At 67.0% G+C, this 57,671-nt stretch carries 52 protein-coding genes, 1 other RNA gene and 2 pseudogenes (2 of these 55 running past the window's edge); 32 read left to right on the top strand and 23 right to left on the bottom strand.

The window, feature by feature from the left end; translation table 11 throughout:
* On the top strand, positions 1-154 hold the 3' portion of the coding sequence (locus tag IPM43_03070) for a DUF542 domain-containing protein (GenBank protein QQS25376.1). The gene continues 809 nt to the left of window position 1, outside the view; only the last 154 of its 963 coding nucleotides appear in the window; the start codon falls outside the window, past its left edge; it ends in the stop codon at positions 152-154.
* Positions 155-249: 95 nt separating this feature from the next.
* On the opposite strand, the gene IPM43_03065 is transcribed toward IPM43_03070, so the two are convergent.
* Positions 250-1,692, bottom strand: a complete 1,443-nt coding sequence (locus tag IPM43_03065; GenBank protein QQS25375.1) for a sulfatase — start codon at positions 1,690-1,692, stop codon at positions 250-252.
* Positions 1,693-1,805: 113 nt separating this feature from the next.
* On the opposite strand from IPM43_03065, the gene IPM43_03060 reads away from it, so the two are divergent.
* The 4 genes from IPM43_03060 to IPM43_03045 all read left to right on the top strand — a co-directional run bounded on the left by IPM43_03060 (position 1,806) and on the right by IPM43_03045 (position 3,898).
* Positions 1,806-2,225 carry a hypothetical protein gene (locus tag IPM43_03060; GenBank protein ID QQS25374.1) on the top strand — a complete coding sequence of 140 codons (420 nt, stop codon included), beginning with the start codon at positions 1,806-1,808 and terminating at the stop codon, positions 2,223-2,225.
* Positions 2,226-2,281: 56 nt separating this feature from the next.
* Positions 2,282-2,680, top strand: a complete 399-nt coding sequence (locus IPM43_03055; GenBank protein ID QQS25373.1) for an SHOCT domain-containing protein — start codon at positions 2,282-2,284, stop codon at positions 2,678-2,680.
* Positions 2,681-2,788: 108 nt separating this feature from the next.
* The gene (locus tag IPM43_03050) at positions 2,789-3,442 is read left to right on the top strand and encodes a GAP family protein (GenBank protein QQS25372.1); all 654 of its coding nucleotides are present in this window, start codon (positions 2,789-2,791) and stop codon (positions 3,440-3,442) included.
* A 30-nt stretch (positions 3,443-3,472) separates the two neighbouring features.
* Complete coding sequence (locus IPM43_03045; GenBank protein ID QQS25371.1) at positions 3,473-3,898, top strand: arsenate reductase ArsC; 426 nt, start codon at positions 3,473-3,475, stop codon at positions 3,896-3,898.
* Here IPM43_03045 and IPM43_03040 read toward each other — a convergent pair.
* Positions 3,895-4,542, bottom strand: coding sequence for a response regulator transcription factor (locus IPM43_03040; protein ID QQS25370.1), 648 nt, complete (start codon positions 4,540-4,542; stop codon positions 3,895-3,897). The genes IPM43_03045 and IPM43_03040 overlap by 4 nt on opposite strands.
* Positions 4,539-5,915, bottom strand: coding sequence for a hypothetical protein (locus IPM43_03035; protein QQS25369.1), 1,377 nt, complete (start codon positions 5,913-5,915; stop codon positions 4,539-4,541). The genes IPM43_03040 and IPM43_03035 overlap by 4 nt, the downstream gene beginning before the upstream one ends.
* Before the next feature lie 116 nt (positions 5,916-6,031).
* Between IPM43_03035 and IPM43_03030 the strand changes: the two genes are divergently transcribed.
* Entirely contained in the window at positions 6,032-6,616 is a 585-nt protein-coding gene (locus IPM43_03030) for a hypothetical protein (protein ID QQS25368.1), read from the top strand.
* An 18-nt stretch (positions 6,617-6,634) separates the two neighbouring features.
* Here IPM43_03030 and IPM43_03025 read toward each other — a convergent pair whose 3' ends face one another.
* Positions 6,635-7,096 (bottom strand): GyrI-like domain-containing protein, encoded by a 462-nt coding sequence (locus IPM43_03025; protein ID QQS25367.1) that lies wholly within the window; start codon positions 7,094-7,096, stop codon positions 6,635-6,637.
* 136 nt (positions 7,097-7,232) lie between these two features.
* Between IPM43_03025 and IPM43_03020 the strand changes: the two genes are divergently transcribed.
* The 4 genes from IPM43_03020 (at position 7,233) to IPM43_03005 (ending at position 11,801) form a co-directional block, all read left to right on the top strand.
* Positions 7,233-7,712: a sigma-70 family RNA polymerase sigma factor gene (locus tag IPM43_03020; GenBank protein QQS25366.1), complete on the top strand. Its 480-nt coding sequence runs from the start codon at positions 7,233-7,235 to the stop codon at positions 7,710-7,712.
* On the top strand, positions 7,702-9,837 hold the full coding sequence (locus tag IPM43_03015; protein ID QQS25365.1) for a hypothetical protein: 2,136 nt from the start codon (positions 7,702-7,704) through the stop codon (positions 9,835-9,837). The genes IPM43_03020 and IPM43_03015 overlap by 11 nt, the downstream gene beginning before the upstream one ends.
* Positions 9,838-9,989: 152 nt before the next feature.
* Positions 9,990-10,952 carry a hypothetical protein gene (locus IPM43_03010; GenBank protein QQS25364.1) on the top strand — a complete coding sequence of 321 codons (963 nt, stop codon included), beginning with the start codon at positions 9,990-9,992 and terminating at the stop codon, positions 10,950-10,952.
* Positions 10,953-11,075: 123 nt separating this feature from the next.
* Positions 11,076-11,801 (top strand): hypothetical protein, encoded by a 726-nt coding sequence (locus IPM43_03005; protein ID QQS25363.1) that lies wholly within the window; start codon positions 11,076-11,078, stop codon positions 11,799-11,801.
* A gap of 22 nt (positions 11,802-11,823) precedes the next feature.
* On the opposite strand, the gene IPM43_03000 is transcribed toward IPM43_03005, so the two are convergent.
* On the bottom strand, positions 11,824-13,995 hold the full coding sequence (locus IPM43_03000) for a nicotinamide-nucleotide amidohydrolase family protein (GenBank protein ID QQS25362.1): 2,172 nt from the start codon (positions 13,993-13,995) through the stop codon (positions 11,824-11,826).
* 664 nt (positions 13,996-14,659) lie between these two features.
* On the opposite strand from IPM43_03000, the gene IPM43_02995 reads away from it, so the two are divergent.
* The 4 genes from IPM43_02995 (at position 14,660) to IPM43_02980 (ending at position 21,758) form a co-directional block, all read left to right on the top strand.
* Complete coding sequence (locus IPM43_02995; protein QQS25361.1) at positions 14,660-16,546, top strand: hypothetical protein; 1,887 nt, start codon at positions 14,660-14,662, stop codon at positions 16,544-16,546.
* Positions 16,547-16,922: 376 nt separating this feature from the next.
* Entirely contained in the window at positions 16,923-17,624 is a 702-nt protein-coding gene (locus IPM43_02990; GenBank protein ID QQS25360.1) for an N-6 DNA methylase, read from the top strand.
* Positions 17,621-19,210, top strand: a complete 1,590-nt coding sequence (locus tag IPM43_02985) for an Eco57I restriction-modification methylase domain-containing protein (GenBank protein ID QQS25359.1) — start codon at positions 17,621-17,623, stop codon at positions 19,208-19,210. Before IPM43_02990 ends, IPM43_02985 begins: the two co-directional genes overlap by 4 nt.
* A complete protein-coding gene (locus IPM43_02980; GenBank protein QQS25358.1) occupies positions 19,194-21,758 on the top strand; it encodes a restriction endonuclease in 2,565 nt (854 codons plus the stop codon). Before IPM43_02985 ends, IPM43_02980 begins: the two co-directional genes overlap by 17 nt.
* A gap of 112 nt (positions 21,759-21,870) precedes the next feature.
* Here IPM43_02980 and IPM43_02975 read toward each other — a convergent pair whose 3' ends face one another.
* The 6 genes from IPM43_02975 to IPM43_02950 all read right to left on the bottom strand — a co-directional run bounded on the left by IPM43_02975 (position 21,871) and on the right by IPM43_02950 (position 28,365).
* Positions 21,871-23,358 carry a trypsin-like peptidase domain-containing protein gene (locus IPM43_02975; protein QQS25357.1) on the bottom strand — a complete coding sequence of 496 codons (1,488 nt, stop codon included), beginning with the start codon at positions 23,356-23,358 and terminating at the stop codon, positions 21,871-21,873.
* 82 nt (positions 23,359-23,440) lie between these two features.
* Positions 23,441-24,148 (bottom strand): VIT1/CCC1 transporter family protein, encoded by a 708-nt coding sequence (locus IPM43_02970; protein ID QQS25356.1) that lies wholly within the window; start codon positions 24,146-24,148, stop codon positions 23,441-23,443.
* A gap of 42 nt (positions 24,149-24,190) precedes the next feature.
* Positions 24,191-25,273 (bottom strand): glutaminase A, encoded by a 1,083-nt coding sequence (glsA, locus tag IPM43_02965; protein ID QQS25355.1) that lies wholly within the window; start codon positions 25,271-25,273, stop codon positions 24,191-24,193.
* Positions 25,274-25,468: 195 nt separating this feature from the next.
* On the bottom strand, positions 25,469-26,092 hold the full coding sequence (locus tag IPM43_02960) for a hypothetical protein (protein ID QQS25354.1): 624 nt from the start codon (positions 26,090-26,092) through the stop codon (positions 25,469-25,471).
* Between the two features lie 16 nt (positions 26,093-26,108).
* Entirely contained in the window at positions 26,109-27,341 is a 1,233-nt protein-coding gene (locus IPM43_02955) for an FAD-binding oxidoreductase (GenBank protein ID QQS25353.1), read from the bottom strand.
* 169 nt (positions 27,342-27,510) lie between these two features.
* Complete coding sequence (locus IPM43_02950) at positions 27,511-28,365, bottom strand: alpha/beta hydrolase (GenBank protein QQS25352.1); 855 nt, start codon at positions 28,363-28,365, stop codon at positions 27,511-27,513.
* A 581-nt stretch (positions 28,366-28,946) separates the two neighbouring features.
* Between IPM43_02950 and IPM43_02945 the strand changes: the two genes are divergently transcribed.
* Complete coding sequence (locus tag IPM43_02945) at positions 28,947-29,558, top strand: hypothetical protein (protein ID QQS25351.1); 612 nt, start codon at positions 28,947-28,949, stop codon at positions 29,556-29,558.
* A gap of 49 nt (positions 29,559-29,607) precedes the next feature.
* Here the strand turns inward: IPM43_02945 and IPM43_02940 are convergent, their stop codons facing one another.
* Positions 29,608-29,895 carry a hypothetical protein gene (locus IPM43_02940; protein QQS25350.1) on the bottom strand — a complete coding sequence of 96 codons (288 nt, stop codon included), beginning with the start codon at positions 29,893-29,895 and terminating at the stop codon, positions 29,608-29,610.
* Positions 29,896-30,184: 289 nt separating this feature from the next.
* Here IPM43_02940 and IPM43_02935 point away from each other — a divergent pair, with 289 nt between their 5' ends.
* Together IPM43_02935 and IPM43_02930 are read left to right on the top strand one after the other, a co-directional pair.
* Entirely contained in the window at positions 30,185-30,463 is a 279-nt protein-coding gene (locus tag IPM43_02935) for a type II toxin-antitoxin system prevent-host-death family antitoxin (GenBank protein QQS25349.1), read from the top strand.
* Positions 30,464-30,465: 2 nt separating this feature from the next.
* Positions 30,466-30,903 carry a type II toxin-antitoxin system VapC family toxin gene (locus tag IPM43_02930; GenBank protein QQS25348.1) on the top strand — a complete coding sequence of 146 codons (438 nt, stop codon included), beginning with the start codon at positions 30,466-30,468 and terminating at the stop codon, positions 30,901-30,903.
* A 55-nt stretch (positions 30,904-30,958) separates the two neighbouring features.
* Here the strand turns inward: IPM43_02930 and IPM43_02925 are convergent, their stop codons facing one another.
* The gene (locus tag IPM43_02925; GenBank protein QQS26311.1) at positions 30,959-32,284 is read right to left on the bottom strand and encodes a DUF1254 domain-containing protein; all 1,326 of its coding nucleotides are present in this window, start codon (positions 32,282-32,284) and stop codon (positions 30,959-30,961) included.
* A gap of 409 nt (positions 32,285-32,693) precedes the next feature.
* The gene (locus IPM43_02920) at positions 32,694-33,296 is read right to left on the bottom strand and encodes a uracil-DNA glycosylase (protein QQS25347.1); all 603 of its coding nucleotides are present in this window, start codon (positions 33,294-33,296) and stop codon (positions 32,694-32,696) included.
* Positions 33,297-33,483: 187 nt separating this feature from the next.
* Between IPM43_02920 and IPM43_02915 the strand changes: the two are divergent.
* From IPM43_02915 to IPM43_02905, 3 genes and pseudogenes are all read left to right on the top strand, one after another.
* Positions 33,484-33,972 (top strand): annotated as a pseudogene (locus tag IPM43_02915) (site-specific integrase).
* A 58-nt stretch (positions 33,973-34,030) separates the two neighbouring features.
* Positions 34,031-34,204: a ferredoxin gene (locus IPM43_02910; GenBank protein ID QQS25346.1), complete on the top strand. Its 174-nt coding sequence runs from the start codon at positions 34,031-34,033 to the stop codon at positions 34,202-34,204.
* Between the two features lie 290 nt (positions 34,205-34,494).
* Positions 34,495-36,267, top strand: coding sequence for a serine hydrolase (locus tag IPM43_02905; protein ID QQS25345.1), 1,773 nt, complete (start codon positions 34,495-34,497; stop codon positions 36,265-36,267).
* A gap of 389 nt (positions 36,268-36,656) precedes the next feature.
* On the opposite strand, the gene IPM43_02900 is transcribed toward IPM43_02905, so the two are convergent.
* The 3 genes from IPM43_02900 to IPM43_02890 form a co-directional block, all read right to left on the bottom strand.
* Complete coding sequence (locus IPM43_02900) at positions 36,657-36,956, bottom strand: hypothetical protein (protein ID QQS25344.1); 300 nt, start codon at positions 36,954-36,956, stop codon at positions 36,657-36,659.
* A 265-nt stretch (positions 36,957-37,221) separates the two neighbouring features.
* The gene (locus IPM43_02895) at positions 37,222-37,572 is read right to left on the bottom strand and encodes a nuclear transport factor 2 family protein (GenBank protein ID QQS25343.1); all 351 of its coding nucleotides are present in this window, start codon (positions 37,570-37,572) and stop codon (positions 37,222-37,224) included.
* A 556-nt stretch (positions 37,573-38,128) separates the two neighbouring features.
* Positions 38,129-38,449 (bottom strand): helix-turn-helix transcriptional regulator, encoded by a 321-nt coding sequence (locus IPM43_02890; GenBank protein ID QQS25342.1) that lies wholly within the window; start codon positions 38,447-38,449, stop codon positions 38,129-38,131.
* A gap of 206 nt (positions 38,450-38,655) precedes the next feature.
* Between IPM43_02890 and IPM43_02885 the strand changes: the two are divergent.
* Positions 38,656-39,812, top strand: a pseudogene (locus IPM43_02885) (IS3 family transposase).
* A 285-nt stretch (positions 39,813-40,097) separates the two neighbouring features.
* Here IPM43_02885 and IPM43_02880 read toward each other — a convergent pair.
* On the bottom strand, positions 40,098-42,224 hold the full coding sequence (locus IPM43_02880) for an alpha/beta fold hydrolase (protein ID QQS25341.1): 2,127 nt from the start codon (positions 42,222-42,224) through the stop codon (positions 40,098-40,100).
* A gap of 194 nt (positions 42,225-42,418) precedes the next feature.
* Positions 42,419-42,700, bottom strand: a complete 282-nt coding sequence (locus IPM43_02875; protein QQS25340.1) for a hypothetical protein — start codon at positions 42,698-42,700, stop codon at positions 42,419-42,421.
* A gap of 64 nt (positions 42,701-42,764) precedes the next feature.
* On the opposite strand from IPM43_02875, the gene IPM43_02870 reads away from it, so the two are divergent.
* A complete protein-coding gene (locus tag IPM43_02870; protein ID QQS25339.1) occupies positions 42,765-44,921 on the top strand; it encodes a winged helix-turn-helix domain-containing protein in 2,157 nt (718 codons plus the stop codon).
* On the top strand, positions 44,851-45,834 hold the full coding sequence (locus IPM43_02865; GenBank protein QQS25338.1) for a tetratricopeptide repeat protein: 984 nt from the start codon (positions 44,851-44,853) through the stop codon (positions 45,832-45,834). The genes IPM43_02870 and IPM43_02865 overlap by 71 nt, the downstream gene beginning before the upstream one ends.
* A gap of 320 nt (positions 45,835-46,154) precedes the next feature.
* Here IPM43_02865 and ssrA read toward each other — a convergent pair.
* Positions 46,155-46,544: a transfer-messenger RNA gene (ssrA, locus tag IPM43_02860) on the bottom strand.
* A 54-nt stretch (positions 46,545-46,598) separates the two neighbouring features.
* Between ssrA and IPM43_02855 the strand changes: the two genes are divergently transcribed.
* Entirely contained in the window at positions 46,599-47,165 is a 567-nt protein-coding gene (locus IPM43_02855; GenBank protein QQS25337.1) for a TIGR03086 family protein, read from the top strand.
* 40 nt (positions 47,166-47,205) lie between these two features.
* On the opposite strand, the gene IPM43_02850 is transcribed toward IPM43_02855, so the two are convergent.
* On the bottom strand, positions 47,206-47,820 hold the full coding sequence (locus IPM43_02850; GenBank protein QQS25336.1) for a GNAT family N-acetyltransferase: 615 nt from the start codon (positions 47,818-47,820) through the stop codon (positions 47,206-47,208).
* A 75-nt stretch (positions 47,821-47,895) separates the two neighbouring features.
* Between IPM43_02850 and IPM43_02845 the strand changes: the two genes are divergently transcribed.
* Together IPM43_02845 and IPM43_02840 are read left to right on the top strand one after the other, a co-directional pair.
* Positions 47,896-49,989: an EAL domain-containing protein gene (locus IPM43_02845; GenBank protein QQS25335.1), complete on the top strand. Its 2,094-nt coding sequence runs from the start codon at positions 47,896-47,898 to the stop codon at positions 49,987-49,989.
* 105 nt (positions 49,990-50,094) lie between these two features.
* Positions 50,095-51,669: a peptide chain release factor 3 gene (locus tag IPM43_02840; protein QQS25334.1), complete on the top strand. Its 1,575-nt coding sequence runs from the start codon at positions 50,095-50,097 to the stop codon at positions 51,667-51,669.
* Between the two features lie 46 nt (positions 51,670-51,715).
* Here IPM43_02840 and smpB read toward each other — a convergent pair whose 3' ends face one another.
* A complete protein-coding gene (smpB, locus tag IPM43_02835; GenBank protein ID QQS25333.1) occupies positions 51,716-52,195 on the bottom strand; it encodes an SsrA-binding protein SmpB in 480 nt (159 codons plus the stop codon).
* A gap of 56 nt (positions 52,196-52,251) precedes the next feature.
* Here smpB and IPM43_02830 point away from each other — a divergent pair, with 56 nt between their 5' ends.
* On the top strand, positions 52,252-52,674 hold the full coding sequence (locus IPM43_02830; GenBank protein QQS25332.1) for a M67 family metallopeptidase: 423 nt from the start codon (positions 52,252-52,254) through the stop codon (positions 52,672-52,674).
* 114 nt (positions 52,675-52,788) lie between these two features.
* Positions 52,789-53,739, top strand: a complete 951-nt coding sequence (locus IPM43_02825) for a PLP-dependent cysteine synthase family protein (protein QQS25331.1) — start codon at positions 52,789-52,791, stop codon at positions 53,737-53,739.
* Here the strand turns inward: IPM43_02825 and IPM43_02820 are convergent.
* Positions 53,730-54,830, bottom strand: coding sequence for an acyltransferase (locus IPM43_02820; protein QQS26310.1), 1,101 nt, complete (start codon positions 54,828-54,830; stop codon positions 53,730-53,732). The genes IPM43_02825 and IPM43_02820 overlap by 10 nt on opposite strands.
* A gap of 35 nt (positions 54,831-54,865) precedes the next feature.
* Here IPM43_02820 and IPM43_02815 point away from each other — a divergent pair, with 35 nt between their 5' ends.
* The 4 genes in view from IPM43_02815 to rdgB are tightly spaced (at most 40 nt apart) and all read left to right on the top strand, a layout consistent with a single transcriptional unit that may run on beyond the window.
* Entirely contained in the window at positions 54,866-55,600 is a 735-nt protein-coding gene (locus tag IPM43_02815) for a CPBP family intramembrane metalloprotease (protein QQS25330.1), read from the top strand.
* A 17-nt stretch (positions 55,601-55,617) separates the two neighbouring features.
* Complete coding sequence (locus tag IPM43_02810; GenBank protein ID QQS25329.1) at positions 55,618-56,433, top strand: glutamate racemase; 816 nt, start codon at positions 55,618-55,620, stop codon at positions 56,431-56,433.
* 40 nt (positions 56,434-56,473) lie between these two features.
* Positions 56,474-57,223, top strand: coding sequence for a ribonuclease PH (gene rph / locus IPM43_02805; GenBank protein ID QQS25328.1), 750 nt, complete (start codon positions 56,474-56,476; stop codon positions 57,221-57,223).
* Positions 57,220-57,671: the 5' portion of an RdgB/HAM1 family non-canonical purine NTP pyrophosphatase gene (rdgB, locus tag IPM43_02800; GenBank protein ID QQS25327.1), read on the top strand. 154 nt of this gene lie beyond the right edge of the window; the window shows 452 of its 606 coding nt (coding positions 1-452); its start codon is at positions 57,220-57,222; its stop codon lies off the right edge, out of view. The genes rph and rdgB overlap by 4 nt, the downstream gene beginning before the upstream one ends.

Raw genomic sequence — 57,671 nt, 5'->3', positions numbered from 1 at the left:
GCTGCGGGCCGTGACCGGCGGCTATGTCGTCCCGGAGGACGGGTGCGCCACCTATGTCGCCAGCTATCGAGCGCTGGCCGAGCTAGAGGCTGACACGCACCTGCACGTGCACAAGGAGAGCAACGTGCTGATCCCCGCCCTGCGCAGGGGATGAAGGCTGCGGCCAAGCCCTCGCGTTCTCGGTCGGATTTGTGACACATAGCGCGACTGATCCGACCGAGAACGCGAGCGTGAGTACCAAGTAGGGCGTCAGCCCCGGTCGCTCAGGTCGTATTCGGCCATGTAGTACGGGTGGTCTGCATCGAACGTCGTCAGTTGCTGGGGCTCGGCCACGCGCCCGATCGGGCGGACGTCGCTGCCGATGCGTTCGAGCCGTGCGTCGCCGAGCGAGTTGCGCGCCCTCTCCGCCCGCTCCGTGAGGTCACGGACCACGTCGGGCCTGGCATCGGCGACGTCGGTCGTCTCCGCGATGTCGGTGTCGAGGTCGTAGAGCTCGCACATCTCGATCCCGCGCTTCGCGAAGTGCAGCTTCCACCGGCCGACACGGATCGCTTCCAGGTCGTTCATCCAGTAGTAGAGGAACTCGTCGAGCGGTGAGGTCGCCGACTCGTCGACCAGCAGCGAGGTGATGTCGCGACCGTCGATGGTGCGATCGTCGGGCACGCGAGCCCCGCAGCACGCGGCGAGCGTGGGGTACAGATCGAGCGACGACACGACCGTGTCGCTCACCCGGCCTGGGGCGATCCGGCAGGGCCAACGCACGATGGCCGGCACCCGCTGGCCACCTTCCCACGTCTGGCCCTTGTGCCCGCGCAGTGGTTCGTTGCTGCCACCGAGCAGGCTGCCGTCACCGCCCACGGGCGCAGGGTTGTTGCCGAGCGAGCCGTTGTCGCTCGTGAAGATCACGATCGTGTCGTCACCCAGGCCGAGCGCGTCGAGCTCGTGCACCAGCGCCGCCGTCGCCCAATCGATCGCCTCGACCGCGGCGCCGTAGGGGCCGTTTCGTGACGTGTCGGCGAAGCGCGGCTGCACGTAGATCGGGGTGTGCACGTACATGTGGGCGAAGTAGAGGAAGAACGGCTCGTGCCCGCCCGAACGCATGAAACGGACGGCCTCCGTGACGTACCGCTCGGTCAGCGACGCCTGATCCGGCTGCTGTTCGATCACCTCGTCGTCGTTCATCAGCGGGAGCGGGGGCATCTCGGGGAAGAACGACGGTGTATCGACCTGACGCCCCATGTCGTTGCTGTACGGAAGGCCGAAGTAGTGGTCGAAACCGTGGTTCGTCGGCAGGAACTCCGGCTGGTCGCCGCAGTGCCACTTTCCGATCATCTGGGTGCGGTACCCGGCGGCCGAGAGCATCGCCGCGAGGCTGATCTCCGACGGCGGCAGGCCGAGGGCATGACCGGGAAACAGCACCGGGAACCCGTCGAACGACCCGAAACCGATCCGCGGTGGGTAGCAGCCGGTCAGCATCGCGCCACGCGACGGTGAGCACACCGGCGATGCCATGTAGAAGGAGGTGAAGCGTAGTCCTTCCGCGGCCAGCCGATCGATCGCCGGTGTCGCGTTGAGCGTCGAGCCGTAGCAGCCGAGATCGCCGTAGCCGAGGTCGTCGCAGTTGATGAGTACGACGTTCGGTCGCCGCCGCCGCTCAGCGTTCCCGTCGGCTCCGCTCGCGTTCTCGGCCACGCCGCACGGTAACGCGCTCGGGGGTTTCGGCGTTCGACGAGATGTGTGTCGAGAACGCGAGTAGGTTGGTCGCCCGTCGGATGTGCTCCGACGCGTGACACGGAGGATCCGCCATGCCGCTCGGCCCCATCGAAGTCCTGATGATCTCGTTCCCCGGCAACCAGTTCAATGGCCAGATCATCCCGGAGATCACCCGGCTGATCGAACAGAACACGATCAACGTCGTCGACGCGCTGCTGATCTTGAAAGATGCCGACGGCGAGGTCACCTTCCTCGAGTTCGACCAGCTCGATGCCGACGACGACGTCGCGCGGCTCGCCAGTCTGTTCGGCGAGGAGAACGCGTTCATCTCCGACGACGACGTGCGCGAGTTCGCCGCCGGCCTCGAGCCGAACTGCTCGGCTGGGCTCCTCGTGATCGAGCACGCTTGGTCGAAGCCGCTGCGTGACGCGATCGCCGACTCCGGCGGCGAGCTCGCCCTGAGCTTCCGGGTGCCCGGCGCCGTCATCGACGAGATCGTCGCGTCGGCCTGAACCGATCGATCAAACCCGACCAACGACCGAGGAGGACATGACAGATGCGTCGAAGAATGGGACGCCCAGGACTAGTGGGCACGATGGCGCGCACCGCCGTCGTGGTAGGTACGGCCAACGCGGTCACCGCGAAGTCGCAACAGAAGCAAGCTGCAGCGGCGAATGCGCAGCAGTCGCAGGCTGCAGCCCAGCAAGCAGCCTTCCAGGCCCAGGCCGACACCGCCGAGATGCAGGCGCAGATGGCGGCGATGCAGGCGCAGCTGGCAGCCCAGCAGATGCCACCGCCGGCGGCCCCTGCCGCTGCGGCCCCCGCTCCTGCACCGGCGCCGGCGGCTCCAGCAGCTGGCGGGAACGACATGATGGCGCAGCTGCAGCAGCTGGCCGACATGCGCGCCAACGGGCTGCTGTCCGACGACGAGTTCGCCGCGGCGAAAGCGCGGCTGCTGGCCGGCTGAGCTGCGGGCCGCGCGCTCGAACATCGCGGGCCTTATCGTGCGGGAGCGCCGGATGGGCCGGCGTCTCCCGACGGAGGGCTCGTCGTGCTTCTTCAGGCGATCGGTACCGTGTTGCCAGCAGCTCTGGCGATCGCGCTCAGCCCGTTCCCGGTCATCGGCATCGTGCTCGTCCTGGCCGGACCGCACGGTCGTCTCAACGGCCCGCTGTTCACCCTCGGCTGGCTCGTCGGCCTGTCGGTGGTGACCGCCGTCGTCGCGATCGTGTTCGGCGGTGCGGACGATCCCGATAGCACCTCGTCGGCAATCGCCGACTGGGGACGCGTGGTCGCGGGAGCGACGCTTGTCGGCCTGGGGATACGGAAGTGGTGGCATCGACCGCGACCCGGCGATGTCGTGGACGCTCCTACCTGGATGTCGTCACTCGACACGGCGGGGCCCGGCAAGGCATTGGTGCTCGGCGCGTTGCTGGCAGGCGCCAATCCGAAGAACTTCGTGCTCGCCGCCGCCGCCGCGACGTCGGTCGTCGAGACCGGGGTGCACGGCACACAACTCGTCGTGGCTGTCGTCGTGTTCGTGGCGGTCGGCTCGTGCACGGTCGTCGGCGCGGTCGTGGTCCGCTTGCTCGGCGGGCAGCGGGGGGTGTCGTTGCTCGACAGCGTGCGCGGGTTCATGGTGGCGAACAGCACCGTGATCACGGTCTTCGTCCTGTTGATCCTGGGCGCCAAGGTGCTCGGCGACGGTCTCATCGGACTCGGCCGGTAACCTCTGCCCCCGCACCCTCCCGGAGCACCGATGCCTGAGCTCGCCAACCCGCCCGAAGTGCTCTTCGTCTGCGTCCACAACGCTGGACGATCACAGATGGCCGCCGCGCTCCTTCGGCACCATGCCGGTGATCGGATCATCGTCCGCTCCGCTGGCACCGCACCCGCCGACCGCATCAACCCCGCCGTCGTCGAAGCCATGAACGAGATCGGGATCGACCTGCACGCCGATGGGGCGACGCCGAAGAAGCTCACCGACTCTGCCGTCGAGGCCTCCGATGTCGTCATCACCATGGGCTGCGGCGACGAATGCCCGTTCTATCCCGGCAAGCGATACCTCGATTGGAAGCTGGAAGACCCCGCCGGGCAAGGGCTCGACGCCGTCCGCGTCATCCGCGACCAGATCGACGACCTCGTCAGGCAACTCGTCGACGAACTCGCCCCCACCCAGGCTTAGCTGCGCAGGAAGGCGAGGACGGCCAGCACACGCCGGTGCTCGCGTTCGTCCAGCTCGAGGCCGAGCTTCAAGAAGATGCTGCGGACGTGCGCCTCGATCGTCTTGACGCTGAGGTGCAGTGTCTCGGACAGGGCGCTGTTGGAGAGACCCTGGGCCATCAGCGCCAGCACGGAACGCTCGCGCGGTGTGAGTGTGTCGATGGGGTCGTGCTGGCGCTGGCGGGCGACGAGCCGGCGCACGAGTTCAGGGTCGATGATGATGTCGCCGGCGGCCACCCGCTTCACGTCGTTGCGGAACCCGGCCAGGTCGCTCACCCGGTCCTTCAGGAGATACCCGACACCGCGCTCGAAGTCGTTCATCAGGCGCAAGGCATGGTGGGCTTCGACGTACTGGGACAGCAGCAGCAGGCCGACCTCGGGAGCGATCTGTCGGATGAGCGTTGCTGCCTCTAGCCCCTCGGCGGAGAAGTTCGGAGGCATACGTAGGTCGATGACGGCGACGTCGGGTCGGCTCTGCGCGACGAGATCGACCAGCGAGTCGACGTCGCCGGCGAGGCCGACGACTTCGAAGCCGGATTCGCCCAGGATGCGGGCGACACCTTCGCGGAACAGCACCGAGTCGTCGGCGATCGCGACGCGGGTCACGTTGAAGCGCTCGGGATCTGCACGCTGAGGCGAGTGCCCCCGCCGGGCGGGCTGTCGAGGACGAAGCTGCCGCCGAGCGAGGTGACTCGATCGATGAGACCACCGAGGCCGGTGCCGAGCGCGGCGCCGCCGCAACCGTTGTCGCTGACCTCGACGTCGAGTGTGGAGCCGTTGTCGACGACCCGGACCGTGGCCCGTGTCGCACGACTGTGTCGGGCGGAGTTCGTCAATGCCTCGCTGGCGACGAAGTAGGCCGTGGCCTCGGCTTGGGGCGCAGCTCGGCCGGGGAGTTCGACGTCCAGCTCGACGGGGAGTGGCGACCGATCGGCGAGCGAAGCCAACGCGGCGGCCAGGCCGTCGTTGGTGAGCACCGATGGGTGGATCCCGCGGGCGAGCTCGCGTAGTTCGGCCGTCGCCTCCATCAGCTGGTGGCGAGCGGCCTGCGCAGCATCGGAGAGCTCGGGATCGCCGTGTTGCTCGGCGCGTTCGACGACGCGTCCCAGCTCCATGCCGACGACGACGAGGCGGTGCTGGGCTCCGTCGTGCAGATCGCGTTCGATCCGGCGGCGGGCCTCGTCTTCCGCGGCGACGACGCGGGTCGCGGCCGATTGCACCTCACGCACCAACGACTCGTACGACGCTTCGACGATCGCGGCGCCGCAGGCAATCGGAATGAACGTGGCCGTCAGCAGCCCGGCCTGAGGCGAACCTGCGAGGACCAAACCACCGACGAGCGCGACGACGCTCATCGCGGCCGAGGCGACGAGCCACCGCAGTTGGCGGGCTTCGGCGGGGGACGCTCGCCGGTACCGGGTGACCACGCACGCCACCCACACCAACTGGAACGCGGTGAACACCACCGGCAACGCCCGCTCGAAGATCTTCTCGGCCGTGTCGGCTCCCCCCAGTTGGAACGGGTGATCGGCCACGATGCCGGCACGGTCGTAGTCGACGGGCCACAGCGCCGACATCAACGCCAGCGCCGATCCGAATATGACCATCACCCGAAACGTCACCCGCCAGGGGCGGCCCGGCAGCCAACCGTCCGGGAACGACATGATCGTCAGACCGACGAGCACGAGCACCAACGGGAGTGTCCAGACGCCGAGCCAGGCGATCCACTGCGCAGCCTCTCTCCCGATGCCTGGATTCGGCTGACCGCCCACCTGCCTGCCGAGGAAGACCACCGCCTGCGCCGCACCGGTGGCGAGAAACAACATCGCCTCGCGCTGGCCGGGACGGTGGCGCAGCACGATCTCGCCGACCACCGCGAACGACAGCGCCAGCAGACCGTTGTGCAGGTTGTCGCCCGGCGACCCGGCGAGAAACCCGACGACGACGATCGCGACCGTCGCTCCGGGGATCAAACTCATCCGCCGCACCAGCAGATGTTGGCAGAACCCAGTAGCGACGGCTTCGGGGTTAACCCTCGAAGAGTCGCAGCGTTCACCCCGATGCGAGGCGCGACGTCGCCGTGGACACTTCCCGCATGACTTTGCTCGATGTCACGGACATCTCCTCGACGACCCGTCGAACCCCGACCGATCTTCTGCTGACTGGCGCGCTGGTAGTCGCGCCCCTTCTGTACCTCACCGCTGACGCGATGTACGCGGTGCGCGGGTGGGACGACGCCGATGCCGCGGGCGTTCATGTGCTCGGCGCGATCGCCTACGCCTTCGTCCTCGTGCGCCTCGCCAGTTGGGCCACCGGGTGGCTGGCTGCTGCCACGTTGTTCGTCGGCATCGTCGGTGCCTGCGGCAACGTGGCCTACGGCTTCAACACGATTCACGTCTCCCTCGGCGCCGTCGATCTCGTCGACACCGACGGTGTCGGCGCCATCATCAAACCGCTCGGGCTGTTCTGCCCAGCAGGATTCGTCCTCGGCGCCATCGTGCTCGCCCGCATCGGGCAACGCGTCCCGGCGTGGCTCGTCGGCGTTGCCGGCGTCGCCTGGCCGGTCGCCCATATCCGCAACGTCGGTTGGCTCGCAATCCTGGTGAACGTCTGTCTCGTCCTCGGCCTCGTCCCGCTCGCCTTCAGGCGGACCGATGCACCCGCTCGCGCGCCGCGGTGACGGTTGAGCTTCCTCGCCTCATTCTCCCAGCGGCCAGGTGATCTGCGTCCGCCACGTCGCGGGGTCCGGCTCGGTGGCTGGATCGCTGAGGTACGACTCCCACAGCTGCGTGCCGCCTTCGAGCCCGCGGGACTGCAGCCAGGCCGCGAGCTCCTCGTACGTCTGCGCCAGTCCGTCGTAGCTGCCCACGTGGATGGCCATCACCGCTCGCCCGCCGGGCAGTACTAGAGCGGTGACCTCCCCGGTTGGCGAGATCGGCCCCGAGACGGGAAAGCCAGCGGCAACCTCGACGGTCTCGCCCGGCATCCTCGGATAGAAGCCGAACGGGGGCCCAATGACTTCCAGGCCCTGGGATTGAACCACCTCGAGGACCAGGTGGAACGCCCGGTCGAACAACGATGGCAGTTGGTCCACCGGCAGTTCGCCGCGAACCACTGCAGCCTGCTGTGGCTCGATCGTCACCACTTCGCAGTCCACCATCAGTGCCCTCCTCTGCTCGCTCGCAACCACCCGGTCGCTTCAGTATCGCCCACGCAGAGCGCGCCCGGTTGGGTGGGAGAAGTGTTGGGTGCCTGTCGCGAATTGGGCCGAGTGGTGGGTCTTAGGGTTGATGGCAGTGGGTTCGCAGCCGAGCCTGGAAAGGTCGGAGTTCGCGGGGTTCGTACGCGAGGTCGAACCGCGGCTGCTACAGGCGCTGGTGTCGGCCTATGGCCCCCGGGACGGGCGTGAGGCGACGGTCGACGCGCTGAGTTGGGCGTGGGAGCACTGGGACCGACTGGGTCCGATCGACAACAAGCTCGGCTACTTGTACCGGGTCGGCCAGAGCGCCACTCGGCGCTACACCTCGCGGGCGATCCCGCTTTCGGCGACGACGAGCGAGGAGGCCCCCCTGGTGGATGTCGATCCCGGATTGCTGCCTGCCTTGAGGCGCCTGTCCGAGCAGCAACGCACCGTCGTGGTGCTGGTTCATGCCTTCGGCTGGTCGCAGTCCGAGGTGGCCAAGCTGCTCGACATCACAGTGTCGACCGCTCGTGAGCATCTGTCCCGGGCGCTGAAGCATCTTCGAGACGAACTGGTGGTGTGCGATGCCGGTTGACGTGGAATCCGAGCTCGCTCGGCTCGGCACCGCGTGGGGCGAGTCGATCGCCCATGTCGATGTCGCCGAGGTGCTGGAACGGACGATGGCCACCCGTTCCCAGCCCGTCGATCACATGATCGACCCAGCGGCGACGAGTCATCGCCGGCGCGCCGAGCCGCGGTCGACTCGTTCGGGACAGCGTTGGCTGGTCGCGGCAGCGTGTATTGCGTTGGTCGTGGCGGGTGTCGTGGCCCTGGCCCAGTGGCCGGCCAGCGGTCCCGATCCGGCGGCGACGAACCCGGAAACGACACCGTCGGTCTCTACCGACCCCGCTGCGCCGATTCGGCCGCCCGAGCCATTCGTGGGTTCCTGGGTGTCGACCGACACCGATGGTTCTTCCCAGACGATGCAGATCGTGCGCTCGGGTGACGAGTACGAGGTGGTCGTGCGCGACGACGTCGCCACCGCTGCGTGTGCCGGGGCGGCGGCCACCATCGCCGGCACCGGGCTGCTGGAGACCGACGATCGGCTGGTCATCGCCCAGCCCGAGCTGACCTGTGACGACGGGACCACGCCCGCTATCGGGCTCCCGCCCCAAGCGGACCTTGCCGACTACACCTTCTTTCGCAACTCGGTAGCGGATGAACTGACCGACCCGTTCGGAGTCGTGTGGCGGCGCGTGGGCTCGAACGACGGAACGACCGTCCCGGAGCAGACCACGGTTCCCGCAACAGAGTCGGCGCGGGCGACGGTCCCCGCACTTGGGTCGGCGACGTCGGGCGGGATGTGGCCTCAGTCGACGCTCGATGAGGTGCGTGCCGCCCAGGAGTCCGCCGACGCCGCGGACCCCACCTACAGCTGGCAGCTCTTCGCCCAATCCTCTCCCGACCAGGAGCCGTGGCAGGCGCAGATCCTCACCAGGTTCATCAAGGAGGGGCTCGGCTGGGAGGACTACCTGCCGCGCGGAACCGCGTACTACGACGGAGGAGGTGGGTACGCCGAGACCTTGTTGATCCGTTGTGCGCCGGGGCAGACGAACCCCCTGGCGACTCTGTACGCGGCGATGCCTCCCGAGATCCGTGGGTGTGCGCCGACGATCGACGAATTGACGTACGAGACGGTCATGCTCAGTCTGACCCAGCCTGAGCGTCGGGGTGCTTCAGGGATCTGGGTGGTGGAGCAATGGGAGATCCTGCAGTCCCCGTCGGAGGGACCGCTCTTCTGGCTCCTCTACCCCGACTTGGGGCAGGTCCGACAGGTCGTGCCGCCACCCGAAGACGATGTCACCGCGTTCCTGGAGGCATTCCTACAAGCCCGGGTCGACGGTCAAGGCGCGGAGCAGTACCTGCTCACCGAGCCAGGGCAGTTGGAGCTGGTGGCGCCGCTCTTGTACGCCACCACCAGCGGGGTCCCCTACGAGCGATTCACGCGCCCCCAGATGCTTCAGGGCCCGGAGTGGCCGACCGGTTGGAGGGAGTACAAGGTCCAGCTCTTCGCCGAGGACGAGACGGTGGTCGACCAGCTCTTCCACGTCGTCCTCCGTGAGGGGCAGCTCGGACTGATCTACGGATTTGCCTTCGGCGAAGACCCGACGACGGAGAACGGCGAGCCCGTGGCCGTGCCGCACAGCGAGTTCGAAGGCACGTTGACCTTCACCGCTCCTCCGTTGGCCACCAGCGGCGACGGCAGGATCGAGATCGAGCTGACTGCGAGTGGCGGCCGCGTCGTCATCGCGGAGGATCCCCTTCCCGACGGTCGAGAGGACTGCCGGGCCGGAACCGCTCCCGCAGCAGCCGCCGACGCCACGGCGCTGGCTCGCAGCATCGAGGCCGACCCCGACTTCGAGGCGACCGAACCGGTGCCTGTGAGCGTCGCAGGTATCGACGGGTTGCAGGTCGACATGGCATTCAACGAAGAAGAGCTCTGCTACTGGTTGTGGTCGTACACCCGTGGCGACGCCGGCGAGCCACCGTGGAGGATGCGCCTGTACATGGTCGACTATCCCGAGTCGGCCTGGCAGTCGGCTTCGAACTGGAGACCCCAGGTCCTGACGATCGCGGTCATCGCTCCCGAGACCGACTTCGACCGTGCGCTCGAAGAGGCGGCACCCATCGTGGAGTCCGTCGAGTTCGTCGCTGGCTGACAGCCCCACCAAGGAGAAGGAACGACATGCGCCACCTACACAGACCGGTAGGAATCGCAGCGGCTCTGCTCGTGATGACGGCGTGCGGGAGCGGGGGAGATGCAACAACCACAGCACCCGCCACGACCGCCCCTGCCACTAGCGAGCCCACCATGGCCGGTCTCGAGGTGATCGAAGCCGGCGTCGCTGCGTTCTACTCCGGGGACGCGGAGCGGGCCGCCGAGTTGTTCGAGCTCGCGGACCGCACCGACGACCAGATACGCGCCGAGTCGGCTTATCAGGCGGCCATAGGTGGGCAATTGGACCTGAGCTGCACGGAGAGCACGCCCGGGTCGTTCAGCTGCAGCACGCCGTACCGCAACGCGATGACGGATGCGATCGGCGAAGGCGGCGGACATGACGTGTGGCCGGTCGTGGTCGAGGACGGGGTGATCACGCAGTTCGGATTCACCGAGCACTCGGGACTGCTGATCGAGATGGGGACCTTCCTCGCGAGCGAAGGTCGTTTTGACGGCTACGAAGACTGCGTCTATGGCCCGTTCCCTGCTTCGTGCGCCACCATCCAGTTGGAGAACCTCGACGCCTGGGCGGCGTGGCGCGAAACGCTGGAGCCGGCAGATCGGGTGAAGACCGTGGTGGAGTCCTGGTACCGAGGGGATTGTGAGGCAGCCGTTCTCCTGTCGTGGGGCGAAAGCGATTGCACGGCATCGTCCTTGCCGGCTCAAACGACCGCGTACGAGTCGATCCTGGGTGCGGAGGTCTCCGTCGAAGACTGTGAGACCTCGTCTGGCGGGGAGCATCAGCGTCTCTCCTGCGAGGTGCACTACGCGAATGCCATGAACAGCGCGGTCGGCAAGCCGCCCTCGGAGACCGCCCGAGAGTTCGTCCTCATGTACGGCACGCTCACGGCTGGCCCGAATGAAGAGCCCTGGTACGAAGCTGACTACCCGCAAGACACCGAGCTCCTTGACAGCTTCAGGCTCTTCGCCGAAGGGGGCGAACTGGCCGACGAGTATGCGGACGCAGGCTGCGCATCAACACGCTCACCCGAGTGCGCCGACCTCATCGTGGACAACCTCGACGCATGGGCGACCTGGTACGAGCCCAACGGCTGACCGAACTGTTGACCGATCGCGGCGGGGTGTCGAGGGGTCACCGATCACTCGGTTTCCGACTGTCTACAGTTCGCGGTGTCGTGGCCGAACTACTCCGTTTCCATAGTCGGTAGGGAGCAGACCTTGACCGCCGATGCCGACCCGACCCCGGTCGACCCGCTGTTCGTGTCGCCTCGGGTACGCCGACGGTTCGTGTCGATCGAGGCCGCGGCCGTTGCCGGCTTCATCTGCGCAGCGGGCTGGTCGATCGCGCTGCGCGGTCTGCTCGCCTCACCCGACCTCGACGCATCGGACGCCGTGATCGCCGAGTACTACGCCGACCCGGACGACGGCCGATCGGCGGTTGTCATGCTGCAGGTGCTGGTGCTCGCAACGGTCGCCTTCATGTGGTTCGTCGGAGTGATTCGCCATCGCATCGGCGAATTCGAGCCGAAGCTGTTCGGCACGGTCTTTTTCGGCGCGAGCGTGCTGATTGCCGGTGTGCTGTTCGTCGGGGCGGCGCTGCTCGCCGCGCCGTCGGTGCTGCTCGAGATCGGCAACAAGACGCCCGACCCCGCAGCATCGTCGATGTCCCGCGCTGCGGCCGCGACGATGCTGTCGGTCTTCGCCCCCCGCGTTGCGACATTGGTGATGTTCTCCACTGCCGGGCTCGGCCGTGCCACCGGTGCGCTGCCCCGCTGGCTGGTGTGGCTCACCTATGTCGTAGGCGTCGTCGAGTTCGTCAATGTCACCATCGCCCAACCGACGATCTACGTGTTCCCGGCTTGGATCGCGCTCGTGAGCGTCGTGCTGATCGTGCGGCCACCGGCACACGGGTTCGATCTCGGCCCAACATCGCCGGCCGAGTGACCGAGCGGGGCGGCGACGTCCGTCAGCGGTTGGCGTCCACCCACGCCTCGGCGTCGAGATAGGCGCGCTCGACCGCGGCACCGACGCGTTCGTCGCCGGGGTACACGCTGGCCGCGCCGATCGTGTCGGTGATGCCGGTCACCTGCAGTTGTTCGATGATGCGGTCGTTCGCGGACACGATCATCAGCTTGCTGCCGACCGCGGCGAGCGCGAGTGCGTACCGGTGCAACACGTCCATGAACGTGGTTCCCAGATCGCTGCGCCCGCGCAGCCGCAGGATCACCACCGAGCCACGCGATGCGTCCCCCACCGCCGGCAGCGTCGCCTCGAACACCGGTGCCGCGGCGAAGAACAGGCTGCCGTACGGCTGCAGCACCACGACCTCTGCTGGTGGCAGCGTCGCCGGCGGGTCGACCTCGATCAAGTGTCCATCGGCGTCGCGGACTCGCCGGCGGATCGTGACCTGATTCGACTGGCGGACGACATGGAGTACCACCGACAGCCCCACCCCGACCAGCACCGCGTACTGCAGCGGAATCACCATGGTCAACGCGAACGTCACTACGAGCACGGCCTTCTGTACGGCGCCCGTCTTCCACACCGACTGCAGGTCCGCCGGCTTCACCGTGCGGTACCCGATCAGCATCAGCAGCCCGGCCAGGGCCGACATGGCCACCCCGCCGACGACCTCTCCGAACACGACGATCACAACTGCCATCACCACCGCGGCGAACAAGAGCGACCTGCGGGATCTCGCACCGGCCGCCTTGTTCAGCGACGATGCCGACACCGACCCACCGACCGGCATGCCCTGTAGCAGTCCCGAGGCGACGTTTGCCGCGCCTTGGCCGACGAAGTCGCGCGAGGCATCCGGATAGCTGCCGTCGGGGTTGGTGAAGTTCGCCGAGATTCCTGCACCCTGCACCAGACCGACGAACGCCAACGACAGCGCCGGCACGATCAACACCGGTACCAGCCGCAACAGCGGCAACTCCGGCGTGGGCAGCGAATCGGCCACGATGCCGAGATCTCGCAACGTCGCCACGTCGCTCCACCCCAACACCTCGCTCGCCAGCGAGGTGACGAGGACAGCCACCACCATCCCCATCGCACCCAGCCGCGTTCGCTCGAGCAGCACGATCAGCACGATGGTCACCAGGCCCACCGCCAGCGTCCCACCATGAAGCTGCCCAGGATGCAGCAGCGTGTTGACCGCCCGGACGACACGAGACCCGCCGTCGGCCTCGTAGCCGGTCAAGTTCGAGAGCTGTCCGAGCACGATGTTCACCCCGACCGCGTTGATGAACCCGACCATCACTGCGTTCGACACGAACCGGAGCACGGTCCCGAGCCGGAACAACCCAGCGGCCAACATGACCGCACCGGTGAGCACCGACAACGTCACCAGGGCCCGCCCAGGGTTGTCCGCCTCGCGGATCGCTGCCACATCGGCGATCACCATCGCCATTGCACCCGTCCCTTGGACGGCCATGAATGCCGAGCTCGTGAACAACGCCCCCGTGGCCGTGCCGGCCAAGTACCCGTACAGGCCGGCCAGCGGATTCACCCCCGCCAGGAGCCCCGTCGCCAGACCGTCGGGCACCGACTGCACCCCGAGCACGAGTCCCGCCTCGGCGTCCTGGCGCAGGCCTGGCGTCCGCAACCAACCGCGCCACGGCATCAGACGCATCGCCTCAGGTTCACCGAAGGAGCGTATTCGTGAACGAACGTCTACACCCGGTTCGTCAGGGCATCGGCGAGGTCGAGCAGTGGCCTGGCGCCGGGCTCGGTCGCAGACCTCTTTGGGCGAGGCGTCGAACTGGTGGACTCTGCTGTGGGCTGTGCCGTCGACAGCGGTACCGATGTACACCGTTCCGGGCGGCGTGCCATCTTCCATCTCGTCGCCCGCTACCCCCGTCGTGGATACCGCAACCTGCGCGTCGATTGGCCGAGCAACACCCGCCGCCATCTGCTCGGCCGCTTCGTGGGTGAGCACCGACTTCGCCGTCACTCCCAACAGCTCGCGCTTGACCGCTTCCTGATAGGCGACCACACCGCCGCGCAGGAAATCGCTCGCCTGTGCCACGCACGCCAGCACCTCGGCAATTCGGCCGGCTGTGCACGACTCGGCGGTGGCGATGCAGCGACCGTCCAGGAGCTGCGCGACCTGATTCGCAACATCCTCATCCTGCATTACCGGGCCCTTCCACCAATCGTCTGATCATGTGGACACCTGGCGATCACGCTTAGGGAAACGGTTGTGTTCGTCTATAGCCTGTCCTTCCAGGCGGACGGGCTATTGGCCCTCGCGACCTCGTGCTCGCTCCACTCACTTGACAGGTCTCAGACTCCTATCGCAACGTCACGGACCACTACCTGAGCTGCTCCCGGTTCGTGGTAGACACCAATGACCGATGCGGTGCGTCTCGGCGTGGTCGCCGACACGGATCCCGCGATCTCATGCAACGCGCCGACCCTTCCGGGTGCTCGGACGTAGGTTGCCACACCCTCGCCGTACTCTCGTCGAGATGGAAGACGTTCACGCCATGTCGAAATGAGGTTCGTCGTCGTTGAGCCGGCCTATTTGCATCCACAGTCGGGAAACGGCTCCGTCCGAACCTCGCCACGTCGACCGTGATCGGCCCGACCCGCAAGCGGTCGCGTTGCCGTCCTGGTTGAAGGCGACACGTGCGATGTGGGATCTCGCAGTCCGTTCTGCCACGATCGCCAACGCTCTCGCATCCTCATGCGGTAGGAGTGAAGCGAGAGCGACGAGATGACGCTGCGACCCCGGAGCTGTTCGACTCAGGGAGCTGCGCCTCCCGACGCTGCCATTCACTGCTACGGGGGGTGCTGTCGTGATTTCCGGTGGTGATCCTTCACGCGAGCTGGATCAGCCGAGCAGCCTTCTGGGTAGTGGGTCCGGGATTCACGACGATTTCCTGTTCGTTCCCCAGGAGGGCATCCCATATCTCACAGGTAGCGCGGTCCAGGCGCTCGGTCAGCTGGGCGGACGCGACACGAGATCGGGCTTCTGGGTACCAAGCGCGGAGCCGGCGTTTCACGCCTTCGTCGGCACCTACGTGACCCTCGAGGAGTACCTGCCCGGCTTCGCCGATCGGCTGGATTTGGAGGGTGCCGCAGACGAGCATCGGAGACCGTCGCTGATCCGCGCAACCGTAGCGGTCAACCGCATCATCGGGAATGCGGAACGTCGAACCGAGTTGACGGCCGGCTTCAGCTCAGCGCTCGCGCCCGATGTACGCGATCGCTTCCAGGCATCCATGAATGCGAATACGGGTGGGCTGGGCCGCCTCATCGTCGCTCCTCAGCCCGTGCTGCTGTCTCTGCGGTGGTTGATCGGTGTCCCGCCTCGCGCAGAACCGCTCGACGACAAGACCACGCCGCTTCACGCCACCCTCTTCGTCCACCTCGCCGGGGTGAAGCTCTTCAGCCGGAAGAGCATCGACGATTCTGAACCGGAGCTAGCGAACCGTCGGATGATGCTGGCGTTGATGAACCTGGGGGCGTTGGGAAGCCAGGAGGACGTCTACGCCTCCATGGACCGGACGATCCGACTGTGGCGCGAGTTCGGCTTACACACAGTCCGCGATCTGGGCGCGCCGGCTGCCGACCTGTTCGAGAGATTCGTCGGAGTTGAGATCGAAGATGCACTTGCGATCGGATTTGCCTTGATGGCCCATGTGACAACGTGGGAACCCCGTAAACCAGTCCAGCTCAAACGGTCGATCGATCCTGCAGTACCGGATGACATCCGGGACCGATGCTATGCGTTCCTCGTACAGGAGTTGGAGGAGAGCCTCGGAACTCTCGGGCCACCGGTATCGGAGTTCGATCTACTCGCGGTTGAGTCGAGGCCAGTTCTCGGCGTCGAGGGCGGGGTCATCGTTCTCGATGAGCAGATGCTCTGGAGGCGTTGCACATCCGGACTGTTCTGGAACGTCCACGACGCACTGAAGCAGAGGTCCGAGTGTGAGGCTGAATCGTTTCGGACAGCATTCGGTTCGATGGTCGAGGAGTTGGTCGAGACGTCACTTCGGCGGCTCGCCCCGATCGACCTTGCCGGAGGCAGCAACTACTACACCGAGGGCGACTTGAAGTCCGCGTACGGGCCGAGAGTCCCTCGCTGCGATGCGATCGTCGACGTCGGAGGCGCCTTGCTGTTTGTCGAAGTCGTCAGCGGGCGCCTGTCGGTTCAGGCACGTGTCTTCGCCGATCTGGCAAAGCTTGAGACCGACTTCGATCGTCTGGTCATCGGCAAGTGTCGACAGATAGATGGCGCTATGATGTGCTTCCTCGAGGACGAGGAGCCGCTCACACGCATCGCAAGGCGAGGACATGTGCCTGTCCTCGTACCCGTACTGGTTGTCGGTGGTGGGTTTCCCGTCAATCCGCTCAGCTATCAGTACATTCGAGAGCGGCTACGGCAGGAGGGATTCTTCACCGATGCCTGTATCAGTGGACTCTGCCTACTTGACCTCGAGGACGTGGACGAAATCGAGGGCCTCCACGAGCACGGCTACGACGTTGCGAGGCTGCTGCAGGAATGGCAGGCCTCCGAGCTTCAAGATGTTCCTCTCAACAACTACTTGCTGAGCATTGGCATCAGCGGCGATGTCCGTCGGCCAGCTCGGATACGCGAGTCGGTCGACGCCACCTTTCGCGATGTCGTCCGGCGACTGGGTTTCGATCCCGACAAGCCGCGTGGAGATCAGCAACGCTGACTGGGGGTGGCCAACCTCGAGGATCGCGCCAACGAGGCCTTGCGAATCGTGCCGCCAGGGTCGCGAGAAGTCGACAGGCTGTCAGCGACGTGGGCAAACGGCAGCACACGCGTGTTCCCGGCTGGTGACCAGGACCGCGGCTATTGCCCAAGCGTTCAGCGGCGACCAGCACCCCGGTGAGGGGGTGCCACGACGCTGCCGGGCGGGCCGGGCGAGGGGCTCGGAGACGGTGCGGGACTTTGGTGGGGTGCGGAAGCGGCAAGAACTGGTGACGGGCCGCCCCTCCCGGAGGAATGACTCAGCGTGAACGATCACCCATGGCACTGCAGCTCAGGTAGGCGCCGGCCGGAGCCAGCCCGCAACTACCATCGAGGCGATGGGTGGGTCGATCGAGGAAACGGGCGCTGAGACGAGCCGCTCACCAGAAGACCGCCCCGCTGGACTGGCGCAGCGCACTGGGGAGGCGTTGGTCAAGTCGCGTCGACGCGTAGCGGACCATGGAGAAGTCTTCACACCGGCTTGGCTTGTTGAGGCGATGCTGGATCTTGTCAAAGGAGAGTCGGAGAGGATCGACGCGCGCTTCCTCGAACCAGCGTGTGGATCGGGGAACTTCCTCGTCCCGGTCCTCCGCCGGAAGCTCGCGACGGTTCACGAGCGGTTCGGCAGGAGCGACTTCGAGAAGCGCCATCACGCGCTCCTTGCGCTGATGTGCATCTACGGCATCGAGCTCTTGCCAGACAACGCCGCCGAATGCCGTGTCAACCTCCTCCACACGCTCTTCGACTACCTCGGCAAGGGCGTCGGGGACGAGTGGTTCGGGGCGGCCCAGGTCGTTGTCGAGGCCAACATCGTCCAAGGCAACGCACTCGACATGACGACATCGACGGGCGAGGCGATCATGTTCCCCGAGTGGGGCTACCTCGGCAAGGGCAGGTTCCAGCGCCGAGACTTCCGATTCGACACCCTCACACAGCGCTCGTCGATCGAAGGGACGTTGTTCGCAGAACTTGAGGAGCACGACGTGTTCATCCCAACGCGTACCTACCCGTCCATGACGGTGGTGGAGATCGCTCGATGAGCAGGGCTCCGCTCGCGTTTCAGGGACGCAACCCCGACGTGCTGACGTGCATCGCCAACCTGTCGAACGATGAGGTCTTCACACCACCCGAGCTGGCGAACCAGATGCTCGACGCACTTGAGCGAGCCTGGCGACAGGCGAACGGCGGATTGAGCATCTGGGAGGACCCGACCCTCCGCTTCCTCGATCCGTTCACGAAGTCAGGCGTCTTTACTCGCGAGATCACGAAGCGCCTCGTGGCTGGGCTGGCGTACGAGATGCCGGACCTGAACGAGCGAGTGGACCACATCCTTACGAAGCAGGTGTACGGCATCGCGATCACCGAGCTGACCAGCCTGCTCGCTCGCCGCAGCCTCTACTGCTCGAAGTTGGCCAACGGTAAGCACTCAATCGCCAAGTCGTTCCACTCCGCGTCGGGGAACATATGGTACGAACGGATGGAGCACACCTGGGCTGGTGGTCGGTGCAGGTTCTGCAACGCGGCGGAGGGCGAGTACGGGCGGAGCGGGGACCTTGAGACGCACGCCTACGCGTTCATCCACACGCACGACATCAAGGCCACAATCGCCGATATCTTTGGAGACAGCGTGAAGTTCGACGTCATTATTGGCAACCCGCCGTATCAGCTCGGTTCTGATGGCGGTACGCGCGACGTGCCGATTTACCACCACTTCGTTGAGCAGGCGAAGCACCTGGAACCGCGCTATCTGTGCATGGTTGTTCCGTCGCGGTGGATGGCCGGTGGGCTTGGGCTGGCCGAGTTCCGAAAAGCCATGCTGAGTGACACTCGGATCCGAGTTCTTGTCGACTACCCGAACGCGGCCGAGGTGTTTTCCTCTGTTGGGATCAATGGCGGAGCCTGTTGGTTCTTGTGGGATTCGACCTATAACGGAACGTGCAACGTGACAACAGTGAGAGCGGGCCAGGCGATCGGCCCGACGAGTCGCTCGCTCGACGAGTTCGATGTGTTCGTTCGAGACGACCGAGCGTTGAGCATCCTTCACAAGGTTCTGAGCAGGGGAGAACCTTCCTTGGCCCGGGTTCTCTCCGCCAGAACGGCGTTCGGCTTTGTCTCGAACTACGCAGGGTACCGAGAGGCGCCGAACAGCGGTGATATCAGGTTCTATGCAACAAGCCCGAACGGCAGGTTCACCGCGTGGGTATCTCGAGACGAGGTAACGACGAACCACGGTGCCATCGACGGCTTCAAGGCGCTCATCCCAGAGGCGGGATCGGGGCGTGAGCGCGAGCGCAATGGTGTCGACCTTGTGCTCGGACCACCGTGGGTGGCCGACGGGCCGTCGGTCTGTACGCAGTCGTTCCTCTTCGTGAAGACGGAGACCAGAGAAGAGGCCGAGAGTGTCGTGAGCTATTACCGTACGCGGTTTCTCCGCTTCCTCGTTTCGCTTCGCAAGATTACTCAACACACCAAAGCCGACACCTACCTGTGGGTTCCGCAGCAGACGTGGGATCGCGTCTGGACAAGTGAGGAGCTGTATGCCAAGTATGGCATCACGGATAACGAGATCGCCTACATCGAGTCGTTGATCCGACCGATGGGTACGGGTGATGAGCCGACCGATTGACGAGCTGCTTCCCGATCGTCCCGAGGCCCGGCTTCGGATCTACGCATGGTCGACGCCGGACATCCCGAAGTATGCGGGGTGTCTGAAGGTCGGCCAGACGACCCAGGAAGTGAACATTCGGATCAAGCAGTCGCACGGGCAGGCGAAGCTCGCGTACGTGCTGGGGGTGGATGAACCGGCCGATCGCGATGACGGGACGTACTTTCGAGACAGCGCGGTGCGTGAACGACTGAAGGCCAAGGGGTTCGAGAACGTCGAACTCGAGTGGATGCGATGCACTGCCGAGGACGTGCTCACCGCGATCAAGGAGCTGCGAACCGGCCAAACGCTGGCAGGCACACACCACGAGGACTTCCCGATGCGCGCCGAGCAGGCCGACGCAGTCGACAAGACCGCCGCCTACTACGAGTCGATCTGGGACGAGAACAATGAAGCCGTGCCACGGTTCCTGTGGAACGCCAAGATGCGGTTCGGCAAGACGTTCGCTGCGTATCAGCTCGCGAAGCGCCTCGGGGCGAAGCGCGTCCTGGTGGTCACCTTCAAACCCGCGGTCGAGGATGCCTGGGAAACCGACCTTCTGACGCACGTCGACTTCAACGGGTGGCAGTACCTGTCGAAGGCGAACGGTGGCGATCCGATGAAGGCGAACAAGAAGCGACCCCTCGTCTACTTCGGTTCATTTCAGGATCTGCTCGGCAGGGACCGAGCCACCGGGCGGATCAAGCCGAGGAATGAGTGGCTGCACTGGGTCAACTGGGATCTGGTGATCTTCGACGAGTACCACTTCGGTGCCTGGCGCGACAACGCCAAGGAGCTGTTCGAGGGCGAAGACGTCGAGGTCGCACAGAAGGAGCTCGCAGCCGAGTACGCCGCCGTGCTGGAAGAGTTCGACGAGGGTCTCGAGGAGCTTTCCGGCAACGAGGCCGACTTCCTGCCGATCACGTCGCGCGCGTACCTGTACCTGTCCGGTACGCCGTTCAAGGCGCTCGCAACTGGCGAGTTCATCGAGGAACAGATCTTCAACTGGACCTACACCGACGAGCAACGCTCCAAGCAGCAGTTCGCCGCCGAACACCCTGACGAGTGGAACCCCTACGCGGCTTTGCCGGAGATGCGGCTCCTCACCTACCAGATGCCCGACGAGCTGATCACGATCGCCAGCCAAGGCGAGTTCGACGAGTTCGACCTCAATGCCTTCTTCGAAGCGAGCGGACGAGGCGCCAGCGCCGAGTTCAAGCACAAGACTGATGTGCAGAAGTGGCTCGACATCATCCGAGGTGCCCACATGCCGACGCAGGTGAGCGCCCTCAAGTCGGGCACGCGGCCGCCGTTCCCCTACTCCGACGTGCGGCTCCTGCCGTACCTGCAGCACTCCTTCTGGTTCCTTCCGAGCGTCGCCGCCTGCCACGCGATGGCGAACCTGCTGCGGGAGAAGCACAACGTGTTCTGGCGCGATTACGAGGTGCTGAACGCCGCGGGCGCGGATGCGGGCATCGGACTCGCTGCACTGCCGCCGGTGCGTAAGGCGATCAGTTCCGGGTTCGACACCAAGACGATCACCTTGTCGTGCGGGAAGCTGACGACGGGCGTGACAGTGCCGCAGTGGTCTTCGATCCTGATGCTTCGGAACCTGACGTCGCCGGAGACCTACTTCCAGGCGGCGTTCAGGGTGCAGTCGCCATGGTCCATCAAGAATCCGAACGGCGACGACCCCAGTGAAGAAGCAGTCATCAAGCCCGCCTGCTTCGTGTTCGACTTCGCGCCGACGCGGGCATTGCGCCAGATCGCCGACTACGGCGCGGGTCTTTCGCCGGAGACGCCGAACCCGGAACAGGCGGTCGAGGAGCTCGTGAAGTTCCTCCCGGTGCTGGCATACGACGGCTCGAACATGACCCAGGTCGATGCCGGCGGGATCTTGGACATCGCCCTGTCGGGCACGTCAGCCACGCTGCTCGCCCGCAAGTGGGAGTCGGCGCTTCTCGTGAACGTCGACAATCTCACACTCCGCAAGATCATGAACAACCAAGCCGCGATGGACGCAGTGTTGAACATCGAAGGCTTCCGCGCGCTGGGCAGCGGCATCTTCGAGACGGTCGTCAACAAGAGCGAGTGGGTGAAGGAGACGAAGAAGTCGAAGGGCGAGAGCCTGACCTCGAAGGAGAAGAAGCAGATCACGGAGGAGGAGAAGGAGTACAAGTCGAAGCGCAAGCAGATCCAGGAGAAGCTGATCAAGTTCGCCACCCGGATCCCCGCCTTCATGTACCTCACCGATTACCGCGAGAACACACTGCAGGACGTGATCACGAAGCTTGAGCCCGACCTCTTCAAGAAGGTCACCGGTCTCTCGGTCGACGACTTCCACCTGCTGGTGTCGCTCGGCGTGTTCAACTCACTGCACATGAACCAAGCTGTCTTCGCGTTCCGACGCTACGAGGACGCCTCGCTGTCCTACACAGGCATCGACTCGCATCCTGCCCTGCGCCGGTACGGGCTCTACGACACCGTCGTCGCGATCGACGGGCCGAATGACGAGAACCACGAGACCTGACAATCGAGACGGCCGACACCGCGGATCTACCTGCTCACCACCGCGAGGACTACTCCTGGCCACCCTCGAGAAGCCGGTAGTAGAACACCGGCGATCGCCGTCGTGGGCCTCGTCATTCGAGCACCTCGTCGGTTACCGGTGACTCGTTTCCGGCCATGTCGAACCCGACCGCGCGGAACCGGACGGGCTGTTCGTCGGGGTCGAAGAAGAAGGACTGTCGCAGGTAGGGACGGTATTCGGAGCGCTTGGCGCAGTCCGTCGTGCTCGGATCGCCGAAGAGCACGTGGATGTCGGCGATGTCGGGAATCGCGAAGCGCGGATCCACCATGATCACGCCGTCGTCGTTCTTCGCCACTGCCAGGCTGGGGCCGTCGGTCGGTGCGATCGTGTCGATCGAGTAGACGAATCGAGCCGCGACCGCCTCCTCGCCCGGCACCGCGGCGCACAGCAGTACGAACCCGTGCTCGGACGGCAGCGGCACGGGCACGATCACCGCCTCCTCGGAGTCCGCAGCGACCGACACGAGCTCGGCATCTGCGTACGTGGAGGCGTCCGCACACCGCGACGCCTCGCCGATTGGGATGGCGGCGGACACGGCGACGTCGACGTCGGAATCGCTGCGAAGCTTGAGTTGCGGCGTCAGTCCGCCACTGTCGACCCCGTCGGCTCCGAAGATCCCCCCGCCTGCGATGTCCCACAGCGTCGAAACGTCGAGCGGGCAGGGCGCGCCGAGCACGAAGACGCCGTCGACGAAGCACGATCCGACCCCTGCCACGTCCACCCCGTAGCTCGTTTCGGGCATGGAGACGGCCGCTGCACCGTCGACCTCACAGGGCTTGCCCAGGTAACACGTGTCGCCGCGACCCTCGGGCACGCCGGTGTTCGTCGTGTTGATGATCGACATCACGACGCCGGCAGCGATCAGCGGCGAGCCGGACGATCCGCCCAGCACGCCAGGGCAATCGTTCGACTGCGCATCCAACCAGAACCACGTGAACTCGATGAGATCGGTGGTGTTGCCGATCTTGCAGTCGCCTCGACGTAGCACCCACTCGTCGTCGTCGAGTCCCTGAGTCGGCGCCGCGATGTTGACGACCTTCGCGCCCGCAGCAGCAGGCTCCGCGGCGATCGGCAGCGGTATCGCATGGTCGGCGCGCAGTTCGCCGAGGGTCGCGTCGAGCCGCACGATCGCGAGGTCCACCCCGCGCATCGTTGCGTACTCGGTCCGCACCACCGGCACGCGGAGGCGGTCGGCGTCCGGTGTGTCGCTCGTCTGGAAGAACGTGGCGTCGCCGAACGCCTCGGCGTCGACGATCGTGCGGTTTGCTGGGCTGCTGTCGAGCCCGACGCAGTGACCGTTCGTGAGCAGGTAGGCCGGGGCGCTGTCGACGCCGGTCTCGATGAGTGTCGCCGTGCAACGCGAGGCGACGTCGATGACCGCAACGCCGCCGAACTCGGCGAGGTCATCCGCAGTGAGCGGCGCACCGGGCTCGACGGGGGCGGGAGCGGTGTCTGAGTCCTGGCCTGAAGCACACCCCACGAGCACGAGCGAGACGGTCACCGCGGCAAGCGAGCTCCACCGTGTGAAGCGTTCGCCCACGTCGAACAGGGTAGTGGTGCAGCTATCGCGCGATCCGACGCGGAGCAGCGTGTTCGAGCTACACCCGATGCCGGCGCGCGTGTCAGAGGAGCAGTTCGCCGGCCACGTAGCTCACGGCCATCGTCAGGATGCCAACCACGAGGGTGCGCGCCAGCATTCGGCGCCGCATCAGCTGCCCGGTCCGTGAGGACACGATCGACGACATCCACAAGGTGAACGTCACGGCAGTCAGAATCGCCCATGGCTCGACGTCGACCGGTGTGAAGTAGATGATCAGCAACGACACGACTGCGCCGAGCATGTACGCCACGCCGGAGCCGACACCGAACCAGAGCGGGAAGGTCGCCGGAACCGGTTCGGCGAAGTCGTACTCCCAGTCGAGCTGCGCGGCCAGGGCGTCATGTGCGTGGAGTTGGTGCGCGACCTCTCGAGCGGTCTCGGCGGTGAGACCGCGCTCTTCCCAGTGGCGCGCCAACTCCTCGATCTCCGCAGTTGGATTCGCCGCGAGGTCGTCGCTCTCTCGCCTCGCGTATAGCAGTTGTGCGTCCCGCTCGGCTGCCTGCTCGGCCCACGAGGCCCCGCCCACGCTGAGCCCGCCGGCGATCGTCGCCGCCGCTGCCGTGAACAAGAGCACACGGCTTGACGCGCCTGCCCCGGCAAAGCCCAATAAGAGCCCGGCCGTGGCGGTGATGCCGTCGTTTGCATCGATCGTCCACGAGCGGTGCGCAGACGCGTCGCGGAGCCGCTCGCGCAGGTCCGCCCACGGGCCTGCCACCGAACTCCACGCCATCACCACCTCCGAATCGCTTCGTCGCGACGAAAAATACCGTCGTCAGGCGGGTGAGCTCGGCCGGGTCGCGAAGACGTCGAGTCCGAGTTCGTGTGACAGCAGTTTGGCGGCGATCTGGCCGCGCACGCTGTTGCCGGCACTGTCGAGTAGCGGAGAGAACGTGGCCAAGCCGCCCTTGCCGGGCGACGCGGCCACGATCGCGCCGCCGATCCCGCTCTTGCCCGGCAGCCCGACATCCCACAACCAATCACCCGAGGTCTCGTAGAGCCCGGCCGTGGCCATTACCGCCATCACGTCGTGACAGGTCTCGGCACTGACCACCTGGTCATTGGACATCGGGTTGCGGCCGCCGTTGGCGATGGTGGCCCCCAGCACAGCGACGTCGCGCACGTCGAGGGCCACACAACTCTGACGGGTGTAGACGTCGACGGCCTCGTCCGGATCGCACCGAATGACGCCGCGCGTGTGGAGCATGTTGGCCAGTGCCCGGTTTTGGTGGTTCGTCGCCCGCGCCGACGCCAGCACGTCCTCGTCGAGTTCGAGGCGCCGACCCGCCAACCTCGACAAGCCGTCGAGGATGAACTCCCATTTCTCCTCGGCACCGGAGCCCGGAGCCATGCCCGCCGTGGCGATGGCGCCGGCGTTGACCATCGGGTTCGTCCGCCCACCCTGCATCCGCTCGATGGCCTCCGCCGAGTTGAAGCTCAACCCCGTGGCGTTGACTCCGATCCGCTGCCGAACCGTTTCCGGGCCGAGCGCGTCGGCCACAAGTGCGAGCACGAAGGGTTTGGCGACGCTCATGATGGTGAACCGGACGTGGTCGTCGCCGGCGCTCACCATCCGACCACTCACTCCGGCGAGGGCGATCGCCACGTGATCGGGATTCGCCGCTGCCAACGCCGGATACACCGTGGACAGGGCACCGCGATTGTCCTGCCGCACCGTCGCCAGAGTCGCCTCCACGGCCTCGATGAGGCGATCGGGCGTCGGCAGCGACCCCGACGAGACGTGGGGGTGGGCCGACAGCGGGGCGAGACCTCCGGCCAGCACTCCGGTCGAAGCGTCGGCGGGAATGCCTGGATCGGTCACGCCGAGCGCCAACCGTTGGGACGACGAGATTGGCATGGCGGGCGATCGATCGCTTGTCCCAGCCACCTCAACTCGACCATCCCGACGAACGCATGTCGTCCGTGTGACCGCGGCCGGTCCACGGGGGCGAAACCATTTCCCGAGAGCTTATCCATGGGCAGCGTCGGCGAACTTGCGCTTGGGCTGGTGAAGCGCCGTCATGCGTTCGGGAGCAAGCGGGTCGCGCCAGTTTCAAGGGGTGACCGGGTAGCGACGGGCGACGACGACTCCGGCGCTCCAGCCCGGCGCCCGCCCACCCGTCGGCGGCCCGCCGACGGCTTCGATCAGGTCGGCGCGTTGGAGCACCCAGGACACGACGGAGTTCGAGTTCCACATCTCGCCCGCGCCGAACTCGTCGCGGCCCCACACCGGTGTCGGCACCTGCTCGACAAGTTGCAGGGCGTCGCGCACGTCACGTTCGTCGGTGGTGAGGCGAACCGGGCTGGCGACCGCGAAGCCGAGGTCGGGGATGGTGCCACCCCGCCAGCGGCGGATCTCGTAGCGGAAGATGCGGAACCGTCCGAGCAGGCGGTCCCCGACGGCGCCGTGACCGACGACGCCGCGATCGCCGGCAGCGGCCGGCACCGGGGTCATCTCGACGACCACGGTGCCCTCTGGCAGGTGGGCGACCAGTGCCGAGTGGTAGAGATCGCATCGAAGCCGGCGCTGGACCAGGGCGGCGATCGACTCGTAGGCCCGGCCGCTGGCCCGAACGACGCGGGCGCCGGCACCCAGCGGGATCCAGTAGAGGTCGAGGCTCGCCTGGTCCGCCGCCTTGGGAGTGTCGGCGGATGGTCGTGTGGCCTGCGGTCTCACGCTCCGGCCTGGGTGCTCACCCGACGCTCGGCTTCTTGATTGGTCGTTCGAGTCGGAAGAGCCGGGCCGCGTCGTCGACTCCGCTGCCGTCGAGGGCATCGGCGATGTACTGCGCCGCGAGAGCGCTGTAGGTGATCCCGTTGCCACCGAACCCGAGCGCGAACTGGCAGCGCGGGAATTGCGAGTGGGAGCCGATGTAGGCGAGGCCGTCGGGCGTCTCGGCGAACGTGCCGCTCCAGCTGAAAGCCACTTCGACTGGCCCGAGATCCGGGAGCCGTCGAGACATCGCCGCGGCGAGAGCACGTGTCTTGGATGGCAGCGCCCGCCTTCGTCGGAGCGGATCCCGGTAGTTCTCGTCCTTTCCGCCGATCAAGAGCCGTTGGTCGTCGGTCGTTCGTCCGTAGAGGTAGGGGTCGTCGAAGTCCCAGAACAGGAGGCCGTCCGGGAAATGCCGTCTCAGGGAGTCGATCGGTTGGGAGACGAGCGCGAACGATGTGTGCAAGCTGAACGCCAGCTTCGGGAGCAGCTCGGCCACTTCGTACCCGGTCGCCAGCACAACGTGCTTGGCGGTGATCGTTCCGCCGCCAGTGGTCACGACGGCGCGTCGGGTGGAGAACTCGAAGCGATCGACTTCGGTGCGTTCGAACACCCGACCGCCGCGCTGGCGAACCACGCCGAGGGCCTGGAAGGCGAGCGCGTACGGGTCGACCGATCCTCCGAGCGCCGACTCGATCGCCGCGACCCCGGTCAGTCCCCAGCGCTCGCGCAGCACGGTCCCATCCAGCCACTCGACCTCGAAGCCGGCCGCCTGGCGCGCGTCGAACTCCTCCCGCAGCGTCGCGACATCGGCCCGTCTGATCGCCATGAACACGCTCGGCGACCGTCGGAAGCCGCACATCTGCCCGATGGTCTGGGTCGCTCGTTCGACGAGCTCGATCCCGCGCCCGCACTCCCTGTAAGCCACCGTCGCATCGTCGACTCCGAGAACTCGGATGAGATCGATCAGCAGCTCGTCGATCTCGTACTGCAGCATGGACGTGCTCGCCGACGTGCTGCCTCCCCCGATGTCGCGGCGATCCACGACAACCACGTCCAGGCCACGACCGGACAGCTCGAGCGCGGTCAGTGCGCCGGTGATCCCGGCACCGACCACGAGGACGTCACACCGAGCATCGCCCGCCAAGCGACCACAGACGCCGAGGATGCCGTCGCGGCGCGGCCAGAACGGCACGCCATCGTGCAAGTCCATGGCGACCCTCCTCTGGCAGCTCCGAGCTATGGCATATGACACGATCCGCCGCTCACAGCATGGTGACACACGCGGAGTTATTGCAGGGACGGTCTACGGCCTCTTCTGGGTCGTGGTCCCGCTAGCCGCCGGCGTCGTTCGAACGATGCGTCGCGACGTCACGTAGGCCTTACCTGTGTTCGCGTGTGATGAAGTCGCGCAGGATTGCCTTGGCGCGGGCGGGTTCATCGCGGAAGACGCCATGGCCACTGTGCGCGAAGCGTTCGAACTGCACGAGGTGCGCCGGGAGCGACTCGACGATCTCCTCGGAACCTGACATTGGACAGACCGGATCGTGCGCCCCGCTGAGGACGAGCACCGGACACTCGGCACGTCCGAGATCGGCTCGGAGATCCATCGTCTGGTGTTCGCCCGCATTCCAATGCGCGAAGAGCTCCGGGGTCCTGATCATCTCGATCATCTCGAAGGTGTTGCCGGGCGACTGGGTGTACAGCGGACCGCACACGCTGAGGTACACCTCACGTGTCTCCGGGGTCGGTTCCGCCCAGAATGCCGCCGCCGCCTGGGCCGCCGTCTCCCCGCCCAACTCGTTGAACTTCGCCAGCACCGCCTCGCGATCCCATCGCGCCACCGTCGAACCCAGCACGACACCGGCGGCATGCTCGGGATGACGTCCGATGTACCGCTGAGCGACGAACCCACCGAACGAGTTGCCCAACACGAACGGCTTGTCGATGCCCAACACATCACAGAGTCGAACGACGTCGTCGGCCCAAACGTCGAGATTCCATTCCTCCGGAACCCGCCGGTCGCTGCGCCCCTGCCCGCGGTGGTCGTACACGATCACCTGCGCGACGTCACTCAGCTCGTGCAATCCGAGCTTGTAGGTCGCGTGGTCGAGCCCTGGCCCTCCGTGCAACAGCAGCAACGTCGGCCGCTCCACCAACTTGCCATCGACCGGTACGAGCGCGAAGCCCGTCACGTCAACGTACAACCGAACCCCGCCACCGATATCGACGCGCACCGTGCCCCCTCAACTCGCCAAGGTAATTCTGACAGGCTGGCCGACCGATCCGCGCTGTATGCCAGTGCAGATCGCATTCCCCCATGTCGACTCATCGCGCTGGGCGATGTCCGAACCCGGTTCGAGCGATGATCGGGAGATCTGTTCAGGGTTGGAGTGCAGGCATCGCTCCGGGGGCGGCCGTCTCGTCGATCTCGCCGGTGACCGGGTCGACGTACGCGATCTTGACGTCGACGGCTCGGCCGTTTTCGACCGCCCCGATCGAAGCAATGATCCGCGTTCCGTCCGGGGTCCAGCTCGGCTCACGGGGCCCTTTCGTGGAGCTGGGGGGAATCGCCCCATGAAGGTTGGTCGGCGCTGACGGCAGAACCTGGCGAGAGGGGACTCCAACTCGTCGCCGCCCGCATCCTGCAGCACCTCCTTCGCCGCCTGCGACCACCGAGGGTCCGGAATTGGTCATCTAGGGTGCGTCCGATGGTCGGACGTCAGACGCCTGTTGCGCCCGTGACTGCGCTGGCGGGGCCGCGCTGCTGGGGGGTGGAAGGTTGAGCCAGCTTGTCGCGTACTACGAGGGGGACGAGGTGCCGCTGAAGGGCAAAGTGGAGGTTCTCCAGCTGCCCATGTCTTTGGCTGGTGAGTCGAGGTCGACCGAAGGTGCAATCCGACCGTCATTGGTCTACGTTCGAGCGCCAAGCTCGGCTGGATCGCTCCTCGTTCCGTTCGGTGAGTACGACGAGTGGTCGCTCCGGGACCGATACAACGAGGCACTCCGGATCATGAGTGCGCTCGGGGCATCCTCGATCACTTGCGAAACCTTTCGCGAGGTCACCACTCGACGAGGCTTCCGCGCGAAGATCGATAGGAGGAATCGGGGAGAACTAACTCAGCAGCGCCTCGAAAACAGTGGCTTCGACTACCGGCACACGGGCGCGGGCAGCGCACCACGCGACCCTCGGCCACTGCGCTGGCCCGACGAACCTGGCTTCGCCGCTGCTGTGGCCAATGTTCTGGAGAATGGTGTGATTGACGTCGATATCAACATCAAGAGCAACCGCAGTCACACAGTCGACGGCAGCCTCGGGCTCCAGCTCAAGGGTCTCGGCTTTGACCTGGGCGGAGGGTCGCAGAGTTCAGGAGCGACCAGTTTACACATCCGGGCCATCTTCCCGCAGACCCGCAAGGGGTGGAAGTAGTTCGTCGGCGCGTCGCGGAAAGCTGACACTCTAAGCGGTGCGCTTCAGCTCAGCTCTTCTTGTTGCGAAGAGTCCTCATCACTTGGCCGACGGTGTCTCTCAGAGTCTCGACAACCAGTTCAGTGCCTGGAAGGGCCAGGTTTGCCGGCTTCTGTACCTCGGCCCCGCGTCCGGTCACCGTCGAGTTGATGGCGTTGGCCCACTTCACGGCGGCGCGCTTGCCGCCAGATTGAAACGTAAACACCTCGTGCCGGTCGAGAAAGAAGACTTCCAGCTGCGGTTGGCCGCCACGACTCTTCGTAGCGAGCGCCTGAGATTGGCCGTCGACCACCTTCACCCGGCTGAGCGGAAGGTACTCAGCCTCTGTCCTGCCAAGGACACCGCGATCCAAGACGATGAGGTGCAAGTTAGTCAAGATCAGCCCGTCTGACCCGCCGCGCTTTCCCTCGCGTCGCTGCACCCTTTCAGCTTGAAGGAGCACTGCCTCGTCGGACCGAAGTTCGTATTTCGTCACTGAGTTCCGTCCCGTCCAGCGTGCTTCGCCGCGCGACGAACACGTTATTGCATGTGATGCGAGCGAAGCGGGAACGTGCAGTAGCCATCTGTACGAATCGTGGGTCACTGGGATGTACACTTGCGTCGTGGACGTTGCAGTCACGGAGCTCAGAGCCAACCTCGGTCGGTGGATCGAGGCGGCACGCGCGGGAAACGACGTCATCATCACCGATCGAGGAACCCCGGTTGCGCGAATCGTCGCTCTCGACTCGACTCCGGTCATCGAGCGCTTGACCGCGCAGGGCGTCATCAGTCGCCCGGCCCGATCGACCCGGCCGGTCGCGGGTGACCGACACCGGCCGACGCCGAAGCGACCGGTCGCGGACATCGTCAGCGAGCAGCGTCGCTGAACGTGGCCCTCGTCTATTTCGACTCGAGCGCTCTCGTCAAGCTCGTACTCGACGAGATCGGCTCCGACATCGCCGCCACGTTGTGGAACGCTTGTGACGTGGCGCTGTCGAGTCGACTGGCCTATCCCGAAGTGTGCGCAGCGCTCGAGGCGGCCGGCCGGAACCGCGACTTGACCAAATCGGAAGTGTCTTCGGCGAGGTCTGACTTGGAGCTGTTCTGGGCGTCGATGCGCCCGGTCGAATTGTCAGCCGACGTCGAGCGGGCTGCCGGCTCCCTTGCAGCGACTCATCAGCTCCGCGGGGCCGACGCCGTCCATCTCGCCAGCGCACTCGCACTTGCCTCGGCAGATCTCACGGTCGCGGTCTGGGACAAGCGCCTGCACGCTGGCGCCGCTGCGGTCGGCCTCTCGGTCGCTCCAGCCACCCTCGAGCGTCGGTGACGCCCTTCCTTCGCGTTCGGCAACGTCGTGGCGTAGCAGGATGGCGGTCGAGCGGTCAGTCGACTCGTCTGATCTTCGCGAGTGGGTACGTGCCGTCGAGTACGGCCGCGCCGGGTTCGTACATGCGCAGAATCGGCCGGAAGTCGCCAGGCGGAGTAGGTAGCCAATTGGCGACCTTGTCGGCGTCGGGCCGATCGACCTGGAGGTAGATGGTCACCGAGCCGTCGTCGGCATAGCGAAGGCCGGGGGTGCGGTCACCAATCGAGTATCGGTCGATCGGGTTGTCGACGAGGTAGTAGTCGGGGGTGTCGTACATGGTCAGCGACCAGAACGCGTGGGCGGGTGGCGGCGGGTCAAACGTCACCTCATAACGGTTGGCGCCGTTGAGCGTCTGGCCTGTGTCGTCCTGGTGGACGATCTCGTAGTCGGCCTCGTATCCGTGGTTGCCCCACAGCCCGGCTCGAGCTGCGACCGCGCGGGTGATGTAGGCCTTCTTGCGGTCAGGGATCTTCCATTGGGGCGAGTCGATCGTCCCGGGCCCGCAGCGATCGAGGTTGTAGTCGAACATGTGTAGCGCCGACGTCCACGCGCCGGGCTCCCCACCGCCGCCTGACACCAGCGACTCGAGAAGCTCCTTGGCCGTGGCGGCGCCCTCGGTCAGCACTGCGGTCTGCGCCGGGTCAGGGTCCTTGAACGATGACGTCTCGTCCAGCAGGCGAGCCCTGCTTGCGAGGTTCACGAAGTCGCGGTCGCCCTCCGGCGGAGGGAATGCGCGTAGATACACGCGCAACCGCTCCCAGAACGCCAGCTCGTCGGACACACCTGCGTCGATGCTCGGCGCCCCGACGGTCGAGGTGTTCCCACGGATGGGGGCGAGCGTGAACTGATCCTGCACAGCGTGGACCGCCGTCAGGTCGGCTTCACCGTCAACCTGCACCCGCCCCACGATCACCGCGACATCGGATGGGAGCTCGATCACCGTCGCGCCCGGGGGAACCTTGCCGGTGTATCCCGACGGTGCGAGCAGCCAATCGGCGGAAGCCGTCCCAGTCGCGCGTCGCCCAACGTATGCCACGTTGTTCGACCAGGCGTCGACGAACTGCAACACGTAGTAGCGGTCGCCGGTGTCGGGCGTGTGCAGCAACAGCGGACCGCCGCTCACGTCGAGCGGAGCCATCACGTACAACGTGTCGTTGTTCGGCGAGACGAACTTGGCGTCGGGGCCGAGCAGATGACGGGCGAACCCGAAACTGTTGAACGGCGTCCCACCCGCGACCACCGTGGATTCGGGACCGGTGAGCTTGACGATCTCGTCGATGCAATACACGAGCGGATAGCCGTAGATGTACAACTCGACCGCTTCTTGCACCTCGATCATCACGGACACCCTTCAGCGTCGACCAACTGACACCTCACCGTACGCGTAGTCGACACATCTGCGTCACGGGATCGGTCGACCGCAGCAAAGCTGACGTCGGTCGAGCCGTCCACTCGCACGCCCTCCGCACGCCCTTCCCGGATGCTCACGGCCGTTGAGCAGGGAGTCGTCCATGGACGGGGGTGGAGCCCCCCTGCACTTCGGCCACGAAACCCCTGGTCAGCATGCGTGAGGTTCCTGCAAGGGGGCGCCAGACGCCCTCGTGACGTTCGCAACAGACCTGGTAGACGGACATGCGGTCGCAACGTCACGGACGACATCACGAGCCTGTTGCCTTGAGCCTGTCGAAGCATCCCATACCGGCACTTCGGGGACGTACGCCGAACCTGATCCTGCCCGGTCGGGCAGATCGTCAGGTGTGGTCCTCGCTGGCGATGATGCCGGCGATACGCAGTGCTGCCGCGAGGTCCTCCGCGATCATCTGACGTTTGCTTGCTTCGACGTACCACGCCGGCCCGGCTTGCAGGTATGACGGGATCACGCGGATTCCATCCAGCGTGTAGGTGCCGCCGCGGATCCGATAGGTGGAACCGGCTGGGATCACGCGCTGGCCCGTTCGTTGCCGCGCGATGTTGTTGACCGCTGCGATGGCGACGTCGCCCATGAGGACGTAGACGCGTGCGTTGGGCATCTGTGCGAGTTCGTCTGCGAGCGTTGCGGCGTACTGTTTCATGGTCGACGCTCGGATCGTCGCGGCGGTCTTTGGGTGGCGGACCGCGACTGTCATGTGCACACCGTGGTCGCGGAGCTCGGTGAGCGACGCGCACGTCAGTCCCGCGGCGGCGAATGCTCCGAGTGTCGTACGGTCGAAGAGCGACTGCTCTGACGCCCCGTAGTTGTCACTGTCGTCGGGCGCAGCGCACTCCGAGATCACCGCGATCGTGACCCGTTCGGGCGCCCTTGGCATGAGAGGCGTCCACTCGCGGGCAGGATCAACGTCGATCTCCGCAGCCACGCAATCGAGGCTACGTGCACTATCCCATAACGCCGGTTGACGGTCGTAGCCCCGCGAAGGTTTCCACGACCTTCGGGAGGTTCTCATGTCATCGGATCGGATCGGGCTGCATCAGGTACTCGTTCAGCGGAAGGTGGACGAAGCGGAGCTGGCCGCGGTGGCGTTCCTAGCTCGCTAGAGCGGTCGGACGTTTGAGGCGTACCGGCAGGATCTCGGCTTCTTCTTCGCCTCGACCGTCTCGGTCGGTCTCGAGGTGTTGGCGGCGACGCGTCGGCACATCGAGTTGTTCCGGCATCACATGGAACAACGCGGTCTCGCCGCCTCGACGATCGACCGTCGGCTAGCGACGGTGTGCGGCCTCTACCGCTTCGCTCACATCGACGGCCGGATCGGCTCGAACCCGGGTGGGCTCGTCGTCGGTGGCGACGACGTCAGCCGAACGGATCCGGTCGCACGAGAGCGTGGTGAGCAACCTGTCAGGTGGACTGGGCACCGCGTTCTCCGTAGCCCGCTTCACGGGCTCGAACGATCGCCTGGCTGCGTGACGTCACGGCCATCTGGCCAAGATCGCCGAGACCTGGTTACGGACCGTCTTGGCGTTGCCAGCACAGCGTTCGTCGTATTTACCACGCTGACGGTCACGCTCGTCGCGGCGGGAGCGATCCTGGCCAACTAGCCGTGGGCCGACCCCGGTCCGGCGGTCGCAGACGTACCATCTCGCTGGAGGGATCCGCATGAGGATCTGGATCGATCAGGATTGCTGCACGGGAGCGGGGCTGTGCGTGGATCATTGCCCCGACCTTCTCATCGTCCTCGATGACGGCATCGGCTACGTCCATGACGGTGGGCTCGTCATCAGCGACGCCGACGACGCGGACATCGTCGACGCGGAGATCGTCGACATCTGATGGCTCCGCATTTCGTCGATCACGAATTCGGACGGGCTCGACGAACCGACCGGCCGGGCACGGTCTTGCCGACCGTGCCCGCTCCTCGTCGAACCCCGCGCCGCTTGGTTGCTGCGGTGCTTGCCATGGCAACCCTTGCGGCGTGCAGCCCCGAGAGCGAACCGTCAGCTGAGGTTGGCGTTCCGCCGACCTCGACAGGAGCATCGTCGCGGCTGCGACAGGCGGATGAGCCGTGTGAGAACGAGCGCGCCGACGAGCGGGGCGCGCCGACGCCGGCGGACGACATCTATGTGGATGACGAGGTCCTCGACTGGCCAGCCACCGCGCCAGGCGAGGAGGGGTTCGATGCGACGGGACTGGAGTCGGTTGTACACGATGTGGGGCTGAGCTCGACGGTGCTGAGCTTGCTGGTTGCCCGCCGAGGAGAGCTCGTCGTGGAGGAGTATTTCAACGGGGGCGACGCCGCGCATGCCCACAACGTCTTCTCCACGACCAAGCTCCTGACCGTGCTGGCAATCGGGGCCGCGGCCGACGACGGGATCGTCGCTGGGCTCGACACGACCCTGGGGGAGTGGGTCGACGAGACCGCCGGGCACCCCGCAGCTGGAGTCACGCTCGAACAGCTGCTGTCGATGCGCAGCGGATTGGCGACCGAAGCCACTGAGCCGTTCTCGGCCGAGGTCGTCGCCGACGCTCCGCTCGCGGCCGAGCCGGGCAGCACCTACGCCTACGTGACCGACAACTACGAGATGGTCGCCCTCGGTCTCGATCGCCGAGCGCCGGGCGGGTTCTGTCGATATGTCCACAAGCGGATCCTCGGCCCGATGGAGGTCTCGGTCGATCACTGGCACGAGACGCCCTACGGCAACGTGACCGGCGGTAGCTACGCGTTCCTGACTCCGCGTGAGCTCGCCCGTCTCGGGCAGCTGCTCCTCGACGAGGGCCGATGGGCAGACGAACAGCTTGTGCCGTCGGCGTGGATCGAGGCGATGGCGGAGGTCCGGAGCGACTTCGGGTGCCATGAGGTGATCGCCGCAACGTCGACGAGCCTCGTTCGCCAGGGCGCCGGTATGGGCATCACGACGTCGGACGTCGCGGGTCACGACGTGTGGTCGGCGGGCGGTTACGGCGGCCAGGCCATCGCCGTGGTACCCGACCTCGATGTCGTCGTCGTGATCACCCAGGAGGTCGGCCCCGTCTTCGAGCGACGGCTGCCAACCCTGGATGTCGTCGACGCCGTGCTGCGGACGGTGAGCGACGCACCGACGTCGGCGGAGTCCTCCTGTGGGTCCAGGTCGCTCATCGTTCGCGAGAACTTCGGCGCTGAAGCCGTTCTCCCGGTGCCGTCGTCGGGAGTGTTCACAGACTGGTCGCCGGATGGCAGACAGATCGCCTTCGGCGCTGCGGACGATCTGAATCCTGAGATCTACCTGGCCACCGCCGACGGAACCGGCGTCCGCCGCCTCACCGACGACGGAGCGGCCGATGTCTTGCCCCGATGGTCTCCCGACGGCACCCTGATCGCGTTCGCCAGCGACCGCGGGGCGCCGACTCGCATGCCGTTGCCCGAGTACGACCTGTGGCTGCTCGCTCCCACGACTGAGCAGGCGCGGCCGCTCACCGAAGGTTTCGGTGACGTGCTTGGCCACAGCTGGTCGCCCGATCAGGACAAGATCGTGTTCGCCCGCACCCGAACCGAAGGTGACCGCTTCGGTGACCTGTGGTGGACGGATGTCCGCACGGGTGAAGCCGAGCTGCTGGCCGAGGGCGACTTCGCCTGGCCCGAGTGGTCGCCTGACGGCAACGGCATCGCGTACGTCACACAGCGGAACGACGAACCGTTCGTCGCCATCCTCAACCTCGACAGCGGCGACCACATCGACGTTGCGCCTGGCGACTTCCCCGTTTGGTCACCCGACGGGCATTCCATCCTGCTGACACGCGACAACGAGTCGGTCGTCGCAGTAGAGCTCGACGGCATGACCGAAGCAGTCGTCATCGAAGGCTGCTGCGCTTCGATCGCGCCCGACGGCCAACGTCTCATCGTGAGTCGAGACTCCTGACGTCGCCACGCCGAAGACGCCGAGACGGCGCCCCACACCGCTGCCGGTTGACGGCTCCGCCGACCGCGGTGTGCCTTCGGCGGGGTGCCGGGTAACGAGGGCTGCGCCTAGCGTCCGGTTTCCGGACTGCCGGTTCGTGGGCGATCGCCCGGGCGGCTCCCGGCACGATCTCTTTGCGTTCGAGATCGACTCCGGCTCTCGCACGCCCCTTACACGCCCTCGCCGGAGAACGCCCTGCGCTGACCAGGCAGTTCGCCGGTGGACGGGGGTCGGTGTCAATTCGACTCGCTCGATCCATGACACGATTCTGCGCTCACGACTTCACGAAAGACATCACGTGTCTTTGCCCTGGCCGGTCGAAGCGTCCTCGACCGGCACTTCGGGGGCGCTCACACTTTCTCAATCTCGAATAGGAGGATGGTGGAAGTCAGCGTCTCGGTAGCCGCCTTCACGTCTTGGAAGTCTTCGGCGTCCAGCGCCGTCATCGCATCCTCGAGGGTGGGGAAGTCGGCTTCGAGGATCCAGCCCGCTTTTCCGGACTTGGCTCCCGGACCCATGAGTGAGCCCACGCTGCGCGTGATCGGCTGGCTGCCTGCACTCGCCTTGAACGACGACGCGATGCCCTCGATCAGAGCGTCTACCTCCGCCGGACCGGCTGACTTGGGGAACATCACCAATGCGCGGTACATGCGCCAACGCTAGGCGGCGGAGTCTGCAGATGGTGGCTTCAACCGCATGCTCGATAGCGACATCTAGCGCCGGATCGCTGCTGCGGTTCGATCGCACCCGACGGCCAACGGCTCATCGTGAGTCGAGACTCCTGACGCCCTCGCCGGAGAACGCCGGCGCTGAACGATCGTGCGGCCGTTCGTACCGTGAAGCGCCGCCGCACCGTCATACCGATGGGGACGGAACACTCAGTCGAGACGACACCGGCTTCGGTGTCGGTTCCCGTCACTCATGATGGAGCAGTGCTGTCCCGTCGGGGTTGTCGATCACGTATTTCCAGCTGCCGTCAGGCTGACGGCGGACGACCTCGGCAGTTGCCCCCTCAGGGCTCGACCCATCAGGCATCCGCATGGTCCACGGCGTGTGGATCAGCGCTAGGTCCCCGGCAGGGAAGACAAGAGACTCGCCAAACGTCAGCTTGGCGCCGGAATCGAGGTATGCCTTGAGCGTCGCACGGATCTCGTCGTGCCCAGTCGAAGTGCCATGCGGCGTAGGAAAGACGGCATCGTCCTCATACAGAGCCATGAGACCCTCCAGATCACCGTCGGCGAAACAGCGCTCGAACAGTGTGCTCACCTCGGCCGGCTCTCGTGCGCTCATTAGGGTCCTTTCGACACGTACGGATTTCCGCAACCTAGCGCGAGTGCCGTAACCCGCCGGATGCACAAGCTCCGAGCCGCACAGTCCGGCCCAAGCAACGCGCTGCATAGTCTCGAACGGGGCGGTGACCGATCGTCATCCGCTGCGGTCGGAATGGGCTTGCTTCGAGGATTCGCCGCTCCTATCGGGCGGCCGGGGCGGGAGTTGCCTGGCCTCCCGACCAGCGAGGGCGCACCGGTTGCATCGTTCACCGTCCCGGTGCGCAACTACGATGGCCGCGACCCCCGGGCCGGACTGTTCGAGACGAGTCACGTCGTGCGCTGGGGATCCGGATCCTGGTGCAGGAGTTCCTGAGCGACCCGCCAAGTTCCGTCCTGGTCTTTCCGCCACGCGAGGATGCCGCGAACGAACGATTCGGTACGTTCGCTGGTTCCTTCGCCGGTGACCCTGGATCTCGGCGGCGATGCCACCGATGACGACGTATCGCACGTCGTGCTTGTTCAGCACGCGGACGATTGTGCCGGGGTCGAGCTCAGGCACTGGTCCGGTGCCGCGCGAGCCGTGCGCGATCGCGCTCGCGCTGGCCGGCGAGCTGCTCGGCGGGCAGCAGCGCCTCCGCTGCAGCGAGAGATGAGGTGTGCGTGTCGGGCGGGGCCAGGCGCATCCGCAACTCGAGACCGGTCGCAGCGAGGATCCGCACCAACGTGTCGACCGACGGGGACCGACGCCCCGACTCATACGCAGAGACAGCAGCCTGGCTCGTGGCCGCGCGCTCAGCGAGCTCGGTCTGAGTCAGGCCGGCCTGGCGGCGCGCCATCCGGATGAGGTGTCGCGAGTAGGTCTCAGACGCCATGGTTCGAGTATACCGGTACCGATATAGTTGGCGATGAGATGGCCTAGGCCCGAACGGCACTCAGGTCGACGGCTGCTTGGCCAGCAGGAGGCGAGCGAACTCCAGCAACTGATCGGCTGATGCCGTTGTCGTGGGAGAGTGGTCTGTCCCGGGGATCGCGCGGTCGGGATACTTGAATCTCGGGCACTGATGATGAGGAGGTCATCGTGCCGAGGAGGTACCCGGTCGAGTTCCGTCGCAAGGTGCTCGATCTGATCGAGGCTGGCAGGCCTGTGGCCGAGATCGCCGCGCAGCTCGGTGTGTCGGATCAGACGATCTACAACTGGCGAAAGCAAGACCGCATCGATCGCGGCCTGGTCGCTGGTGTCACGACCGCCGAGCTCGCCGCGCTGACGGCGGCCCGCAAGCGCATCCGCGACCTCGAGACCGAGCTCGCGATCACGAAGCGGGCCAACGAGCTGTTGAAGGCACAGACCAACCCAAAAGGCGATGGGAGGTCATCGCCCAGATCGTGAGCGAGGATCTCCCCGTCGAGGTTGCCTGCCGTGTCGTCGGGGTCTCGGTATCGGGGTACTACGCGTGGCGCACGCGCAAGCCGTCAGCACGCTCGGTGCGTCACGCGTTGATTGCTGACGTCATCGGTGTCGTGGATGCCGAGTCCCGCCAGACCTACGGTGCGCGCCGCGTGCATGCCGAGCTCACGCTCGGACGGCAGATGACCGTCGCGCGCTGCACGGTCGAACTGGTGATGCGCCGGCTCGGGCTCGTAGGGCTGCCTGGCCGACCCAAGTTCCGCAGGATTCCCAACACGCCAACGGCCGAGGATCTCGTGAACCGTGACTTCGCCCGGACCGAGCCGAACCGGCTATGGCTGACTGACATCACCGAGCACCGCACCCGCGAGGGCAAGGTCTACTGCGCGGTCGTGCTCGACGCCTTCTCCCGGCGAGTCGTGGGCTGGTCGATCGACTCATCACAGACCTCGAATCTGGTCGTGAGCGCGCTCGGGATGGCGATCGAGAACCGACAAGCCGAAGGTGTCGTGATCCACTCCGATCACGGCACCCAGTTCACCTCCTGGGCATTCACCCGCCGAGCGCTCGACTCCGGTCTCGTGCCGTCAATGGGCTCGATCGGGGACTGCTACGACAACGGTCAGATGGAGTCATTCTGGGCGCGCATGCAGGTCGAACTGCTCAACCGCAAGCGGTGGAACACCCGGCTCGAGTTGGCCAATGCCATCTTCGAGTACCTTGAGATCTTCCACAATCGGCAACGGCGGCACTCATCGCTCGGGATGCTCAGCCCGATCGAATACGAGCTACGCCACGCCGGCAACGTCGCCCGCGATCAAGCCAGCTGACCGCGCGAAACCCGGGGCACACGAGAGCCTCCACGAATCCCGGGGCGCTTCAACGGGTGGCTGAAGCCGATGACGGAACGCCCACGTGGATCGGCGCTCGACAGCTGGGTGATCGTGGAAACCACCGCTGTGGCCTTCGACTTCGGGTGGTACTGGGACGGACGCCGCTTCATCAGCGGCGTCCGTCCGTTTCATCCTCGAGGCTGTTGGCTAGCCATTTGTCGATGATCGTCGGCGGTCCTCGACTGTCGCTCACCTCACGACGCACGTCGTGCCGGCCGGAAGTCATCCACAAACGGTCGATTCGGCAGGGACTATGAGTTCGAGTAGGTACGAGTCGATCGATGCGTCGGCACAGCTGTCCTTGCGGTAGGTGGTGTGTCCGCTGCCGAGATAGGTGAGCAGATGTCCGTCCGCCAGGTTGGTGGCGACGCTTTCGGCGGACTCGAACGGTGTCACCGGATCGCCCGTGTTGCCGACGACGAGGGTCGGTGGCGCTCCGGCGGCGGTGATCGGTTCGACGCTGGTCGATGCCGGCACAGGCCAGGACAGGCAGGGGATGGCGAACACTCGCACGTAGGCGCCGCTCAGTTCGGGGAGCACGGTGGCGGCGTCGGCGGCTTGGTTTGCGAGCGCCTCGACCTCGGCCGAAGTCGTGGGGTGTGGGACGTCGATGCAGTCGACCGCGAAGTTCGGGCCGAGTTCGAAGTCCTCGACGAACTCTTGAGCGAACATCTCGAAGAGCATTCCGTCGCCGCGCTGGCCTTGGGCGATCGCTTCGTAGAACGCTTCGCGATATTCCTCGTAGTAGGCGACGGCGATGCCGGCCATGCCGACCGCGTTGAACCCGACTTCGGCGTCGCCAGAGTGCAGGGGCTCGGTACGGACCGATTCGGCGAGATCACGGTACGCCTGGACCGGATCTCCGTCGATGGGGCAATCGGGCCCGCAGGCGTTGAGCACCTCGGCGAGCGAGCGGTCCAGCGATGCGGCTTGTGTGACGAGTCGATCTCCGAGGTTCGCGTCTGGTCGAACGACGCCGTCGAGCGCCATTGCTCGCAAGGCGTCGGGGTACTGCTCGGCGTAGCGGAGCCCGATGAGGGTGCCGTAGGAGAAGCCGACGTAGGTGATCGGGTCACCTCCGAGGGCCTGCCGGATCGCTTCGAGGTCCGCTACGGCGGCGTCGGTGCCGATGTGGGCGAGGAGCAACGCGTTGCCCTGCACGCAGTCTTCGACGTTGGCGGCGAGTGATTCTTCGAGATTGGCTCGTCCGGCCGCGTCACGAGGGGCGAGGTCGGTGGCAAGGAAGGTGTCGGAGAATCCCGAGCCGCATTGCAGTGGGGCGGTGCCGCCGACGCCGCGGGGATCCCAGGACACGATGTCGAACCGTCGGTTGATTTCGTCGTTGAAGATTCCGTCGTTGCCGAGGAAGTCGACGCCTGAGCCGCCGGGTCCTCCGGGGTTGGTGATGAGTGTGCCGATCCTGGCGTCTGGGTCTGTTGCCGGCAGGCGAGCCAACGACAGGCTGACCGTGGCGCCGGTGGGGTCGGCGGGGTCGATGGGCACGTCGAGCGAGCCGCATTGCAGGCGCCCACCGCAGGGCTCCCAGCGAAGAGGTGCCGGCGTTGGGTCGGATGTCGGGGCGGGCAGGAGTTTCTGGATTTCGGCGATGACGGCGTCGGGTCGGTCGAGTTGGATGTAGTGGCCGGTGTCGTCGACCGTGGTGAGTCGGGCGGCCGATGAGAGCGACATCCAATCCTGCTGGCCTTGATTCCACACGCCGTCGAGGCGTGTGGCTTCAACCGGGTCGAGACCGGGGAAGGGGTGTTCGGAGGCGGTCATGACGCTGAGCGGCAGAAAGCCGAGGGTGTCGATCGCAGCGACTTCGGCGAAGCCTGCGGCCTCGTCGAGCTGCTCAGGGTTGTCGGTCGGGAAGGCAGGGTCGGCGCAGCGGTCGACGAACGCTGCTGCGGCTTCGGAGCCGTCGTCGGGGACGGCGCAGCTGGCCGCGGTCCACGTCGTCGGCGTGGCGTCGAGTAGGAGCAGCCCGTCGACCTCGTCGGGGTAGGTGTCGGCGAAGGTCACGGCTTGGGCCCCGCCATAGGAGTGGCCGACGACGACGAACGGGGCGAGCTCGCCGATCTCGATCAGCAGGGTGTGGAGGTCGCGGGCGGAGGTGGCGAAGGTTTGCGGTGTCGTCGGCGGGTCGCTTGCTCCGGTGCCGAAGCGGGCGTAGGAGCAGACCCGGGACTGCCCGGACAGGGCGGGGGTGATGCGACCCCAGTTGTCGCCGCCGTCGTTGAACCCGGCGATCAGGACGACGGTCGTTTCGCCGGCGCCGACGCATCGGATGTGCAAACGTCCGTCGCCGACCTGGACCAGTTGGTCGACATCTGCGGTGGGCCGAATCACCGCTTGTGTTGCTGCGGTCGTTGGCGCTGCCGGTGTCGACGCGGGGGTTGCCGATGTCGAGGTTTCGGCCATTCCGTCAGGCATTTCGGCCGTGGATGGCGGTTGGTTCGAGGCGTCGATGCTGCAGGCGGTCATGCCGAACAATGCAGCTGCGAGGCCGATGACGCCGAAGCGGCGTTGGAAGGTTCTGTGGCTCATGACGGGTCCTTTGTGGTTGAGGTGATGGGGGTGACCGCCGCGGCCATCCAGGTGACGAGGACGTCGCCGGGATGGTCGGAGGCATGGTCGGCTGCGAGCACGTGAACTCGGTCGGCGTCGCCGGCCACGTAGGCCGACGCGATCGCGACCAGTTGGCGGTGGGTGGACGAGCGAGCCAACGTGGTCGCTCGGGCGAGCAGATCGGTCGGTGATGGAGCGAAGAGGGCAGCGGCGACCAAGGTGGTCACGGCGTCGTCGTTGTTGGGGTATGTGGGCACGGTCGTAGCGTCCGTGGGATTGCTGTCACGGCGCTGTCACGGCACGAGCGTCGTAGGGTGCGGTGTGATCTCGATCTCGGTGCTCGGCCCGGTCGAACTTCACCGCGGCGACGTCGCAGTGCCCGTGCGGCCCGGCAAGACGACCGAGCTGCTGATCCGACTCGCGCTGGAAGCCGGGGTCATGGTGCGCACCGACCGGTTGATCGAGGATCTCTGGGCGGAGGACGCGGTGGGCCTTGCCCGCAACCCGTTGCAGACCAAGGTCTCCCGGCTCCGCCGGTCGCTCGGTGACGGCTCGTTGATCACCGGAACGAGATTGGGGTACACGCTCAACGTCGCACCCGCGGTCGTCGATGCGATCGAGGTTCTCCGGTTGGCCGACGAGGCAGCGGCCGCGAGTTCGAGCGATCCCGCAGCCACCCTCGTGCTCTGCACGACCGCACTGGCAATGTTTCGCGGTGACGTTCTCCCCGACGCCGGCGACGGCGAATGGATCGTCCCGTACCGGGTGCGGCTCGATGAGGCCCGCCTCGGTCTCGTCGAGGATCGGCTCGCAGCGCAGCTCGATCTCGGTGGTGCTGGCGAAGTCGTCGCCGAACTCGAAGCGCTGCTGAGCAGCCATCCGCTCCGTGAGCGACTGTGGGTCTCGCTCATCACGGCGCTCTACCGCAGTGGCCGTCAGGCCGACGCGTTGGGGGCATATGCGCGTGTTCGTGAAATGCTCGTCGAGGAGCTCGGCCTCGAGCCAAGCCCAGCGCTTCGGGCTCTGGAACAACAGGTCTTGCTTCAGGACCCGGCCCTCGACGGGTTTCGAATCTCAGGTCGAACGGGTTCGTCTCATCATCCGAACCATCTCCCGACGCTCACCTCGCCGATGACGGGCCGCGACGCTGACCTCGACGCTGTCAGCAGACTCGCCGCCGATGAACGCCTGGTCACCCTGGTCGGCCCAGCAGGCATCGGAAAGACCCGCCTCGCCATCGAGGTCGCCAGCATCACCGAACGTCAAGACGGCGCGTGCCTTGTACGTCTCGAAGGAGCACGGAACGCCACAACGGTGCTGGCCGCCGTGGCCGAAGCACTCGGCGTCAGCGAGGGGTCAGAAACCTCGGTGATCGATCACTTGCGCGGGTCGGACCTGTTGCTCGTCCTCGACAATTGCGAGCAGGTCGTGGAGGCCGTCGCAGTATTCGCCGCCAACCTGATCTCAGCTGCACCGTGGGTGTGTGTGGTGTGCACCAGCCAGCTGCCGCTCGGACTCGACGGCGAAGCCATCTTCGCCCTCGCACCATTGTCCCTCGCCGACTCTGTGCTGCTGTTCGCACAACGGGCGGCCGCGCATCGATCCTCGTTCGTCATGCCGGACGACGCCGGACCGACCGTCCAATCCGTGTGTCGCTCGCTCGACGGGCTTCCCCTGGCGATTGAACTCGCGGCCGCCCGAACGCGAACGATGTCGGTCGACGAGATCGGTCGACGACTCGACGACCGGTTCGCCCTACTGCGTGACCCGACAAGCCGCCGTCCCGATAGACAGCGCGCCCTGGAGGCAGCGATCTCGTGGAGCTACGAACTGCTCTTCCCCGACGACCAGCGAGGTCTGTGGGCTCTCGCCTGCTTTGCCGACGGCGCGCCGCTCGCAGGAGTCGAGCACGTCTTGGCCGCGCTCGAGGTGCCGCCGGAGTCTACGGCTGACGTCATCGGTCGACTCGCCGACCGCTCGCTGGTCGCGGTCGAGTTTCCGGACAACGGAGGCGCGGCGCGCTACCGACTGCTGGACAGCATCCGGACGTTCGCGCTCGAGCGGCTACGCGACGCAGCCCTCCATGAGACCGCGCTCCGCGCACAGGCCGAATGGTTCGCAGCCGTTGCGGCCGACGGAACCGCCGGACTCCGGGGGCCCGAGCAGGCCGATACACCTTCGATTCTGTCGCGAGGAACGCGTCAACATCGAGACCGCGCTCGCTTGGACATCAATCCACGACCCGGCTCTCGGCCTCCGGATCGCAGCCGGCTTCGGTTGGGCGTGGGTGCTCCTCGGCGATGGACGGTCGGGCTCCGACCGGGTCGCCGCCGCCCTCGCCGCCGCAGCGTCGATGTCAAACGCCGCGGACCGGGTGTGTCCACTGTCGTACATCGCCTGGCTCGAAGTGACCAGCAACATCGAGCGGGCCTCCAGCGCCGCCGAAGAAGCTGTCGTCGCCGCCGACTCGACCGGTGACCCGTACTTGGCGGCGTTCAGTCGCTCGGCCCTGGCGCTCGTGTTGATCCAGAATGGTGGCGGTCTCGACCGGGCAACGTCGGTGCTCGACGAGAGCAGGTCGCTGCTCGACGAAACCCATCGGTGGGACCTCGGCGGCACCTGGATCCTGTCCGCCCACGCCGCGCTCCTTCACGGCGACGTCGTTGCAGCAAGCGCTGCCTGCGTCGAAGCGGACCGTCTCCTGCGGCCACTCGGCGACGACTGGGCACTCGACCACCTCGACGCCCTCCTCGGATACATCGCACAGGCCGAAGAGCGGTACGACGACGCCGCCACCCACTTGCGCCGAGCTGCCGCCGCCGCCGGACGCCTCGGCTACGCCTCCACCGAGGCGTCGCACCTCGACACGCTCGGCCGGGTTCTCGAGCAAGCTAGCCAGATCGACGAAGCGATCGAGACCTTCGAACGAGTCATCGAGATCGGGCGGACGACACGACAGCTGCGTCTCCTCGCGCTCGGACGTGTTCACCTTGGTCGTGTCCTGCGACGCCACGGCGACCGCGACGCAGCTGTACGCGCGGTTCGGGCAGCCGACCATTGGTTCGACTCGTCGGGCGGCGGCGACGGGGCCGCCCTCGCGGCGTGCCTTCACAGTGCGATGGACGCTGAGGACGGGGACCCCACCGCCGAGGCCCGTCTGCGGGCAGTGCTCGAACGCGCCTCTGGCCAACACACGCCCGACATCGAGATCATGGCGATGGACGCGCTCGCCCGCCACGCCGCGAATGATCACCACCTCGCCGAAGCCAGCGATCTGCTCGCCGCTGCCGATGATCTCATGCCATCGGCCCGGCATCTCCTCGGCTTCGCCGATCGACTCGACGCCGACCACGCCAGAACTCTCATCACGGCGGGCTCGACGATCAAGTAGCGGCCAGGCCAGCGTCATCGAGTTTGTTCGGCCGGGCGCCGCGCCACCTATCGCCGGCGTGCGTTGGCGCGGCCACTTCGGACCGAGCCGTGGCGCTCGGAGATCGATACCGATCTCGCACGCCCTTTTCACGCCCTCAAACGATTTTGTCAGCGCTGACCAGGTGGTTTGTCGATGGACGGGGGTGCGCCGGCCGCAGATTCCCCCCAGCGCACTGATCGGCTAAACCCCAGGTCAGCGGGGTTGTGATGCACTCAGTAGTGCACCGCATGGATCGCCTCACGACCTGCAAAACACCTGGTAGACAGGCATTTTGTGCACGGTGGAGCTGGGGGGAATCGAACCCCCGTCCATCAGGCGGTGGACACCCGCGCTACGACCGTTCCCGGCTTCGAGGCTGACGCAACCTCACCGGCGGGTCGGGTGCTCACCGGTTACCCGGTGGGCCACGGCTCGTCTTTCCGAGCGGTCAGCGTTCTTTCACGCCGCCAGCGTTCTTTCACGCCGTCATCTGCCGCTTCTGTTGCCGGGCTGCGGTGGAACGGCCCCGTGTGGCATTGCTGCTCACGATGACTCTCGGATCACCTGAAGATCAGGCGGCGAGAGCGAACTGCTCATCGGCAATTCTTGTTGGTGCCCCGTTTAGCGAGTCTGAGCAACTCGGGTCGCACGACCGCCCAGCGAAACTGATGTCGAAACCTGTCAGCCCCGTTGTGTGATCTTCACCTCAGCCTACCGGCCGGGCACCCTCTACGGTGTCGGCCATGAGCGAGAACCTGCGCTGGTACACCAAGGCCATCTACGGCTTCGACCACGTCGTACGCCTGGCACCCCCGGATTCGTGGGACAACCCCTCGCCGTGCGAGGGCTGGACGGCGCGCTCGGTGGTCGGTCACCTGATCGGCGTCCAGCGCTACCTGGCCTCCACCATCACCGGTGAGGAGGTGACGATGAACCCGATGGTCGACCCGCACCTCCACGCCGGTGACGACCCGGCGGCGGCGTGGGCGGCGGCGCGTGACCACGTGCTCGAAGTGCTCGACCATCCCGACGTCATCCACCGCATGGTCAACACGTTCCGCGGGATGGAAACCGTCGACGAGATGATCGGCAACAACGTCTCCGACACCACGATCCACGCTTGGGACCTCGCCCGGGCGCTCGGCGTGGACGACAAGCTGGACCCTGGCCTGGTCGAGCGGGCGTCACTCAACACGCTTCCGGTCGCCGACTCGATGCGCAATCCGATGGTGTTCGGCGAGCGTGTCGATCCGGCCAACCCGAACGACCCGCAGTCGGTGCTGCTCGCGGCCGCCGGCCGTCGAGGCTGACAGCCGAAGCGGCGCGACCACGCGAGCCGCGACGAAGGGGTCAGCCGCGGGCGCTGCCGGGCTCGCGCCACATGCCGCGTAACACCGGCCCATCGGGCGCGGGCGCCTCTTCCCACTGCACCTCGAACCCGTGGCGCTCGTAGAAGCCGACGTTGCGGGCGTTCGACGACTCGAGGTAAGCGCCGATGCCGTCGGCGTCGCAGCGCGCGAGCACCGGCTGCATCACGGCGCCGCCGGCACCGTGGCCCTGCACCGCTGCGCCGAGGACGAACAGGTAGAAGTGGGGGCGGTCCTCCGGGTGGTGCACGCCGACCATCTCGGCCAGCGCCATGATCCGCCCGACGGCTTCCTCGCCTGCCACCTCGAGCAGCGCCATCCCGAACGCCGCCCCCTCGTCCTCGTCGAGCATCGCCACGTCAGGGGGCGCCCAGACCGAAGCGGCACACGAGGTGCCGTCGCCGGCGAGGTAGCTGTGCCCGCGGCGTAGGCCTGCAGCGAGCGCCGGCCGGAAGAAGCCGGCCGCGCTCTTCACCATGCGCCGGTCGGCGTCTTCATCGCCGATCACCCAGGAGACCATCGGGTCGTCGAGGAACGCCTTGGCAAGGGCCACCTCGACGTCGGCGAGGTCGGCGGAGAGGAGCATTCGAGCGGCCATGCCGCGGCGACGATACATTCGATCCCCGGCCCTAGGACTGTTCAGGAAGCGTCAACTCGTGCCGATGAACGACCGGTGACACATCACGACGAGCTGAGCGAGCGGGATCCGGGCGCCGTTCTGGCCGTGCTGCCCGACGTCGTGTTCGTGCTCGACTCCGAAGCTCGCGTGCGCCATGCGAACCGGGCCGCGCTCGAGGTGCTCGGCCTCGACGTGGAGGGGTGGCGGGGGATGTCGGTGCTGGACCTGGTCCACCCCGACGACATCGCTGTGGTCGTCTCGTCGATGGGCACGGTGCAGGGCAAGAGCCGCGGCACCCCGATCGAGGTGCGGGTGCTCGACGCCCGGGAGGGTTGGCGCTGGATGGAGGTCATCGGCGCCGACCGCATGCACGTCGAAGGCGTCGAAGGGGTGGTCTGCGTCGCCCGTGACATCACCGCGCGGCGGATGTGGGAGGTCGCCGGCGACGATGTCGCCCGTTTCCAGCAGGTGGTTCAGCACGCCTCGTCGATCACGTTGCTGCTCGACCGGGACGGGGTGGTCTCGTCGGTGAACGGTGCGTTCACCCGCCTTCTCGGCCACGACCCGTCGCTTGTCATCGGCCGCTCGCTGGCGTCGTTCGCCAGCCTCGCCGGCGGGCTGCGGCTGCGGGCCATCCTCGCCGAGCTGATCGACCACGGGCGCACCGCCTCGATCGAGGTGCCGATGCGCGTCGCCGGGCCGGCAGCCGACGAGCGTCCGGTGCGGTTCGAGATCGTCAACCTGCTCGATGACCCGGTGGTGGCCGGCCTCGTCGTCACCGGGCACGACGTCAGCGACCTGCAGGTGGCCCGCCGTGAGCTCGAGTACTTCGCCCACCACGACGCGTTGACCGGGCTCGCGAACCGATCGCTGCTGCTCGAATCGATGCACGCGAACGTCGACAACCAGCGCGCGATGGCGGTGATCTTCGTCGACCTGGACCGCTTCAAGCCGGTCAACGACCTGTTCGGCCACGAGGCGGGCGACGAGCTGCTGCGCATCGTCGGGCAACGGATCTCCGACAGCGTGCGTCCCGGCGACCTCGTCGCGCGAGTCGGCGGCGACGAGTTCGTCGTCGTCGCTCCGGGCATCACCGGGCGGACCGCGGCCGCCACCCTCGGCAGCCGCATCGAGCTGTCGATCTCGGAACCCGTGATGCTCTCCGTCGGTCCCGTGCGGGTGGGCGCGAGCATCGGCCTTGCCGTCTCCGACGTGACGTCGACCGTCGCCGGCCTGCTGGCCGACGCCGACCTGAACATGTACGACGTGAAGGCCGAGCGCCGCGGCGAGACGTCGCGGCCGATGGCCGAGCGGCGCCGCTCGGCGGACCAACGCCGGCGCCTCGCCGACGATCTCGCCTCCGGGCTCGACCGGGGAGAGCTGGTCGCCTTCCTGCAGCCGATCGTCGAGCTCGACTCGGGGCGCTTGGTCGCCCTCGAGGCGCTCGCCCGCTGGTTCCATCCCGTTCTCGGCCAGCTCCAACCGCTCGCGTTCATGGACCTTGCCGAGGACGCCAACCTCGACGTCGCCGTCGGCGAGGCCGTCGTCGAGTCGGCGTGTGCAGGGCTGGCCCGACTCGTGGCCGAGGTGCCCGAGGTAGGCACACCGCAGCTCGCGATCAACCTGTCGGTCGGCCAGCTCTCCGACCGGACGCTCACCCGCGAGCTGCAGCGCGTGCTCGATGCCCACGATCTTCACTTCGCCAACCTGATCGTCGAGGTGACCGAGCGGGCGATGCTCACCCGTCGGGCGTTGCCCGGGGGAGTGTCGCCGGAGGCCACGCTGCACGAGCTGCGCAGCCTCGGGGCTGCGCTGAGCCTCGACGACTTCGGCACCGGGTACTCCTCGCTCACCCACGTGCGGCGCTACCCGCTGGAGCACATGAAGATCGACCGGTCGTTCGTGTCGGGGATGGTCGACCACCCGGAGGACCGCGCCGTCGTCGGTGCCGTCATCGGCCTCGCTTCGGCGCTCGGTCTCCGCGTCGTCGCCGAGGGCGTCGAGACCACCGAGCAGCTCACCACGCTGCGCCAGCTCGGCTGCCACGACGCGCAGGGGTTCCTCATCGGACGGCCGATGGCTGTCGACGACCTCATGAGCTGGGCCCGCCAACGCGTGGCCGAAGCTCAGCCCGTGGCCGGCGATTGAGCGCCGCGGCACATGCGGCACACGAGGGCCCGGTGACGAGGCGCAGGTAGCCTGCCGCCGCCGAGACCGCGCCCGACGCGTGGTGGCGATGGTTCGGAGGCTGCGGTGGGTTCGCACGAGGAGGAGACGGCGCGACGTCGGACGTTCGCCATCATCTCCCACCCCGACGCCGGCAAGACGACGCTCACCGAGAAGTTCCTGCTGTACGCGGGCGCGGTGCAAGAGGCGGGTGCCGTCGGCGGGCGGGCCGGCCGCAAGGCGGCGACCTCGGACTGGATGGAGATGGAGCAAAAGCGCGGCATCTCGATCACCTCGACCGTGCTGCAGTTCCCCTACCGAGGCATGGTGTGCAACCTGCTCGACACCCCCGGACACCGCGACTTCTCCGAGGACACCTACCGCGTGCTGGCCGCCGTCGACGCAGTCGTGATGGTGCTCGACTCCGCGAAGGGGATCGAGCCCCAGACGCTGAAGCTGTTCGAGGTCTGCCGGCTGCGCCGGCTTCCGGTGCTGACGTTCCTCAACAAGTTCGACCGTCCAGGACGTGACGTGCTCGAGCTGCTCGACGAGGTGGAGGACCAGATCGGACTGCGCCCGACACCCGTCACGTGGCCGGTCGGCATCGCCGGCGACCTGCGCGGCGTGATCGACCGTCGCACCGGCGAGTTCACCAGGTTCACGCGCACCGCCCGCGGCCAGCGGATAGCTCCCGAGGAGATCGTCGCCGCCGACACCGCTGCGGCCGAGGAAGGGCAGGCCTGGACCGAGGCGGCCGAGGGAGTCGCGCTGCTCGACGCGCTCGGCAACGACCTGGACCCGGACTCGTTCCACGCCGGTGAGTCGACGCCGGTGTTCGTCGGCTCGGCGCTGACCAACTTCGGCGTCCGCCACCTGCTCGACGCGGTGGTCGAGCTCGTGCCCCGGCCGGTGTCACGGGTGGACGTCGCGGGCCAGGTGCGCGATGCCGGCTCGTCGTTCAGCGCGTTCGTGTTCAAGGTGCAGGCGAACATGGACCCCGCCCACCGCGACCGCATCGCGTTCGCCCGGGTGTGCTCGGGCACGTTCGAGCGGGGGATGCCCGCCACATGCGCGCGCACCGGCAAGCCGCTGACGACGAAGTACGCGACGACCGTGTTCGGAGCCGAACGCGACACCGTCGACATCGCCTACCCGGGCGATGTCATCGGCCTCGTCAACGCCGGTGGCCTGCTGCTCGGCGACACGCTGTACGGCAGCGACCCGGTCGAGTTCCCGGGGATGCCCCGCTTCGTGCCCGAAGCCTTCGCGGTCGCCCGCCCCCTCGACACCGGCCGCTTCAAGCAGTTCCGCCGCGGGCTCGTTCAGCTCGACGAGGAGGGTGTCGTGCAGGTGCTGCGCGACCCCGACCTCGGCGACACGGCACCTGTCGTCGCCGCCGTCGGTCAGCTCCAGTTCGAGGTGTTCGCCCACCGGCTGGCCTCCGAGTTCGGCGCGCCGGTGGAGCTGTCGTCGACCCACGTCGAGGCGGTGCGCGTCACCGACGAGGACAGCGCGACGCGGCTGCGCCAGCTCGGCGGGATCCGCATCCTGTACCGCAGCGACGGCTCACTGCTGGCGCTGTTCGAGAACCAGTACCGGCTGAAGCGCCTCGAAGCCGACCATCCCGAGCTCGTGCTGCATCCGCTGCTGGCCACTTCCTGATCCTGCGGCAACCCGCTTCGACCGGGCGCCGTCAGGGTCGGCCCCCTCAGCCGGGCAAGCCCTTGCGCTGGCGGCCGAGGGAGCGCTCCATCTCGCGCTTCGCGTCCTTCTCGGCCAGCGAGTGGCGCTTGTCGCCCTTGCGCTTGCCCTGCACCAGGGCCAGCTCCACCTTCGCCCGACCGTCCAGGAAGTAGAGGCTGAGCGGCACGAGCGCCAACCGCTCGGTGTTCACGCGGTGCTCCAGGCGCACGATCTCGTTGTGGTGGAGGAGCAGCTTGCGGGGGCCGTCGGGGACGTGGGCGGCGGCGCCGGTGGCGAACTGGTAGGGGGCGATGTGCATCGCCTCCAACCACACCTCACCGTTGCGCACGCGGGCGTAGGCGTCGTTGATCTGCACCTGCCCGGCGCGCAGGCTCTTCACCTCGCTGCCGCGCAGCACCAGCCCGGCCTCGACGACGTCGAGCACGAAGTAGTCGTGGCGGGCCTTGCGGTTGGACGCGACGGGTTTGGTGCCGCTCGGGCTCATCGGCGCCTCACGCTACCGGCGGGCCGTCGCGGCGGTCCGGGGTACGATCCCGCGCCATGGTGCACATCTCCCGTGAAGCGCACGAGCAGATGGTCGCCCACGCCGTGGCGCAGTACCCGCTCGAGGCCTGCGGTCTGCTGGCTGGTCCGCCCGGCGGTGAGGGTGCCGAGGTGGTGCGCTTCTACCCCTGCCGCAACCTGGCCGACTCTGCCCGCGTGTACACGATCGACCCGCACGACCACCTGCGCGCCGAGCGCGATGCCGAAGCCGCGGGGCTGGAGATCGTCGGCGTGATGCACAGCCACACCCACACCCAGCCCTACCCGAGCCCGACCGACGTCACCGAAGCCCCCGATCCGGAGTGGCACTACGTGATCGTCAGCCTGCGTGAGGAGACCGCGGAGACCAGGAGTTTTCGCATCGACACCTCGGCCGGGATGGAAGAGGCGGTGTCCGAGGAGCACGTCGAGCTGGGTTGAGGTAGAATCACGACGTTCCCGATCGGAATTCCTGGGATCATTCCGGGGTTGAAGGTTCGTCTCCGAGTTCTGGGGCGAGCGACGGCAAGCGAATGGTCGGAAGGGAGCGTCACCTTGTATCTGAGCGAAAGCGTTCTCGACCTCATCGGCAACACGCCCCTCGTCGACGTGTCCGTGCTGTCGCCCAACCCGAACGTGCGCATCATCGCCAAGCTGGAGAGCCAGAACCCGTTCGGCTCGGTGAAGGACCGCATCGCGAAGGCGATGATCGAAGACGCCGAGAAGCACGGCCACCTGCTTCCCGGCCAGACGATCATCGAGCCCTCGTCGGGCAACACCGGCATCGCCCTCGCCGCCATCGCGAAGCTGAAGGGCTACCCGATCAAGATCGTCATGCCGACGAGCGTGTCGATCGAGCGCCGCCAGATGTTGCAGGTGTTCGGCGCCGAGCTGATCCTCAGCCCCGGCGAGGAGGGCTCCAACGGCGCGGTGCGCCGCGCCGCAGCCCTCGCCGCCGAGCACCCGGAGTGGTGCTTCCTGTACCAGTACGCGAACGACGCGAACCCTCGCGCCCATTACGAGGGCACCGGTCCCGAGCTGTGGCGTGACCTGCCCGAGATCACCCACTTCGTCGCCGGGCTCGGCACGAGCGGCACGCTGATGGGCACAGGGCGCTTCTTGAAGGAGCAGAACCCCCACGTCAAGGTGATCGCGGTCGAGCCCCCGCTCGGCGAGCGCGTCGAGGGGCTGCGCAACCTCGACGACGGCTACGTACCACCGGTGTTCGACAACTGGCACGGCTTCGACCTGCTCGACCGCAAGCGCGTCGTGCGCCCCCGCGAATCGCTGGAGTGGGCGCGGCGGTTGGTGGGCGAGTGCGGCGTGTTCGCCGGCATCTCCTCGGGTGCGGCGCTCGCCGGCGCGGTGAAGGTGGCCAGCGAGATCGACGAAGGCGTCATCGCGTTCGTCGTGTCCGACGGCGGCTGGAAGTACCTGTCGACCGGTGCCTACACCGACGATCTCGACGCGGCCGAGGCCAAGGCCGACCAGCTCATCTACTTCTGATCCACCGTTCTGATCCACCGCCGCCCGAACAACCAGATCACCGGCAGCGTGAAGAGCAGCGGCCCGACGAACGCGAGCGGGCGGTACAGCCACCACCAGCCGTCGGGCTCGGTCACCTCGTTCACCTGGCCGGCGATCGCGTATCGCACCGCGCGGTGCAGCGCCATGCCGGTGGTGTGGAACAGGAAGAGCGGCATGGCGAAGCGGTTGATCACTTCGTTGAACCGTGCCCAGCGGTGCCTGGTCTCGAGCCGTTCGGTGACCGCCGGCCGCAGGATCTCGGCCACGCCGGCCTGGAACAGCACGAGCGCGACGATGCACAGCGTCGGCGGCGCCATGTTGGAGCGCTCGCCGGGGACGCCGACCATCGAGCCCGGGTACAGGCCGCTACCGACCAGGCCGATGAGCCCGAACAGCCCCACCCAGACGAGCGTCCAGTCGATCCGGCGGTGCGCCTCGACGATGCGGTCGTAGAAGAAGCCGAGCTGGTGGCAGAGCCCCCACACGACGACCATGTTGACCAGCCCGACCCACCCCCAGCCGTGGCGGAAGCGAGCGATGTCGGCGACGGCCGCGATGCCGCCGAGGAAGACGAGCACGGTCACGTCGAACCGCTTGTGCAGCCAGAGCGCGACGGGTAGCAGCAGCACCAGCATCAGGTACACACCGATGAACCACAGCGGGCTGACGACCAGCACCACTGCGCGCCGCGCCCACTGGAGGTCGAACACCGCGCCGAGCACGATGCCGAGCGCGGCCCACACCACGAGGAGGGCGAGCGCGGGGATCGCCAGGCGTCGTAGGCGGCGCCCGACGAGGTGCCACACGCTGCGCCCCTGCTCCTTCGCCTGCTCCCACGAGCGCAGGTGGCCATAGCCGCCGATGTAGAAGAACAACGGCATCACCTGCAGCAGCCACGTAACGAGGTACAGCCCGGACGTGAACCCGATCGGGTTCGACGCGTGGGGACCGTCGTCCTCCCAGATGATGATCGTGAACACCCAGTGCCAGGTGACGACGACGAGCAGGCTGAACGCGCGGAGGAAGTCGACGTACGGGTCGCGGGCCCGCCGGTCGGCCGCGGTCGCCACCTGCGTCTCCGTCACGCCCGTTACCCTCCCCGATCGTGTCGCGGCCGCCTGCACCTGCCACGGTCGTGACGTCGCCGAGCCCCGAGCGTAGGGCGGCGCTGCCGGGCGCGGTCGTGATGCTCGCGGTGTCGAACCTGATGTCCAATCGGGTGCTGCCAGACGCGCTCTACGTGCCGTGGAACCTGGCGATGGCGGCTGCGCTGGGCGGGTTGGCCTGGTGGGCGGGGCTGCGGCCTCCCGAGCTCGGCTGGCAGCGCTGGGCGCGCGGCGCCCGGTTCGGGCTTGTCCTCGCGGTGCTCACGCTGGCCGTCTACCTGCTCGCGCTCGCCATGCCGGCCGCCAGCAAGGCGTTCGAGGACCAGCGGGTGGACGGGGGAGTGGGGTCGCTACTGCTCAACACGCTCGTGAAGATCCCCCTCGGCACGGTGCTGCTGGAGGAGATCGCGTTTCGGTCCGTGCTGCCGGCGCTCGCCGCCCGGCGATGGGGCATCGTGCGCGGCAGCGTCTTTGCGTCCGTGCTGTTCGGCTTCTGGCACGTGCTGCCTTCGATGAACATCACCAACGTCAACCCGGTGCTCGCCGACCTGTTCGGCGACGGCCCCTTCGCCGGCCTCCTCGGCGTGGTGTTCGCCGTTGCGGGGACGACGCTCGCCGGCCTCTGGTTCTGCTGGCTGCGGTACTGGAGCGGCAGCGTGCTCGCCCCGATGATCGGCCACTTCAGCACCAACTCGCTCGGCTACCTGTTCGGCTGGATCGTCGTGTCCTCGTGATTAGCCTGACCCCCGCTATGCAGCGACCGATCGGCATGTTCGACTCCGGATTCGGCGGTCTCACCGTGGCCCGCGCGTTGATCGACATGCTGCCGGCAGAGGACCTCGTGTACATCGGCGACACCGGCCGCTACCCGTACGGGCCGCGGCCCCAGCACGAGGTGCGCGGCTTCGCGCGAGAGCTGGCGCACAGCCTGGTGCGCGACCACGGCGCGAAGGCGATCGTCGTCGCCTGCAACACCGCTGCTGCGGCGATGCCCACCGAACAGCTCGCCGACGAGCTCGGCGTGCCGGTGCTCGGCGTGATCCAGCCCGGGGTCCGCGCGCTCGTGCGGGCGACGCGCACGGGTCGGGTCGGGGTGATCGGCACCGTCGGCACGATCGGCTCCGGGGCCTACGCGCGCGCAGTGGCCGCCCTCGGACCCGACACCGTGTTGACCAGTGCCTCGTGCCCGGGTTTCGTGGAGTTCGTCGAGCGCGGCCAGACGACCGGCGACGAGGTGACGGTGCTCGCGGAGCGGCTGCTGGCGCCGATCCGCGACGCGAAGATCGACACGTTGCTGCTCGGCTGCACCCACTACCCCTACCTCGCCCGCGTGATCGGCGAGGTGATGGGGCCCGACGTGGTGCTCGTCAGCTCGGCAGACGAGACGGCCTTCGCGGTGCGCGCCGAGCTCGACCGCATCGGGCTGCTCCGCGCCGACGGCGCCACGACAGGCGGCCACCGCTTCTTGTCGAGCGGCGACCTGGCCTGGTTCGCAGATCTGGGCAGCCGGCTGCTCGGCCCCGAGCTGGCCGCGGCGGAGCCCTGGTCCGAGGGCGCGCCGCTCTGAGCGCGCCACCCCGATCCCCCTGAAGACGGAGATGCCGACGATGACGAGAGCCGACGGAAGAACGCCGGGTGATCTGCGCCCGATCACGTTCGAGCGTGACTTCACCGAGATGGCCGCCGGCAGTGTGCTGGTGTCTTTCGGCAAGACGCGCGTGCTGTGCACCGCGTCGGTCGACGAGGACGTGCCCCGCTGGCTGCGCGGCACCGGCAAGGGGTGGGTGACCGCCGAGTACTCGATGCTGCCCGGGTCTTCGCCCGAGCGCGTCGACCGCGAGGCGGCCAAGGGCAAGCAGAGCGGACGCACCGTCGAGGTGCAGCGCCTGATCGGACGCAGCCTGCGCGCGGCATGCGACATGGTGGCGCTCGGCGAGCGCCAGGTGATCGTCGACTGCGACGTGTTGCAGGCAGACGGCGGCACGCGCACGGCGAGCATCTGCGGAGGGTTCCTGGCGCTCAGCGACGCGCTCGCGCGCCTGCAGCAGACAGGTGCCATCCGCCGCAACCCGCTGCACTCCTACTGCGCGGCGATCAGCGTCGGCATCGTCGCGGGCACGCCGATGCTCGACCTGCCGTACGTCGAGGATTCCGCCGCCGAGGTCGACATGAACGTGGTCATGCTGCAGCCCACCGACGGCGGCGAGGCACGGTTCGTCGAGGTGCAGGGCACCGCCGAGGGCCTCGCGTTCACCCGCGGCGAGCTGGACGAGCTGCTCGAGCTCGCCGCGCAAGGCCTCGGTGAGATCTTCTCGCTGCAGGCCGAGATGGTCGCCGAAGCACCGCCGCGCCGATGAGCGAGCTGGCGGTGCTCGTGTGCGCGTCGGCCAACCCCGACAAGGTGGCCGAGATCGCGGCGTTGCTCGACGGCCTGGTGAACCTGGCGCCGCGCCCAGCCGACGTGCCCGACGTGGTCGAGGACGCCGACACCTTGGAAGGCAACGCCCGGCTGAAGGCGGCGGCGATATGCGCGGCCACCGGTCTGCCGAGCGTGGGCGACGACACCGGGCTCTTCGTCGACGCGCTCGACGGGGCGCCGGGTGTGCGCTCGGCTCGCTTCGCCGGAGACAACGCCAGCTACGCGGACAACCGCCGCCGGCTGTTGACCGAGCTCGACCGCGCCGCGGCGGGCGGTGACCCGCGCCGCAGCGCGGGGTTCGTGACCGCCGTCGTCGTCTGCTGGCCCGACGGCGGCGAGCTCGTCGTGCAGGGACGCTGCCCGGGTGAGATCGCCGTCGCCGAGCG

Source organism: Actinomycetota bacterium, from assembly GCA_016700055.1.
In the GTDB taxonomy this organism is placed as follows: Bacteria; Actinomycetota; Acidimicrobiia; order Acidimicrobiales; family Ilumatobacteraceae; genus Kalu-18.
Note: the sequence above shows the minus strand (reverse complement) of the source record. Positions and strands in the feature narration are given on the sequence as shown.

Coding starts and splice junctions, on each gene's coding strand:
- IPM43_03045 (QQS25371.1), top strand. CDS start 3,473: ATGCCTGAGCTCGCCAACCCGCCCGAAGTGCTCTTCGTCTGCGTCCAC.
- IPM43_03055 (QQS25373.1), top strand. CDS start 2,282: ATGGGACGCCCAGGACTAGTGGGCACGATGGCGCGCACCGCCGTCGTG.
- IPM43_03000 (QQS25362.1), bottom strand. CDS start 13,995: ATGCAGGATGAGGATGTTGCGAATCAGGTCGCGCAGCTCCTGGACGGT.
- IPM43_03015 (QQS25365.1), top strand. CDS start 7,702: ATGCCGGTTGACGTGGAATCCGAGCTCGCTCGGCTCGGCACCGCGTGG.
- IPM43_02900 (QQS25344.1), bottom strand. CDS start 36,956: ATGTACCGCGCATTGGTGATGTTCCCCAAGTCAGCCGGTCCGGCGGAG.
- IPM43_02890 (QQS25342.1), bottom strand. CDS start 38,449: ATGGCGTCTGAGACCTACTCGCGACACCTCATCCGGATGGCGCGCCGC.
- IPM43_03010 (QQS25364.1), top strand. CDS start 9,990: ATGGCCGGTCTCGAGGTGATCGAAGCCGGCGTCGCTGCGTTCTACTCC.
- IPM43_02855 (QQS25337.1), top strand. CDS start 46,599: ATGAGCGAGAACCTGCGCTGGTACACCAAGGCCATCTACGGCTTCGAC.
- rph (QQS25328.1), top strand. CDS start 56,474: ATGACGAGAGCCGACGGAAGAACGCCGGGTGATCTGCGCCCGATCACG.
- IPM43_02985 (QQS25359.1), top strand. CDS start 17,621: ATGAGCAGGGCTCCGCTCGCGTTTCAGGGACGCAACCCCGACGTGCTG.
- IPM43_02830 (QQS25332.1), top strand. CDS start 52,252: ATGGTGCACATCTCCCGTGAAGCGCACGAGCAGATGGTCGCCCACGCC.
- IPM43_02955 (QQS25353.1), bottom strand. CDS start 27,341: ATGGACTTGCACGATGGCGTGCCGTTCTGGCCGCGCCGCGACGGCATC.
- IPM43_02910 (QQS25346.1), top strand. CDS start 34,031: ATGAGGATCTGGATCGATCAGGATTGCTGCACGGGAGCGGGGCTGTGC.
- IPM43_02810 (QQS25329.1), top strand. CDS start 55,618: ATGCAGCGACCGATCGGCATGTTCGACTCCGGATTCGGCGGTCTCACC.
- IPM43_02980 (QQS25358.1), top strand. CDS start 19,194: ATGAGCCGACCGATTGACGAGCTGCTTCCCGATCGTCCCGAGGCCCGG.
- IPM43_03060 (QQS25374.1), top strand. CDS start 1,806: ATGCCGCTCGGCCCCATCGAAGTCCTGATGATCTCGTTCCCCGGCAAC.
- IPM43_03030 (QQS25368.1), top strand. CDS start 6,032: ATGACTTTGCTCGATGTCACGGACATCTCCTCGACGACCCGTCGAACC.
- IPM43_02970 (QQS25356.1), bottom strand. CDS start 24,148: ATGGCGTGGAGTTCGGTGGCAGGCCCGTGGGCGGACCTGCGCGAGCGG.
- IPM43_03025 (QQS25367.1), bottom strand. CDS start 7,096: ATGGTGGACTGCGAAGTGGTGACGATCGAGCCACAGCAGGCTGCAGTG.
- IPM43_02935 (QQS25349.1), top strand. CDS start 30,185: ATGTACACTTGCGTCGTGGACGTTGCAGTCACGGAGCTCAGAGCCAAC.
- IPM43_02990 (QQS25360.1), top strand. CDS start 16,923: ATGGGTGGGTCGATCGAGGAAACGGGCGCTGAGACGAGCCGCTCACCA.
- glsA (QQS25355.1), bottom strand. CDS start 25,273: ATGCCAATCTCGTCGTCCCAACGGTTGGCGCTCGGCGTGACCGATCCA.
- smpB (QQS25333.1), bottom strand. CDS start 52,195: ATGAGCCCGAGCGGCACCAAACCCGTCGCGTCCAACCGCAAGGCCCGC.
- IPM43_02850 (QQS25336.1), bottom strand. CDS start 47,820: ATGGCCGCTCGAATGCTCCTCTCCGCCGACCTCGCCGACGTCGAGGTG.
- IPM43_03035 (QQS25369.1), bottom strand. CDS start 5,915: ATGAGTTTGATCCCCGGAGCGACGGTCGCGATCGTCGTCGTCGGGTTT.